Genomic DNA, 47,023 nt, shown 5'->3' on the forward strand with positions numbered 1-47,023 from the left:
TCCGCTTGGGCCCGGCCGACGACGCGACGACCGTCACGGCCGTCCAACTCCACGATGTCGTCGGGCGGTTGACGAGTGCAGGCCACTGGAGACCGCGCGATCCGGACATCCTGATTGTGATGGACTCCGGCTACGACGTCGCCTACCTGACCCACGCTCTCGCCGACCTGCCCGTCGTACTGGTCGGGCGCCTGCGCTCGGACCGGGTCATGCTCCGCGACCCCGGCCCCGCCCGGTCGGGTCCCCGGGGCGGGCGTCCCCGCCGGCATGGCGGCGTCCTCACGTTCAAGAAACCCGACAGCTGGCACGAGCCCGACGTTACGACCGCCACGGACACCGCCCGCTACGGCACAGCCACCGCGACGGCCTGGGACCGGATGCATCCCCGGCTCACTCACCGCGGCCCCTGGCTGGAGCACGCCAAGGAAGAACTCCCTGTCCTGCACGGCACATTGATCCGCCTGAAGGTCGAGCGCCTGCCCGGTGACCGTGACCCGAAACCGGTCTGGCTGTGGTGCTCAGCCACCGCCGCCGCACCGGCGGAGGTGGACCGCTGGTGGCAGTCCTTCCTCCGCCGCTTCGACCTGGAGCACACCTTCCGGCTGATGAAACAGACCCTGGGCTGGACCGCCCCGAGGGTCAGGAATCCCGACACGGCCGACCTGTGGACCTGGCTGATCATCGCCGCTCACACCCAGCTCCGTCTCGCCCGGCCCCTCGCCGAGGACCTCCGTCGCCCATGGGAACGGCCCGCAGAACCCCGCCGCCTCACCCCCGCCCGAGTCCGCCGGGGGTTTCGCAACGTCCGCGCAGCAGCAGCCCGCCCGGCAAGCGCGCCAAAACCGTCCCGCCCAGGCCCCGGACGGCCTCCCGGCTCGAAAAACAAGCAACGGGCCAGACGCCACGACGTTGGCAAGACCGTCAAACGCGCCGAATCGATCAAGGAGCACCAAGCCCAGCGAGGTTAAACGCCAAGCTTAGTGAGCCCAGCAAATGGGAGGAGCCCCCGGACGAGTCCAAGGGGCCGAAGCCTGGTGCCGCGCGCGATCACTCGTACTCACGCAACAGCTCAACGGTTCGCTCCAGCCTCGGACAGCCTGGTCGGCGCGCCTAGGGATCGCCCCTGTCAGCACGACGACGCAACGGCGGCGTCGGAAACCCTGCGTGCCTCGGCCGCCAAATCCTTCCCGGTCTTCACGTAGCCGTCCCCCTCGGACTTGACAGCGGTGACCGCGTCTTCCGCATCCGACCGCAGCTTCGTGACCCCACCGGCCAATGTCGTCAGCACCGGCCGGTACTCCGGCATCAGCTTCTGCCTCTCGGTGTAGCTGTTCCACGCCTCCTTGAGCGCCGTCGACTGGCTCTCGATGTCGGAGATCGTGAAGTCCAGCGTCCCTCGGTCCATCTCCAGCGTCCCCGCGTCCATCTCGACGGTGCCTGCATCCGACTCCACGGAGCCCGCGTCAATGCATGCGTCCTCGCCGGACAGGCTCGCCGCGTTGTCCTTCACCGTCTTCAGGTCACGCCGAGCCGTCGCGAGGTCGGTTACGAAGGTGCTGTAGTCGACCGGCACACCCAGCGTGCGCTTCAGCTCGGTGTACGCGGAGTTCGCCTTCGTTGCCGCAGCGTCGATCTGCCCCCTGGTCTCCGCGTCGGCAGCGGCCTGGTTCGCCTGGTCCTGTGCATCCTGAAGGTCAGTGAGCGCCTTACGCGCTTGGATCTGGAGATCGCCGACCTTGTTGTTGTAGTCGTCGACCGTGCCCGGCCGCAGCGCGAGGGCGTACATGGTCCCGGTCTCGCTGTTCGGCACGTGCAGATTCAGCTCCGTGCTCGTCAGCGTTCCCGACAGCGAGCCGACCGACCCGAAGGCATTGTCGATCCGCAACGTCACCGCAGTCCCGTCGACCGTCCCCGTGAAGGCCGCGTGCTGTGACTTCGTCGTCGTCGGGTTGCTGGACGGGATTCCCGTGATGTCCAGCGACCCCGACAGGCTCGGCCCCGTCCTCGTCAGCTCGACCATCGCCACGCCGTCGTTCTCAGTCCCCACCCACACGTTCGGAGTCGAGATGCCATCGGCGAACGGAGTCGCCAAGGACGAGTGCCCCTTGTCCGACCGGTCAACGTAGACGGCCGCCCCCACAGCCGTCGCCATCACGACGGACACAGACACGATCAGCAGCCACGCCTTCCGTCTGCTCGGTGGCCGTGGTGGCGGCGGTGGCGGGTACATCTGAACCACGCTGAATCCCTCCCCATTTTGGTGCAGATATTGAAACTCAGACGACCCGTTGGTGTCTCACCATCTCGATGTCCTCGGGGCCTGGGGCGTGACGATCCGCATGCGGCAACGGATGGCCAGGGGCGCACCAGTTACCGCTCGGCGTCCCGCTTGGGCGCGCATCCTGGAGGTGCGGTCTCGCACGACGCCCCTCCACACACCCGCGGGACTGCCCGGGAAATGAGGGAGGTCCGTCGTGGCCGCTGTCACCGCTGCATGCCACGATGACCTGTCACGCAAGGAGGGGGCGTTCTCATGAGGTTCGACCAGAGCCTGGCGGACAAGCTCGATGCGACGATACTTGAACGGGCGCTGCCGGAAGACGCAGCTCAGACACTGGGCCTGTGGCTGGCCGACCCGAAGGGGACGGCGGTTCGCGATGTGCGGGGAACTACGGGGAAACTCCGGGCAATTGAGCCGACGGTCGACCAGCCCAGGCCGTTCAGCCCCAGGTGAGTACGCCAACAACTCATAGATCACCCAAGCTTCCGAAACCGAGAGCACGAGCTCGATTCTCGCCGCTCGCCCCCGTGTCAACCCTCAGGTCGACAGGCTGGGAGTGTTCATTGCCGAGTCCAATTCGAGGGTGGTGGTGACACTGTCGCCCGCTTATGCGCTGTAGGCCAGGGCACCGATGACGAAGCCGATCACCATGCCTGCAACCGAAAGGCCCAGGGCCACGGAGGCGTGCGGCTCCTTCCGCTTCATTGCGATAGCCGACAGAACGATCGCGAGGGGCCCCAGAACGATGGGAAAGAAGAGCAGGGATACTGCCGCACAAGCAAAAGCGCCCCAGACAAAGCTGGCCGACCTACCGCCGCCCGGCTCGCCATAGGTGGTGCCGCACTCCGGACAGAAGGTCTTGACCGTCTGCGTGAGAGTTCCGCAAGCGGAGCAGAGCTTGGTTGGGGACTGTTCAAACCCAGACGTGCTCATCCCAGGCCGGCCTTCGCAGTCGCGAGGATCTTCTTGTTCGGACTGGAGAACAGGGCGTAGACGTTGTCAACTGCCGCGGTTGAGCGGAGCGTCAGCTGGGTGTGCCCTGATTGGGCGCTCGGCACTACGGTGATCGCCAGCTCACCATTGGTCGGGAACTTCTTGTATGTGCCGGTCACCTGCCCGAGTACCGTGCTCGTCTGTACGTCCTTGAATCCTGCGGTTATGAGGCCTTTTGCGCAGCGGGTGAGCCACTCGTCGCGCTCGCCCGCGACGACCAGCGTCTCCTCCACGCTCTTTCGGATCGCCACTTGACTCCTCTGCAACCAGAAACCCTCGGACACTACATAGAGTGTGACGATTGTGAAGGTTCCGCGGAAGTGGCGTTGCTGGATCGTGATCTTGTAGGCGCGTCGTGAGATCCAAGTCGGCACACCACTGGTCAGGCCCCAAGTCGCCCCGCCTCACTCACAGGCGGTGACCGTCCACCACGCACGCCGTCGGCACTGACAGCAATGCTGACGGCAACGCGCACCGAGCACGACGGCCCCCGACACCTTGCTGCGGAGCTGACACTCGGACTGCCGGCCCAGGCCGCTGGGGTGTGCACGCATCTTCCAAGCGCTTGGCGCAGTTTCGAGTCCCGCCGGGAGGCCACTGAGCGCTTCGGGCGGCCCGTTGAGTGTGGACCGCAGGGCACTTGTAGCTTCCGGTTTGGCCGCTGAGCGTAGGGGGCGCTACGGACCGCTCTAGCCGCCGGCGTTCTTGACAATCACCGTGTCGCCGACCCGGCTGAAATCGTAGAAGCGGTGAGCGTCCGCCGTGCTCAGGTGGATGCAGCCGTGGGAGATGTCCGCCTGACCGATGGCGTGGTCCCAGGGCGCCGCGTGGACGAACACACCAGCGCTGGTCAAGCGCACCGCCCAATGGACCGTGAGGGCGTAGTAGTTGGGGCTACGCGGATTGCACGTGATGTTCGCGCTGCACGAGGTCATTCTGATGACCTCGTTCTTGCCCAGCACATGGAAGGTTCCGGACGGCGTGCGGAATCCGGACTTTCCGAAGCCCACAGTGAAGGTCATCACCGTCCGACCGTGATCCGTGACGGTCATCCGGTGAGTCGCCGCGTCGATCGTCGAAACGTGGCCCGCGGAGGAGGCCCCGGCGGGACTGGCGCCCAGCGTCAGGGCGGCTGCCAGGGCACCGCCCAGTGCGAGCCGGGTGGCCTTACGGAGGCGCGAGCTTGAGGCTTGGCGTCGGAGTGTCATATCTGATCACCATCACTTTCGTGCACAAACCAGCATATTCTGCCCCGCCCGTCTCATCGAGGTGATCTCAGGATGCCCACGGAAAAATCACACACCTGATCGAATCCGAGGTATGGCGCACAGGCCGTTCCCGCCAGATCCTTGCCGTGGAGCACAGGCGGACCGTCCGGCCGGGACGGGTCCTGGGCCGACCGAGTGGACCAGTCAAACGGCACCCGTTCCATCCTTATCTGCCCGCATAAGATCCCTTATCAGCCGCATGGCCACCGGAGGGAACCACTGGATCGTGACCACGTCGATCATCATCGGAGGGAGCGACGGCCTGGGACGCGTTCTGGCGCAGCGATTCGCCGGGCGTGGGGACATCGTCATCATCACCAGCCGCACCCCGGAGCGCGCCGAGTCCGTGGCCGCCGAAGTCGCCGGGACAGTGCGGGGCCTGGCCGTTGACCTGTCGCGGCCGGAGAGCATCGAGGAAGCGCTCGTCGACGTTCGGGAAGTCGACAACCTGGTGATCACCGCCGTCACAGAGGATTTCACCACTGTCGCGGACTTCGACATCGCCAAGGCCGTCCACGCCGTGACCACCAAACTGGTGGGGTACACGGAGACCGTGCGAGTCCTGAGTGACCGATTCGCCCCCGGCGCGTCGGTCGTACTCTTCGGCGGCCTGGCCAAAGAACGCCCCTACCCCGGCTCCACCATGGTGACCGCCATGAATGCAGGTATCACCGGACAGGTGAAGACCCTCGCAGTGCAGATTGCGCCCCACCGCGTCAACGCCATCCACCCGGGCATGGTGGGCGACCACCCGAGGTGGCGCGACGTACCCGAGAACCCCCAGGTCTCACGTACCCCCATCGGGCGCCTCGTGACGATGGCGGAGGTAGCCGACGCCACCGACTTCCTCCTGCGCAACACCGGCGTCAACGCCCAGGACCTGTTCGTCGACGGCGGAGTACGCGTCACCTGACACGAGTGGAGTACGTGGTCCCGCCCTCCAAGTCACAGCAGGCGTCCACTGGTCGACGGACGTGGACTGTCCGACAGCGAGGGACCGGGAAGGCCCCGCCGGCTCTTCGGCCTGCACGGGTTGCACGGGATCAGCTCGTCATCGGCGGCCGCTTTCATGACGGCCTTGAGGAGGCGGTATGCCTCGGCGCTGATCGACTGGCCTCGGTCGTCCGGCCCGCGATTCGCGCGCGGTGCGGTGATCTCGTCCAAGTCCGCGTCGGCAAAGGCGGCCGGGTGCTTGCCGGGGAGCGGGCGGTAGAGATCCCTGGTGACCGGCGCCAGTTCGCGTTGCTCTGCCCACTTGTCGGCGTAGGCGCGGAAGCTCACAGCACCGGCTTCGGGTCCCGCCGGTCTCCCGCGGGCAACGTCCCGGCAGCCCTCAACCTGCACGCTCTTGCGCCGGTCGAGCCCATAGCGGCACGACCGCACATTGCGACGAGTAGGCGACTTCCGGTCAATTTATGGCGGAGAATGTGCACTCTCGGCACGCCTTCTTTACATGTCTCACATAGGTAACTCCCGGTATGTGCACGACTTTCGCGCAGGACGTGCCATGAACGGCCGTGCAAGTGATTTACCGCTCCGCAGCCGGGACACCGGGTTCGGCCCTTGCCACAGCCGGTTGACCTGTGGGTAACTGAACGCCGCGCGCCCACCGTTGAGGGACCTTGACCCATCCCTCGTGACGCGCACACGTCATTCGGCGGCCGGGGGAACAGTGCCGTCACGGGGGAGGGACGGTTCGTCATGCCGCGACACCGGCTGGTTGTGAACGCCTACTTGGTCGCTGCTGTCTGCTGCCCTTGTTCCCGCACCGGGACGACGGGCTGACCCGCGCGTATCCCCACGCCTCTTCGGGCGGTCACCCCTGCCTGCCTTCGCTCGCTATGAAGGATGCCCCTTTGCGATTCAGACCGAGGTTGTTCAATCCCAGATCACGAACATCCGCAGCGTTCAGCTCTGCCGTCACGTCCGTCGCCGCCCTGGCCGTCCTCGGTGGCCTGGCCGTCCAGCCCGGCCAGCTCGGCAGGGACGCCGAACAGCCCGTGGCCGCGACGAGCGACTCGTACGACGGCTTCGACAGCAAAGCGGCTGAGCAGCTGCGCGAGGACCAGTGTGTGGCCGCCGATGCCCTGCGCAAGGGCGGACCCAACCTGTTCGCCCTCGCACAAAACGCCGTCGGGCTGCCGCCCGACCAGCTCCACCAAAAGCTCAACCGGGACCTCGCCGACGACAGCACCCCCCTGCACCAGGCCTTCTACGCGGACAGCGCCAGCAGCGACCAGTGGGTCAAGAAGGCCAATGACCAGGAGCATGCGTTTTCCACCGCCGTCAGCGGCCTGAGCTCCTACCCCGGCGAACCGCGCGGAGCGAACGAGATCTACGACAAGACCGGCCTGCTTCCGTGGCTGTATCAGTCGTACTTCAAGTCGGTCGACCTGTTCTCCCCGTTCTACGATCCGTCGCCCACCGCCGACGACAGCACGAAGGCCGCCGCGCTCGCGATCGGCGATCAGCTGTACACCACGGGGGGCACACCGCAGGAGCAGCAGGCGTGGGCGCTGTGGAAGAAGAACTCCGGGAAGATCGAACCCAACCAGTTGTTCGTTCCCAGGGTGTTCGCCGATGACGCCCGTGTCTTCCTGTCCTCGGGCGGCTTCCCTCACACCGCCCCGGCGCCGGACACCCCGGAGTTCCGTATCGCGGTCGAGGACTTGAAGGCCCGCTTCGCCTCGTGTGCGTGGCACGCCCCGATCGACCCGAACCGGGTGCTCGGCAAGGAGGTGGCGCAGGCGTCCGCCGAGTGGCAGCAGGAGATCGCCTCCCAGGCCACGCAGCGGCAGCAGATCCTCGCCGGCAACGTCACCGCGACGACGGCGTTGCAGGACGGCACGTTCACCCTGGGGCAGATCCTGGGCCAGTCGTGGCTCGCCGACTACTCCACCCGCTGGCAGGACTACTGGTCCGCGGGCGGGCTGGGCTGGATCGGCGACAGTTATGTGACGATCGAGGTTCCGGGCGCGGCGGGCAACTGCCTGGACGTTGCGGGCGGTGCCAAGACCAACGGCACTCCCGTCCAGATCTACACCTGCAACGGCGGTGCGGCCCAGCAGTGGACGCTCGAGGGCAGCGAGGACGACCTGCACCTGCGCAACGTCGGCTCGCAGAGGTGCCTGGACGTGGCCGGGAACGGGTCGGCGAACGGCACGAAGATCCAGATCTCGGACTGCTACAAGTCCGCGGGGCAGACATGGAAGGGCGACGTCCGTGCCACCGCGCCCCTGAAGAGCGTGAGCACGGGCAAGTGCCTCGACCTGAGCGCGTTCACCAAGAGCACGGACGCGCGGTTGTGGGACTGCAAGAACGCCGGTTCGCAGAAGTTTTTGATCAAGCCGTCCGGTCACAAGGGCACGGACAGCGCCTTGTACCCGGACAAGGCCGAGTTCGACAAGGCCAAGAAGGTCGTCACCGACGCCCAGGCGGCGGCGAAGAAGCAGCTTGCCGCGCTGAAGGCCCAGATGGAGAACGCCACGAAGGCGGCCACCGCGTCCGATGCGGCCGAGCAGGCGGCGTACGGTGTCGCGGATGCCGCTGGTGCGCCGCGGGGTCGTGGGCTTCTCGTCGGTCAGCAGAAGGCGCAGGTCACCAAGGGGTCCGTGGCCGCGCTGACGGCGATGGTGAAGGCCGGTGAGACGGCCGAGGCCGCAACCAGGGCTGCCGCGGGTGACAGCGAGACGATCACGCAGCGGGCCCTGGCCCAGGCCGCGCAGGTCAACGCGGAGTTCCGCAAGGAGGCCGCGCACGCGGCCGAGTTGCAGGCGAAGGCCGCGGCGGACGCGGCCAGGCTGCACCGCGACAACGCGAAGAAGGACAAGGCGACGGCGGAGGCGAACCTCGCCGTCGCGCTGAAGGCCGAGGGCGACGCGAAGGCCGCTGCCGCCGACGCGCACGCCAAGCGGCTCGCGGCCGAGGCCGAGGAGAAGACGGCCAAGGCGGAGAAGGAGATGGCCGCCGCCAAGCAGGCCGCGGCCGCACAACACAAGCAGAACGCGCAGGCCGAGGCGACGAAGGCCAAGGACGCCAAGGACAAGGCCGAAGCCGCCGAGAAGACCGCCGAGGGCAAGCGCGACGACGCGGTGAAGGCCCGCGACAACGCCAAGGCCAAACGCGACGACGCCTGGGACGCCGCACAGAAGGCCGACGCCGCGCGCGCCAAGGCGGACGCGAAGGAGGCGTACGCCGAGGCCCACGAGTCGGACGGCAACGCCCAGGAGGCCAGGGCGGCGGCGGACGCGGCAGACGGGCACGCCGACGACGCTGAGGCAGCCGCCGCGAAGGCCCGTTCGGAAGCCGATGCCGCCACCGAGGCAGCGGCCGAAGCGGACGCCGCGGCCACACGCGCCGAGGCTGCCGCCAAGCGGGCCCGCGCTGACGCGGACGCCGCGCAGGCGGCGAAACTGAAGGCCGACGCCGCGGTGAAGACCGCGACCAGTGCCGTGGCCGACGCGATCGCCGCTTCGCAGCATGCCGCCTCGGAGGCGAAGACGGCGGTCAAGCTGGCCGATGAGGCCGAAGCCCACGCCAAGGACGCCAAGTCCCAGGCGGACGAGGCGAACAAGGAGGCCGCGAAGGCTCTGGCCGCCTCGGCGAAGGCGGCAGGCTTCGCCCACGTCACCGCCCAGGCAGCGGTCGACGCGGGCAACGCAGCCGCGCAGGTCGCCAAGCCGGCCAACGACGCAATCGAGCTCGGCTCGCCGTACGTCGACACCGACTCGGCCGCCGGTCTGGTCGTGCTGACCGGGCAGGCGTCGAAGTCGATCGCCGACCAGCAGCAGGCCGTCGCGGACGCCCACGCCAAGAACGCGCAGGCCGAGGCCGACGCCGCGAAGAACCTCGCCGACCAGGCGAAGGGCGACGCGAAGATCGCCTACCAGTACGCGGCCGACGCCGCGGCACACGCGGCCGACGCACGCGGCTATGCCAAGGAGGCGCTCGGCTACGCGGCCGACGCCGCCAAGGCCGCCTCACAGGCGTCGGCGTCCCTGGCCCGCACCGTTGAGTACGACCGCCAGGCCACCGAGGACGCTGCAGCCGCCGACAAGGCCGCAGGCCGCGCCGAGGGCTACGCCAAGGAGGCCCGCGAGTCCGCCGACCAGGCAGCCCTCGACGCCGAAGCCGCCCGCGCGGCCGCCTCGCAGGCCGAGCAGGCCGCCAGGGACGCCCGCGCCGCAGCCGACCGCGCCGACGCCGCCGCCACCGAAGCCGAGGAAGCGGCCAAGGACGCGCTGAAGTACGCCAAGGAGGCAGAGAAGGCAGCCGAGGAAGCGGCACGCAACGCGGCGAACAAGCAGGTCTCGACCGGCGCGGGTACCGGAGTCGGCGGCACGTGGTACGTCGTCGACGAGGACAGCATCGAGATCACCGACGCCAAGCAGCACGACCCCTGTGTGATCACGGTCGGTTTCGAAGGCTGCACCACCACGTTCACGGTCACCTTCACCGCGACGGTCGACTTCTTCCTCTGCACCAACCCCGACACCACGGCCGGCGCCGGCGGCTGCCCGTCTCAGGACACGCTGCTCATCGAGAGCAAGCGCATCCCAGGGCTGAAGCAGGACGTCACCCGGTACTTCTCCAAGCTGGAGCTCATCCAGCAGACCGTCACCTACCAGCTCATCAAGGCGGTTCTGGTCCAGGACTTCGTCGACTGCTGGCACGGCAGCGCCAGCGGCTGCGCCTGGGCACTGAGCAACTTCATCCCGGGCAAGGCGTTCAGCAAGGTCTTCGAAGGGATCCGGGCTCTCGACGCCGCGATGAAGACCGGCGTCGGGGTCCGTGACGCGTTCAATGCCCTCAAGGCCCTGGACCTGGACCCCGGGACCCTCGCCAAGCTCAACAACACCGTCAAGGCCTACGAAGACCTGTACACCGCCTGCCGGGCGAACAGCTTCCCCGGCACCACCGAGGTGCTGATGGCGGACGGCTCACACCGGCCCATCAGCCAGGTGGGTGTGGGGGACCTCGTCAAGGCCACGGATCCGGCCACCGGCCAGTTGAGGACCCGACAGGTCACCGACACCTTCAAGCACGACACCCAGCGGCTGGTGGACATCACCGTTTCCGGCGGGGGGAGGCTGGCCAGCACCGCCGGCCACAAGTTCTACGTGGTCGACCGCGGGTGGACGCTGGTTTCCGACCTGCACGTCGGCGAGCGCCTGCGCACCCCGGACGGCTCCGTCCACGCGGTGACCGCCCTCCTCGACCGCTCGGGCCTGACTCCGCGCACGGTCTACGACCTCACGGTCGACGACCTGCACACGTTCTTCGTGCTGGCGGGCCCCACCCCGATCCTTGTTCACAACTGCAAGGTCGCCTTGGGGTGGCAGAATAAGGGCAAGCTCGACGAGTGGGCCGGGCTTCCCGAGAACAAGTTCACCACCTTCTCCAACGCGTCTCCGAAGGACTTCGCCCGGATCGCGGAAATGGCCATCGCCGACCCGAACGTGACGCTGCACGTCAACATGACGGGACTGAACGAACTCGGAGGCTTCATGGCGGCTGCCAAGCGCGGCCTCAGGGCTGGTGAGGCCGGACCTGCCACGGACTACGAGATGTCCATGATCGCCAGAGCTGTCGCCAATGGTCAACGTCCGTGGAGTTCGGTGAAGTTCTACTCCCCGTCGGGTCCCGATGGCGCCATGCGGCTGGACCCCCCGACGGATATGCCGGACCTTTCGGTTCTGGGGAAACTCGACCCTGTGAAAGGTTCGGTCATCGGGTACTGCCACTGCCAAGGAATACAATGAGTATGGACGCCCATCGGAAAGACCCGTACCCGGACGTGACCGCTTCGGGTGGCCTCGCACCGGCCATGCGAGAGGAAGCGAAGCTGCGCGGGTGCGACATCGGGCTGGCACCCTGGGCCACCGACGTCATCAGTATCGAGACAGCGCGGGGTTTCCTGTCGGTCGATCCTGCGGCCGAGGAACGTCTGTTCCGGCTGGGTGTCCACATTCCCGGGTTCACCTGGGAGATCGGCTCGACGGGGGATCTCGGATTGCTCGTGGAGGCGGTCGCTGCATGGCGGGAAGGCATCCCGCTCGACGAGTTGCAGGAGAGATTCGAGTTCATCGAGCTCGATGAATTCACCAGGGCGCTCGAAAGGGGAGAGCCTACCTCTTCGCAGTGGTCCGACCTCCAGTCGTCCGACTTCCACCGGCGGCAATGGAACCTTCTGCGCCGCCTCCATGCGGATGAGGTACTGCGGAACATGTTCCCGACGATCACGCACGGTGCCGTGCGCCTGCGTGTGGATCCGTTGGACGCGACGAGCCGTCAGGTTCTCGTGCGTGAGCTGGACGGGGAACGTCATGAGGTCATGCGCCTCGGGGTGCCCGGGGCCACCTGGGTCGAGGTGCCGACCGGAGATGTCATCGCCTACCTCCGAGCTGCCTTGAACGAAGAGTGATCTCGACAGATCGATGAAACAGATCGATGACGTCGAAACCCCGCCAGGTAATCCCTGGCGGGGTTTCTTCGTGCTACTCACGCGTTCGCCGCGCACGAAGGCGCCGAGGGTCACCTGGATCGGCCGATGGCCGTCCAGGACGCCAGGTCAGCCCCAGCGAATGGGAAAGGCCCTGGACGAGTCCAGGGGCCCGCGCTTCTGCATGACCGTAGCCCTTCCGCTGACAGGAGCCTGTGACTGCCGCGGAAGCCGCGCCCTGCCCGTCGGCAGAGGTGATCGCTGCGGGTCGCGTCGCCACCCCCGCCGTGGACGGTCACGCGTTGCGGCGGCGCAGGGTGAGCCATGTGCGCCTTGCCGCCTTGCCGGGCTCCTCCGTCGCCCGCAGCTCGACCAGACCGGGGAACCGGGCACGCAGTTCCGACTCGAGGCGGGAGTGGAGGGTGAACCCGGCAGCCGGGCAGTGCGTGCACGTGCCCGCCATCCGCACCTCCGCGTGCCGGTCCTGGGCGGACACGATCGTCACTTCGCCGCCGTGGGAACGGATGTAGTCACCAACGGATCCGTCCAGGACGTCTTGCAGCGCGGCACGCAGCATGTCGTCCTCGGTGACCTCGGCGGCCGGACGCCACCGCTGAGGGTGCTGCAGTGCGGCGCTGAGCGCGTCGCGCACCCGCGCTCCCGTGCCGGACCAGCTCCGGCCATCGGCGAGCCGGATCACCACGGCTTGTGTCTCCACCTCGATGGAGGCGACGTCTTCGGAGTGGAGCATCTTCCCGAGGTCGTCCGGTGCATCGGCGATCTCTCCGACGACCGGCAGCGTGCCGGCAGGGATCACCCAACGGACGGCCTGCGGGTCGGCCGTGGCCTCGGGGTGCATGGGGACGACGCTCACGCCAGCAGTCCTACGAGGGTGTGCGTCAGGAAGGCCATGGTCCAGGCCAGCACGAACATGTAGCTGAAGGCGACCGCGGGCCATCTCCACGAGCCGGTCTCACGGCGCATGACCCCGATGGTCGACATGCATTGCAGCGCGTAGAGGAAGAAGACCAGCAAGGCGGCCGTCGTGGCCGGAGTGAAGAGCTTCTGTCCCCGATGGGGCCCGTCGGTGTAAGTCATGTGTGCCAGGGTTTCGGCCGGCTGGTCGGGGTTCTGGGCGGCAGCGACCTGGCCGAGGGTGGCGACGAACACCTCGCGGGCGGACAGCGATCCCAGCACGCCGACGTTGATCCGCCAGTCGAAGCCGAGGGGTTCGAAGACGGGTTCGATGGCGTGACCGATGTCGGCGGCGTAGCTGTGGTCGACCTCATAGGCCGAAACCGCGGTCCGGTCGGCCGGGTTGACCCCGGCGGAGCGCAGTTGCGCATCGCTGTGCATGGGCAGGCTGAGCAGCAGCCACAGCCCGATGGTGACGAGCAGGATGATCCGGCCGACCTTGTGCAGGAAGCCCTTGCAGGAACTCCAGATGGCGTCGGCCACCGACCGCAGCCGCGGCAGCCGGTAGGACGGCATCTCCATGTAGAACGGCAGCACCGGACCTCCCCGGCTGCTGAACCGTTTGAAGACCCAGGCCGTCGCCATGGCCGAGAGCGCACCGACGAGGTACAGGGCGAACATGACGACGCCCTGGGCACCGAAGGGCCCGACCCTGGTATCGGGACTCACCAGCAGGCCGGTCAGCAGTACATAGACCGTCAAGCGCGCCGAACAGGTCATCAGCGGCGCGCCCATCATGGTCGCGAAGCGGTCTTTGGCCGACGGGAGGGAGCGGGTGGCCATGATGCCGGGGATGGCGCAGGCAAGGGAGGAGAGCAGGGCGACGAATGCCCGGCCCTCCAGCCCGGCCTTGGCCATGAGCCGGTCCATCAGGAACGCCGCGCGGGAGAGGTAGCCGCTGCCCTCCAGCAGCGAGATCATGAGGAACAGCAGGGCGATCTGTGGCAGGAAGACCAGTACGCCGCCCACGCCGCCGATCAGGGCGTTGCCCAGGAAGCCGGAGAGCAACGGGTTCGAGACGTACTCGGTGACCAGCGTGCCGAGCCAGTCGAAGAGGCTCTGCACCGCATCCTGCAGCGGTGTCGCGACGGTGAAGATGATCTGGAAGAACGCGAACATGGTCGCGAAGAAGATGAGCGTGCCCCACAGCGGGTGCAACAGCACGGAATCGATACGCCGCGTGCGGCGATCGACCTCGGGTACCTCGTAGCCCGCGCTCTGCAGCAGCGACTCCACCCAGGCCCGCCTCTGTGAGGGGGCGGTGGGCGGCGGGACGACCGGCCGCTCCCATGCGGCCCAGTCGAGCAGCACGGACTGCAACTCCGCCAGGTCGTTGCGTGATCCGCTCGTCACCCCGACGACCGGCACACCCAGAGCACGACGGAGGGCCAAGGCATCAAGGGTGCCGCCGCGACGGGCCAACTCGTCACGGAAGGTGAGCACCACGCAAATCGGCAAGCCTGTCTGCATGACTTGGGCGAGGAGCCCGAGGGAACGACGCAGTGTCGTCGCGTCAATCGTGACGAGAATCCCGTCGGGTGTGCCGATGCCCGCGTTGTCCGGGTCGAGCGCATCGGCGACGACCTGCTCGTCCGGGCTGATGGGGTCGAGACTGTAGGTGCCCGGCAGATCCTCGATGACCACCTCGTGCTCGCCGACACGCGCCATGCCCTCATAGCGCGCGACGGTCACTCCGGGGTAGTTACCGGTCTTGGTCCGCAGGCCGGTCAGGGCATTGAAAAGCGTGCTCTTGCCCGAGTTCGGGCTGCCGACCAGGGCCAGACGAGTCCTGCCGGTGACCGTCTGGGCCACCGGACCGCAGTGTGCGCTCATGCAGTGCGCCGTACGTGGATGCCGGCGGCCTGCGCTTTGCGCAGTGCCACCTCGTACTCCACGACCTGGAAGACAACGGGGTCGCCAAGCGGCGCCTTCCGCAGCACGGTGACCTCCGCGCCGGGGGCGAACCCCAAGTCGACCAGTCGTCGCATGGTGCTCGGCTCGACCGACTCGTCGATGTCGATCACCAGGCCACTCATCCCGGGTCGCAGGTCGGCAAGTCGCGCGTCCCCCGCTGAATCCGCCGGCACGGACGGACCGCTCTTCTGGCGCGCACCCAACTGCAATGAGACCATCGACATCCTCAACCCCGAGATCAACCGAGTAGCTTAGGGCAGGCTAACCTCTTCTCCGGGTAGCGGCAATATGGCCCCTCCCGGACGCTGGACCCCCCTGTGGCCGCCGTTGTCAGCGGTGCCGCCATGGCCGGTGTACCGATATCCGAAGCCGCGACCGCCTGGACAGCCGCACTGCCCCAGGGGGCGCTCGGCGGACTCGCGGCGGGGGTTGTCCCGGCCGTCGTGATCGCCGCGTCGCACACGTCGAATGCCGCACGTACGGCCTCGCCCCGGCGCCCCGTCGGCGCCTCGACTTTCGGGACGGGCACCGGGTTGCGGCTTCACAGTGCGTGAAATAGCGTTACAGCCAGTCACTTGATGGCGGCCGGTCATTTGCCTCGGGCTCGGATCCGGGTGGGGCTTCCTGGCCGCAGGGATTCCGCGAGAGCTCTTCTCGAAAAAGCGCAAGCTCATCTACTTCAACGAGGTTCACAACGGCGGTCACTTCGCGGCGTGGGAAGTCCCGGAGATCTTCACCAACGAACTCCGGGCCGCCTTCAGGTCGCTACGCTGACTGCCGCCCACTGACCGGCCCCCGGCTGCCTGGACGCCGGCAGGTCCGGCACGGTGGCAGGACGCCGCGCGCCTCACCCCGCCCGCTTCCGGCCCGCCGTCTTCTCCGCGGTCGTCTTCTTTGCGGCCGCCTTCGTCGCGGTCGTCTTTTTCGCCGCAGTCTTCTTCGCCGCAGTCTTCTTCGCGGTCGACTTCTGCCCGGTCGTCTTCGGCGCAGTCGCCTTCTGCCCGGCCGTCTTCTTCCCGTCCCCCGCCCCGCTCCCCGCCGACCTCCCCGCACTCGAATTGGCCGCCGGCGACGTCCCCGCCGCCGCCTTCTTCGCCGGTGACGTCTTCGTCGCGGACGCCGTCTTCTTCGCGGACGTCTCCTCCCCCGCGCCCGTCGTCTTCTTGGGCGCCGCCTTCTTCGCCGTCGTCTTCTTCGCCGTCGACGTCGACTTCTTGCCACCGACCTCCTTCGGTGCCGCACGCGTCTGCTTGCGGGACGGCAGGTGTCTCACCTCCGCCGCCCGGCCCGGCTCCCCACCACGGGACTCGCGCGCGGCCCGCACGCTCTTCTCCAGGGCCGCCATCAGGTCCAGGACCTTGCCGCCCTCGGGCTCGGGAGCCGGCGGAAGCTCCCTGCCCTCCGCCTTCGCCGCGATCAGCTGCTCCACCGCCTCGCGGTACTCGTCGTGCAGCTCGTCCAGGTCCACCTCCCCCAGCGTGTCCATCAGCGTGTCGGCCAGGTCCAGCTCCTGCTCACGGATGGGGACGTCGGCGTCCGGCGCCACCTCTTCCGGCGACCGGATCTCGTCCGGCCACAGCAGTGCGTGCATGGCGAGCACATCGTCGAACACACGGAGCATGCCGAGCCTCTCCCGGCCCCGCAGCGCGTACTTCGCGATCGCCACCTTCCCGCTGCGTTTGAGCGCCTCCCGCAGCAGCGCGTAGGGCTTGGTGGCCGGGACGCCGTTCGCCGACAGGTAGTACGGCGTGTCCATCTGGAGCGGGTCGATCCGGTCGGCCGGTACGAAGGCCACGATCTCGATCGTCTTGGCGGTCGGGAGCGGCAGCTTCGCCAGGTCCTCGTCCGCGATCGGGACGACCGTGCCGTCCGCGTCCTGGTATCCCTTGCAGATCTCCGACGGCGGGACCTCACGGTCCTCCAGCTCGCAGAACTTCCGGTAGCGGACGCGGCCGCCGTCCGCCAGGTGGATCTGGCGGAAGGAGATCGAGTGGTTCTCGGTGGCGTTCATCAGCTTGACGGGGATGCTCACCAGACCGAACGAGATGGTGCCGTTCCAGATGGATCGCACGTGCCGCACCTTTTCCGTCGATAACGGGCGATTTCATGGGATTCTCATCGTATGACGCCGATCACAGAGGTGGAGGGGCGCCGACTCGCGCTCAGCAATCTGGAGAAGGTCATCCATCCCGAGACCGGCTTCACCAAGGGTGAGCTGCTGCACTACTACGCGATCACCGCGGACGCGCTGCTGCCCCATCTGCGTGACCGCCCGCTGTCCTTCCTGCGCTACCCGGACGGACCGGACGGCCAGCTCTTCTTCGCCAAGAACGTCCCGCCGGGTACGCCCGACTGGGTCACCACGGCCGAGGTGCCGCGCGCGGAGGGCCCCGCCCGCATGGTTCTGGTCCAGGACCTGCCGACCTTGATGTGGGCGGCCAACCTCGTCACCGAGTTCCACACCCCGCAGTGGCGTATCGACACGCCCGACGTGGCGGACCGGCTGGTGTTCGACCTGGACCCGGGCGCACCCGCCACGGTCGTCGAGTGCTGCCGGGTCGCCCTGTGGCTGCGGGAGCGGCTCGCGGCGGACGGGATCGAGGCGTACGCGAAGACGTCCGGCTCGAAGGGGCTGCACCTGCTGGCCTCGGTCGAGCCGGCACCCTCGCAGCGGACGACCGAGTACGCCAAGCGGCTCGCCGTGGAGGCGGAGAAGGCGATGCCCCGCCTGGTCCTGCACCGTATGACGCGCAGCCTGCGGCCCGGGAAGGTCTTCGTGGACTGGAGCCAGAACGCGGCCCGTAAGACGACGGCGGCGCCCTACACCCTGCGCGCCCGGCCCGAGCCGACCGTGTCCGCGCCGGTGACCTGGGAGGAGGTGGTCGCCTGCGCGTCCCCCGGCGCCCTCGTCTTCCGCGCCCCGGACATCGCCCCCCGCCTCCAGGCGTACGGCGACCTGCTGGCCCCGCTGTTCGATCCCGCGCACGCCACGGCCCTGCCCCCGTAGTGATATCGGTCCGGGCGGGTCACACCCTGGCCCAGGTGTGCCGGTCCCTGGCCATCGCGTGCAGGGCCTCGACGTCGGCCGGCTTGAGTACGCCGCCCAGGCGGGCGAGGCCGGGCAGGTCGGCGTCCGTCAGCACGCGGACCTCCCGCGGCGGGGCCATGACCTCCAGGCGCGCGGGTTCGGTCACCGCCAGGACGGGACGCACCTCGGCGGTCAGGGCGTACGACGCCCGGTCCGCGTCGGCGCGCACCCGGCGCAGCAGCGGGTACGGCTCCCCGCGGCCCACCGTCACCACCGGGTCGGCCACGAGGACCCGCTGTCTGCGGGCGTGGAGCGAGTACACGGTGAAGAGGCCGCCGGGGCCGATCACCAGATGGTGGACGCGGTCCCCGCCGGGCAGCGGCACCGAGTGCAGGGTGCGCCAGCCCGCGCCCTCCAGCCGGTCCAGCGCGTCCCCCACCGCCTGTTCCGCGGCGAGCGCCCGCCGCCGCGGGTCGGGGCGCAGCCGGTGCCCGGACCCCGGATCGCGGTCCAGGGCGATCAGCAGTGCCTCGCCGGGCCGGTTCGGCGCCAGGTCGTCGTCCGGGTGGAGGGTGAGCCGTGCCAGCTCGGCGGGGGTGGGGACAGGCGGCGGTCCCACGGTGACCGGGCCGGTCAGGAACGGGCCGAGCGCCTCCAGCACGTCCTGTCGCCGGTCCTCGACGAGCAGGTGGACGCGGCCCGTCTCGCGGTCGTACCAGGCCACGTTCCTGCCGTCGGCGCCGCATACGTAAAGGCGTTCCTGGCCGTGTCGCCAGTTCGGTATGACGCGCAGTCCGCTCATGCACCATCACCCCATGACCATGGGAACAGGCGGGGTGCTCCACGGGCAAGAAGCCGGTTACCTTTGTGAGCAGTTGGGGACTCGGTGGGAGGCGCCGTTGCGGACCCGCAGAATGCAACCCGATGTTCCCGCTCCGGACGTCCCGTGGAGCGAGGTCGTGCCCGGCCTGTGGATGGGCGGGCACGAGTTCAAGGGGCGTTCCGGGGACCGGGAATTCGTCGTCGTACGTGATGAGTTCGACCTGGTGCTGACCCTGCTGCGGCTGCCGGGATACGGGCCGGACGACGGAGTCGAACACCATGTGTGGCCGATTCCGGACGGCCCGCTGGACGGGACGCAGCTCGCGGGCGTGATACGGCTCGCGCAGGCGGCCGACGACGCCCTGGAGGACGGCCGCAGGGTCCTCGTCCGCTGTTACCACGGGTACAACCGCTCGGGTCTGGTCGTCGCCCAGGCGCTGGTGCGGGCCGGGCACACCGCCGACGAGGCGATCCGGATGATCCGCGCCCGTCGTGGCCCCTGGGCGCTGCACAACGAGCTGTTCGTGGAGTACCTGCGGGCCGGTCTGGACACGGCCCGTCTGCTGGAGGAACTCGCGGAGTGACCCGGTCGGCGGCCCGCCCTCCACGAGTCCCTACATGTACCGGAACGGCCCGATTGAGTGCACATAACGGGACACACCCCTGACCTGCTTGCTACGTTCCGCACATGATCGAGCCCGGAACGCGAGGAACGGAGCGCACGGAGACGGCGGCGGAGACGGCCGTGGACGCCCTCGCCCCCACCGCCCCGCGCCCGCCCCGGCGCCGTGGCATCGAGTGCGCCCTGATCGTCCTCGCCGTCCTGCTCTCCGTGTACGGGTACTGCGCCGTCGGCCTCGCCCACGACGGCACCGTGCCGCCCGGCACCATGCGCTACGGCGCCGGGCTCGGGCTGCTGGCGCTGCTCGCGCACGGCGCGGTGCGCCTGCGGGCCCCGTACGCCGACCCGCTGCTGCTGCCCATCGCCGTCCTGCTCAACGGCATGGGCCTGGTGCTGATCTACCGTCTCGACCTGGACACGCCCGGCGACCGGGCGGCCCCCGCCCAGCTGTACTGGTCGACGGTCGGCGTGGCGCTCTTCATCGCGGTGGTGGTGCTGCTGCCCCACCACCGGGTGCTCCAGCGCTACACATATGTCTGCGTGGTCGCCGCGCTGCTGCTGCTCACTCTGCCGATCTTCTTCCCGGCGGTGAACGGCGCCCGGATCTGGCTCAGGGTCGCCGGGTTCTCCATCCAGCCCGGGGAGTTCGCGAAGGTACTGCTGGCGGTGTTCTTCGCGGGGTATCTGGCCGCCAACCGCCATGCGCTGGCGTTGACGGGCCGCCGTGCGGGGCGGCTCCAGCTGCCCGCCGGGCGGGTCCTCGGCCCTGTCGTGGCGGTCTGGCTGCTGAGCGTGGGCGTGCTGGTCCTGGAGCGTGACCTCGGCACCTCGCTGCTGTTCTTCGGCTTGTTCGTGGTGCTGCTCTACGTCGCCACGGGCCGTACCGGCTGGATCGCCGTCGGCCTGGTGCTCGCGGTCCTCGGCGCGCTGGCCGTCGGCCGGCTCGAGCCGCATGTGCACGGCAGGGTCGCCGACTGGCTGCACCCCTTCGCGTCGATCGAGGCGGGGCAGGGCGCGGGCCAGCTCGCGCAGTCCCTGTTCGCCTTCGCCGCCGGCGGTGCGCTGGGCACCGGGCTGGGGCTCGGCCACTCGGTCCTCATCGGTTTCGCCGTGAAGTCGGACTTCATCCTGGCCACGGCGGGCGAGGAACTGGGGCTCGCGGGGCTGTCGGCGCTGTTCCTGGTGTACGCCCTGCTGGTCGAGCGCGGCTACCGGGTGGGCCTCGCGCTGCGCGACCCCTTCGGGCGCCTGCTCGCCATCGGGCTCGCGTCGATCGTCGCGCTCCAGGTGTTCGTGATCGCGGGCGGGGTGACGGGGCTGATCCCGCTCACCGGTATGGCGATGCCCTTCCTGGCGCAGGGCGGCTCCTCGGTCGTCACCAACTGGATCATCGTGGCGCTGCTGATCCGGATCAGCGACTCGGCCCGCGGCCAGCACCCCGGGGCGGCGGTGCCGTGAGCCTCCCTCACGATCTGGACTTCGCCCGGCCCGGGGGCACCGCCACCATCCGCCGGGCGGCGGCGCTGTGTGCGGTGCTCCTGGTCGCGCTGCTGGTGAACGCGACCCGGGTGCAGATCTTCGAGTCCGACCGGTACGGCGGCAATCCCGCCAACCACCGGGGGCTGATCGAACGCTTCGGCCGGCCGCGCGGCGACATCGTGGTCGACGGCCGGCCGGTGACCGGCTCCCGGGACACGGGAGGGACGTTCCGCTACGAGCGCACCTACACGGACGGCCCGCTGTACGCGCCGGTCACCGGCTTCGCCTCGCAGCGGTACGGGACGACGCTGCTGGAGCACGCGCAGGACCCGCTGCTGTCGGGCACCGATCCGGCGCTGTCGCTGTTCCCGCTGTGGAACGGCCTCGTGCGCAAGCGCCCGCCGGGCGGGGACGTCGTCACCACCCTCAACGGGGCGGCGCAGCGGGCGGCCTTCCGGTATCTGGGCGGGCGGACGGGCGCGGTGGCCGCGCTGGAGCCGTCGACCGGGCGGATCCTGGCGCTGGTCTCGACGCCGTCGTACGACCCCGCGGAGCTGTCGGGGGCTTCGGCGTCCGTCGCGCGGACCTGGGCCCGGCTGAACGGGGACGCGGCGCAGCCCATGCTCAACCGGGCGATCCGGCAGACGTATCCGCCCGGCTCCACCTTCAAGGTGGTGACGGCCGCGGCGGCGCTGGACTCGGGGGTCGGGTGGGATCCCGACGACCCGACGACGTCCCCCGACCCCTACCACCTGCCGGGCTCGACGACGCGGCTGGGCAACGAGACGGACGGCTGCGCGAACGCGTCCCTGCGGTACGCCTTCGTATGGTCGTGCAACACGGTGTTCGCGAAGCTGGGCGTGGAGGTGGGGCCCCGGACGATGGCGGCCACCGCGGAGGGCTTCGGATTCAACGATCCCGGGCTGCAAATCCCGTTCGCGGTGGCGCCGAGTACGTTCGGCCGGAAGCTGGACCCGGCGCAGCTGGCGCTGTCCTCGATCGGGCAGTTCGACACGAGGGCGACGCCGTTGCAGATGGCGATGATCGCGGCGGCGGTGGCGGGCGGGGGGTCGGTGCAGGCGCCGTACCTCGTGGAGAAGGCGACCACGAGCGCCGGCGAGACGGTCAGGGCGGCCGAGCCGCGCACCCGGTACCGGGCGATGAGCCCGGCGACCGCGGCGCTGCTGCGGGGGATGATGACGGACGTGGTGGAGGAGGGGACGGGCCGGAACGCGGCGATCCCCGGGGCGGTGGTGGGCGGCAAGACGGGCACGGCCCAGCACGGTGTCGGCAACTCAGGCAGGCCCTACGCCTGGTTCATCTCCTGGGCGCAGGCCTCCGACGCGGCGGAGCCGGCGGTGGCGGTCGCGGTGGTGGTGGAGGACGCGGCGGGCGAGCGCGGGGAGATCAGCGGCGGCGGGGACGCGGCGCCGGTCGCGAGGGCCGTGATGGAGGCGGTGCTGGACTCGCGGCAGGAGTACGGGCCGAACTCCCGCCCGGGCTTCGGGCCGAAGTCCCGGCCCAAGCCCGGGCCGAAGTCCGGGCCGAAGTCCGGGCCGAAGTCCGGGCCGAACCATTGGCCGCTTCCGCGCTGAACTCGCCGCCCTCGCCCCGGCGTTGCCCCACTGCGTACTCAGACGCCGCCCCGCGCGTGGACCGGTCCACGTGGCGAGACGGGGGCTGCCGCGGGCCGGGTGCGGCGACCTACCGTTCGGTCCATGACGACGACCGGTTCCGATCGCCCCGCAGCCGCCTACGAACTCGCCCAGGTCAACATCGCCCGCCTCCTGGCCCCGCTGGACTCACCGCAGCTGAAGGACTTCGTGGACGCCCTGGACCCCGTGAACGCGGTGGCCGACGCCTCGGACGGGTTCGTCTGGCGCCTCCAGGGCGACTCGGGCAACGCCACGGACGTCCCGGTCCTCGGCGACGAGTGGCTGATCATCAACATGTCGACATGGCGGGACATGAACGCGCTGACGGCGTTCATGTACCAGGGTCGGCATCGGGAGATGCTCGCGAGGCGCCGCGATTGGTTCGAGCGGCTGCGGGAGGCGGTCACGGCGCTGTGGTGGGTCCCGGCCGGGCACCGTCCGACGGTGGCGGAGGCCGAGGAGCGTCTGCTGCATCTGCGCGCCCACGGGCCGACGCCGTACGCCTTCACGCTGCGTACGTCGTTCCCGGCCGGGGAGGCGGAACCGGTGACCGGCGGAGCGCGCGTGGTCGCCGAGGAGGGCCTGGGCTGCCCGGTGCAAGGGGTTCCGTCCGGGTGAGCCCGGGGCCGGCCGTCACCGGGGGCCTTCGCCGGGCAGCGGCTCCCTGCGCCGCAGCCACTCCCGCGGCACGCCGTCGAGGCCCGTGGCGGCGGCCACGATGCCGCCGGTGATGGCGCAGGTGGTGTCGACGTCGCCGAAGCCCTCGGCCGTGGTCCACAGGGCGGCCGTGAGGTCGTCCGGGTGCCGGGCCGCTGACCACACGGCGAACGGGACGGTGTCGTCGGCCCTGATCCGCTGCCCGTTGCCGAGGAAGCCGGAGGCCTTCCACGGCTCGGTGCCGAAGGGGAGGCCCGCCGCGCGGACGAGGCCGTCCCGCACCGCGCTCGGTGGGGTCAGGGAGACCACCGCGTCGATGCTCAGCCGGCCCTGCGCGCAGAGCGCGGCCGCCACGGCCACGGCGACCGCGCCGGCGACGCCCTCGGGGTGGGCGTGGGTGACCTCGGCGGACAGCGCCGCCTGTTCGACCACCCGCGGCAGGCTGTCGCGGAACCACGCGCCCAGGGGCGCCACGCGCATCGCGGCCCCGTTGCCGAGGCTGCCCTGGCCGTCGAACAGCTGCCGCGACAACTCGCGCCAGCGCTCCGGCCCGTCGAGCAGCCGGGGCAGCAACTCGTGCATCCCGTGGCCGTACCCGCGGGCCGGGTCGGTGTCGTACCCCAGGGCGAAGGCGTGGGCGAGGGCCTCCTGACGGATCTCCCCGTACTCGTCCAGCACCCGCAGGACGGCGAGGGCCATCGCCGTGTCATCGGTCCAGCGCCACTCCGGCTCCTCGGGCGTGCGCCGCGCGCGTATCTCCGCCAGCGCCTGCGCGGGCTCGCGGAAGAGCGGGAACCAGCGCTCGCCGAAGGCGTCGCCGAGGGCGAGGCCCGCCAGGCTGCGGCGGGCCGCGACGCTGTTCGCCGTAGGGACCCGGTCTTGAACCGCCATCGCCCAAGCCTCCGTTCACCGGTCGGGATGCCGCCGCGCCGGCCGCGGTCCGCACCGTGGCCACCAGCCGATCCTCCTCCTTCGTACACCCGTTGCGCACCCGGCTTTCCGGCCGCGCGCCGACGGGCCCGGCAAGCCCCGCGACCCGCGCGGCGGACGCGGCGTCAACAAGTGCGGCTCAAGGGATTGACGTCCTTGCTGACACGCAGTCTCATAAGACGTGACCGCCGGTAACAGCGGCCCGTACGACGACGTGGTGGGGAACAGCGATGACGACCGTGACCGAAGCCGACGTGCTGCGCGACGCGCTCGGCCTGCTCAAGGACCGGGAACAGGTGGCCGAGCGGCTGCTCGCCTCCTCCGCCAGGCACTCCTTCGACCCGGACAGCGAACTGGACTGGGACGCGCCCTTCGAGGACGGCAAGTGGTTCTGGCCCCCGGAGCTGGTGTCGCTGTACGACACGCCGCTGTGGAAGCGCATGGGCGAGGAGCAGCGGATCCTGCTCTCCCAGCACGAGGCCGCGGCGCTCGCCTCGCTGGGCATCTGGTTCGAGATCATCCTGATGCAGCTGCTGGTGCGGCACATCTACGACAAGGCGGCGACGAGCGCCCACGTGCGCTACGCGCTGACCGAGATCGAGGACGAGTGCCGGCACTCCAAGATGTTCGCCCGGCTGATCACGCACGGCGGCACGCCCTGGTACCCGGTCAGCCGGGTCCACCAGACCCTGGGCCGCGTCTTCAAGACGATCTCGACCACACCCGGGTCCTTCACGGCCACGCTCCTCGGCGAGGAGGTCCTGGACTGGATGCAGCGGCTGACCTTCCCCGACGACCGGGTGCAGCCGCTGATCCGCGGAGTGACACGCATCCACGTCGTGGAGGAGGCCCGGCACGTCCGTTACGCGCGTGAGGAGCTGCGCCGTCAGATGCTGACCGCTCCGCGGTGGTCGCAGGAGTTCACCCGCATCACCTCCGGCGAGTTCGCCCGCGTGTTCTCGGTCGCCTTCGTGAACCCCGAGGTGTACACGAACGTGGGTCTCGACAAGCGGGAGGCCGTGGCCCAGGTGAGGGCCAGCGGCCACCGCCGCGAGGTCATGCAGTCGGGCGCCAAGCGCCTGACCGGCTTCCTGGACGACATCGGGGTGCTGCGGGGAGTCGGCCGGCGGCTGTGGAAGGCCTCGGGGCTGCTGGCTTGAGCACGGCGCGCGGGCGGCCGGCAACCGGACGGCTCCCCCGCCGGGTGCCCCTCGCCCCGGTGTCGCGATTACGCTGCGGACATGACCTCCGAGGCCCCGACCCGCGCCTACCGCAGGCTCAGCGTCGAAGAGCGCCGGTCCCAGCTCCTCGACGCCGCGCTGTCCCTGTTCGCGCACCGCGCGCCCGAGGAGGTCTCGCTGGACGACGTGGCGGAGGCGGCCGGGGTCTCGCGCCCGCTCGTGTACCGCTACTTCCCCGGCGGCAAGCAGCAGCTGTACGAGGCTGCCCTGCGCTCCGCCGCGGAGGAGCTCCAGCAGTGCTTCGCCGAACCCCAGCAGGGGCCGCTCACCCGCCGCCTGGGCCGGGCCCTGGACCGCTACCTCGCCTTCGTCGGCCGGCACGACGCCGGTTTCAGCGCCCTGCTCCAGGGCGGCAGCGTGGTCGAGACATCCCGCACCACCGCCATCGTGGACGGCGTGCGGCGGGCCGCCGCCGAGCACATCGTCAGTCACCTCGGCACCGAGGAGCCGGGTCCGCGCCTGCGGATGACCGTGCGGATGTGGATCACCACCGTCGAGGCCGCCTCCCTCATCTGGCTCGACGAGGACAAGCAGCCGCCTGCCGACGAGCTGAGGGACTGGCTCGTGGAGCAGTTCGTGGCATGCCTCGTGGCCGCCGCGGGACGGGACACGCAGACCACCTCCGTGGTACGGGCCGCGCTGGCCCTCGAGAGCGCCGAGGGGCCGGTCGGCGCGCTGGCCCGGCGCGTCCTTCCGCTGGTGGGCGACGCCGGTCACCTGCTGTGACCCGGTGCCCGTGCGGCCCGGTCCGCCGGCGCGCGGAGGACACTGGTGCCGTGAAGAGCCAAGACACCCCGTTCGTGGGCGGCCCCCTGGACGGGCGCGTCCTTCCGGTCCTGCTCGGCCCGACCGGCCACCCGCCGAAGACGTACCGCGTCCCGGTCCCGGACGCGGCCGGCGGTCCGCCCACCGTCCTCGTCTACCGTCGCGTCCCGGCCGGCCCCGCCGGCAGGCTCGGCCTCCACCCCGGCTGGAAGTACGCGTACGACCCCGAGGGCGACACGGGCGGCCGGCTGCGGTGGCCGTGGTCCGCACGGCGCCGGAAGCCAGGCGACACGCCGCCCGGCGGACCGGACGCCACCGCCGGGTGACCTCCCTGGGCCGGTCCGACCACTGGACGGGCGCCCGGGTGGCGCACGTCCCATGCTGCCGATAGGCGGTGGAAGGACCACCGCATCGGAGGTGACGCCATGCCAGGAAGGCTGCCGCGTCTGCTGCTCACGGCCGCGGTGACCGCCTCGGGCCTGCTCGCCCCCGCGCCCGCGGTGGCCGCCCCGTACCCGGCCGCAGGCTCACTGGAGCAGCTGGACGACCGCCCGCTCTCCGAGCTGCTGACGGAGCTTCAGCAGAGGTACCGGCAGGCCGAGCAGGCGACCGAGACCTACAACGCCACCGCCGAGCAGCTGAAGAAGCGGCAGGCCGAGGCCGCACGGCTGGACGGACAGCTCACCCGGGCCCGGCTCGCCCTGCGGCACAGCCGTGGCGCGGCCGGTCTGCTGGCCCGGCAGCAGTACCGGAGCAGCATGGAGGTCTCCTCGTACCTGCGCCTTCTGATGGCCCGGGATCCACAGCACGCCTTCGACGAGGGCCATGTGATCACGCAGTTGGCCCGGGAACGGGCCCAGAAGGTGCGCGAACTGACCGCCGCGGAGAAGCGCGCCGACGAACTGGCCCGCGCCGCGCGCAAGGCCCTCGACGACCAGCTCGCCCTGACCGAGCGGCAGCGGAAGGAGCACGACGACGTCGAGCGGCGGCTGAAGGACGTCGAGGAGCTGCTCGTCTCACTGAGCCCCGAACAGCTGGCCGCCCTCACCGAGTACGAACGCGCCCGGACCGGGACCGGAGGGCAGGGGTTCCTGTCGTCCGACGCGCTGTTCGCATCGAGGGGCTGAGCCCCGGTGAGACGCCGACGGCCCCGGCAGCAAGACCGGGGCCGTCTCCGGGCCGTCCGAGGGCGACCAGCAACGACCAACGACGACAGGTGACGAGGGCCGAATTGCTGGTCAGAGGCCGGTCAGGCGCCCGCGACCGAGGCGAGGTAGGCCTCCGTCTTCTCCGGCTCGTAGAAGAAGTTCTCGAAGTCGGCCGGGTCGTTGAAGCCGTTGACGAACCGGTCGGCCACCGGCTGGAGGGCGCCCGCCGCGCCGATCAGGTTCAGAACGTGCTCCGGCGGCACGCCCAGCATGGCGTTCGTCCACTTGGTGACGTGCTGGGCAACGTCCCAGTAGCGGTCGAAGGTCCCCTGCATCCAGGCCTCGTCGAACTCCTTCTCGCCGTGTTCGAGGATCGAGGCGAGGTAGATCGCGGCGCACTTGGCCGCCGAGTTGGAGCCCTGGCCGGTGATCGGGTCGTTCGCCACGACCACGTCCCCCACGCCCAGGACCAGCCCGCCGCCGGGGAGACGGCCGATCGGGTTGCGGACGGTGGGCGCGTAGCGGCCCGACAGGGTGCCGTTGGCGTCGGTCAGCTCGACCTTGGTGGCCCGCGCGTACTCCCAGGGCGTGAACCGCTCCATCAGCTCCAGGGTCAGGCTGAGGTGCTCCGAGGGGTCCTTGACCCCGTTGAAGACATCGAGCGGGCCGCCGGGGATGCCCTCCCAGAACAGGATGTCGGCACGGCCGGAGGTGGTCAGCGTCGGCATGACGAAGAGTTCACCGACGCCCGGCACCAGGTTGCAGCGCACCGCGTCGTAGTCCGGGTGCTCCGGGCGGGGGCCCATGCCGTGGACGTAGGCGACCGCGAGGGCCCGCTGCGGCTCGCTGTACGGGGAACGCGAGGCGTCGCGGCCGAACATGGACACCAGTTCGCCCTTGCCCGCCGACACCAGCACCAGGTCGTAGGTGCGGGAGAAGTAGTCGAGGTCGGAGACCGCCGCGCCGTGGATGACCAGCTGGCCGCCGCGCTGCGCGAACGTCTCCATCCAGCCGGCCATCTTCACCCGCTGGTCGACGGACTGCGCGTACCCGTCGAGCTTGCCCACCCAGTCGATCACGCGCTGGGACTCCGGCCCGGCGACGGAGACGCCGAGCCCCTCGATCTTAGGAGCCTGGGACTCCCAGAAGTTCAGCTTCAGATCGCGCTCGTGCCCGAGCGCCGTGTCGAACATGCACTGTGTCGACATGACCCGTCCGGTGCGGATCTCGTCCGCGGTCCGGTTGGACATCAGGGTGACCTCGTACCCGTGCGACTGGAGGCCGAGGGCGAGCTGGAGTCCGGACTGGCCGGCTCCGACGACGAGTATCTTCCGCATGCGGGTGGTGCTCCTTCGGAACGAGGGGGTGTCTCATGGATCAGCGCGGCGGAGGGCGCGGTGTCTGGTGCGTGCGATCACAAGGGGCCGGAAGGTCCACGATGGAACCTCCCCCCGGCTCGAGCGCGGTCGGGGGTGGGAGGAGGAGTCACCAGGGCCTTCCGGCGACGCGGTGAGCGAGCGTGCCGGACGCCGCGTCGCCGCGAGGATCGTTGAGGCACCCCCTCACTCGGGGGTGACGTCCAGCGCGTGGCCCACGAGGGCCAGGAGGGTCTCGATCGCCGAGATCCGGCGCCGCGCATCCATGATCATGACAGGTACATGAGCGGGAATGGTGAGGGCCTCGCGCACGTCCTCGGGCTCGAAACGCTCGCTGCCGTCGAAGTGGTTGACCGCCACGATGTACGGCAGTCCGCTGCTCTCGAAATAGTCGAGCGCCGGGAAACAGTCCGCGAGCCGCCGCGTGTCGGCCAGGACGACCGCCCCGATCGCACCGCGCACCAGGTCGTCCCACATGAACCAGAACCGCTGCTGGCCCGGCGTGCCGAAGAGGTAGAGCACCAGGTCGTCGTCGAGCGTGATGCGGCCGAAGTCCATCGCCACCGTGGTGGTGAGCTTGTCCGGCGTCTCGGTGAGGTCGTCGGTGTCCTCACTGGCCTGTGTCATCAGCGCCTCCGTCTGGAGAGGCGTGATCTCCGAGACGGCGGTCACCAGGGTGGTCTTGCCGACGCCGAAGCCGCCCGCCACCACGATCTTCGTGGCGACCGGGGCGCGCGTGCGGTCCGTCTGCCAGGCCTTCAGATCCTCGTCGGGCTCGACGATTCGGTCGACGCCCGGGGAGGCGTCAGAGACGACGGAGTCCACTCAGCACCCTTTCCAGCAGAGCGCGGTCCGGCTGTCCGGGGCCGTGACCGGTTCCGTATACACGGATCTTTCCCTGGTCCGCGAGGTCGCTGAGGAGCACGCGGACCACCCCGAGCGGCATCTTCAGCAGTGCCGCGATCTCCGCCACCGTGCGCATGCGGCGGCAGAGCTCGACGATGGCCCGCATCTCGGGCATCACTCGGGTGGCCAGTGAACCATTCGTCAGTTCACGCCGTTCCTCGGGGGCCTCCAGGGCCGCCACGAAGGTCTCGACGAGCAGCACATGCCCGAAGCGGGTACGGCCGCCGGTGAGCGAATAGGGGCGTACGCGGGCGGGTTTGCGGTCACCGCCGCGCACGGGAAGCTTCTTGGGTGTGCTGCTCATCGGGCGCTCCCGGCCGACTCGGTCTCCAGGGACTTGCGCAGTTCGCTGCGGAGTTCGGGCGTCAGGACGTGTCCGGCGCGGCCGACGAAGAGCGCCATGTGGTACGCCACCACGCTCATGTCGCATTCCGCGGAGCCGTGCACGCCGAGCAGCGAGCCGTCGCTGATGGACATGATGAAGAGGCTGCCCTCGTCCATCGCGACCATGGTGTGCTTGACCCCTCCGACGTCCATCAGCTTCGCGGCGCCGATGGTGAGGCTGCCGATGCCGGAGACGATGGTGGCGAGGTCGGCGGACGACCCCCTGGGGCCGCTGGGGCCGTCCCCGCGGCCCCCACGGGCCTGGGCGTTCCTGCCGGGGTCGGACGAGAGCAGCAGCAGGCCGTCGGAGGAGACCACCGCGACCGACAGCAGTCCCGGCACCTCCTCGACGAGGTTCGTCAGCAGCCAGTGCAGATTGCGGGCCTCACTGCTCAGTCCAAAGGTACTGGGCGCGGTCAACTGCTTGCCTCCTCGACTGTGCCCCCCGATGGTTCAACGTCCTGTGTGGTACCGGGTGTTGCGTTCTGAGGTGGTGTTGCCGGGCGGTGCGCGGGCGCCCTGTGCTCCCCGGTCTGCTCGGCGATCTCGGCCTCGGCGTGGCGGTAGCCCTCCGCGGCGCCCCGGTGGAATCCGCCGAGCCTGCGGCGCAGCGCCTCGGCGTCCACACCGCCGGCGCGCTGCCGGGGGGCCGGTGCGGGCGCGGAGATCTTCGGTGTGCGCTTGGGCAGGCCCTTGGCGGTGAGCCGGGGGGCCTCGGACTCCTCGAGTGCCTGGGCCGCCGCGGGCTCGCCCTGGTCGACGGTGCGTTCGTGGGTGTCGGGGCCGATGGTGTACGGGCCCCCGGCGGGCCGGGGGCCGGCGTCGGGCGCGGACGGGGGCTGCTCCGCCCTGGGCGACGGAAGCAGCAGCTCCATCGTGGTCTCGGGGCCGGACGGATCGGCGGGGGGCTCCGGTGCCGGGGCCGGGCCCGAGGACTTGCCGGCCGTGTCGGCGGACTCCCGCGCGGGCTCGTCCCCGTGCGCGGCGAAACCGTCGGACGGGCCGAAGCCGTCAGGCGCATCGAACCCCGCATACGCGGCGAAACCGTCAGGCGCGGCGAACCCGCCGCGTGCGGGCGCGTCTTCGCGTACGGCACCTGCGTCCCGTACGACCTCTTCGTCCCGTGCGGTGCCTTCGCCCCACGCGGTGGCCTGCGGGGTGTCCGCGTCCCGGGCGTTGCGTGCGTCCAGGGCGTTCCGGTCGTGCACGGCCTGTTCCGCCGCCGCGATCAGCGGGTCCTCGTCGCCCTGCGGCTCCCGGACGGTGATCCGGGTACGGCCGCTGAGAACGTTCGAGTTGGCCTCCGCGTCGGCGCCGGGCAGGGACACCGGGGCCGTGCCACCCGCCACCGTACCCGCGGCGGCCGGGGGAACGGCGGCGGCCGGGGCCGCGGCGAACAGGGTCTTCGGCAGCACGACGACGGCCGCGATGCCGCCCTGCTTCTGTTCGCGCAGCTGGACCCGGACGCCGTGCCGGTGGGCGAGGCGGGCCACCACGTACAAGCCGAGGCCCAGGCCTTCGCCGCCCTCCTGGTCGTAGGGTTCGGCCGGGTCGAATTCGGCGAGGCGCGCGTTGAGCCGGCTCATCCGCTCACCGGTCATGCCGATGCCCTCGTCCTGGATGGAGAGCATCACCTCGCCGCTCTCCAGGAGCCAGCCGGAGATCTCCACGGCGACGTCGGGCGGTGAGAACGAGGTGGCGTTCTCCAGCAGTTCGGCCACCAGGTGCGAGAGGTCGTCGGCGACGAAGCCCGCGATGTGCGCGTGCGGTGGCAGCGCGGCGATGCGGACCCGCTCGTAGCGCTCGATCTCGCTGACCGCGGCCCGCACCACGTCCACGAGCGGCACCGGCCCCGCGTGCTGCTGGACATGCTCGGCACCGGCGAGGACCAGGAGGTTCTCGCTGTGGCGGCGCATCACCGTGGCGAAGTGGTCGAGCCGGAACAGCGTGGAGAGCCGCTCGGGGTCCTGCTCGCGCTCCTCCAGGCCCTCGATGACGGTCAGCTGGCGCTCGACCAGGCCGAGGGTGCGCAACGCGAGGTTGACGAAGGTGGAGTGGATGCTGTGCCGGACCTGCTCCAGGTGGGCGGCGGCCTCGTCGAGTTCGGCACGCAGCCTGGCCCGCTCGTCGGCCATGGCCTGACGCTGGCCGACCAGGTGCTTGCGGTCGGCCTCCAGGGTGCCAAGGCGCTCCTGGAGGCCGACGGCGTGCGCGTGCAGGGTGTTGACGGAACGGACGACCTGGGCGAACTCGTCGTTGCGCCCCGTGAACTTCACGGGTTCCTCGCCGGCCGGGTCGGCGGCCACCCGGGCCGAGCCGAGGCGCAGGACGGCGAGCGGGCGGGTGAGGCTGCGGGCCATGCCCATGGCGGTGCCCACGGCGACGAGCATCAGCGCGCCGAGGACGGCGATACGGATCTCCAGCGCGGTGACATCGCTGTCGCGCAGCTGCGCCAGGTCCTTGCTGCGGCTCTCGTAGAGCGAGGACTCGACGCCGCGCATCTGGTCGACGCGGGCGGAGAGGGCCGCGTCGACCTTCTTGGTGCTGAGGCCGAGGTCGCTGTCGGAGAGGGTGGGCTGGTCGGTGAGGGCGGCCAGGTACTTCTCGGCGGAGGTGACCTCGGGGCCGGTGACCGTGGAGTCGTAGGAGGCCCTGGCCGTCTTCGTCGCGGTGTCGTGGAAGTCGGCGACGGCCGCGTCGGAGCGTACGGCGGCCTGCTGGGCGGCGGCGGTGAGCGCGTCGCGCTGTTCGGTGTCGGCCGACGAGGAACCGGTGGTGGTGGTCGGCAGGCCGGTGACCGGGTTGATGACGGTCTGGGTGGTGTGCGGGACGCTCAGGGCCGCGAGGAGCAGCCCCCGGGCGGCGGCGGCCTGCTGCACGGCGCTGTCCAGCTGGGCGAGCGCATAGGCGCCGGAGCCCGCGCGGGGCGGGATCTTCTCGGCCAGTTGGTCGGCGAGGGCGTGCAGCTCGGTGATGGCGGCGGAGTACGCCCGGTGCACTTCGAGAGCGCTGGTCTTCCCGACGAGGGCCGCCCTGCGGACGGAGCCCACGTCGTCGAGGTCCTTGCGCAGCGCGGCGGGGACGTCAGGGTCCGCGCGCAGATCCTCGATCTCCCGGTCGACGCGGGCGCTCTGCTGCTCTTCCGGCGCCTGCGACTTGGGGCGCCCCGCGGCCACGTACGAGGTGACCGCGTCACGCTCGTCGGCCAGCGAGTGGGCGAGGGTGAGGGCGTCCTGGGTCTGCTCGGCGAGCGTGACGAGGCTCTGGGAGTCGTTCAGCTGCCCGGAGGCGGCGACGACGCTCGGCGCCCCGGCGCCCGCGATCGCGGCGGCGACCACGGCCACCGCGACGATCAGTCGGTTGCGCACATGGGCGGAACGGCCGCTGCCCGGGGACTCGGACGAGGCACCCCGTTCGGGGGCCGTCTGCTTGCCTGTGCGCCGAGGCCTCGTCTTCTGCACCGGTGCTCGCATTCCTGACTCGTGTACCCATGACCCGAGTGACGGCCCGTCAACTGGGACGTCGACCCGGTACGACGGCTTCCGACCCTCCCAGTGCCGGTGGGCAGAGGTCTCACTTCGCCTGACCCGCCACCCGAAGGAGTGAACATCGGTGGGGAGTTGGCGGGCAAGTTCCTGTGGCCCGTGCGGGCGTCTTGCACGGCGGGCCGGTTGGACGTCGGCGGCGCGCTTTGGCAGTATTCGCCACCACGCTTCACCAGAGTCGATCATTTTATGCCAAATCAGGCGCCTGACCTGGTGGACCGCACCGATCCCGCGACCGTTGCCAGCCTTTCGTGGACCTTGTGAAGGGCTCGTGCAGACTGGCTGGATGCGTATGGAACTGATTTCCGAGCCCGGCGACGCGGCCCGCCCCAACGAGGACTTCGCCGCGCTCGCCCTTCCGGCCTCAGGACAGGGCGGAGCGCTGGTCGTACTGGACGGCGTGACTCCGCCTGAAGGTGATGACGGATGTCTCCATTCCGTCCACTGGTTCTGCGCACGGCTCGGCGGAGCGCTGACCGAACTGTCCGTTTCCCACCGGGATCTGACGCTGCCGGAGGTCCTCGCACAGGCTGTAGGCCGTACCGCCGGGACCCATGCGGCCACCTGTGACCTTTCTCACCCGCGCACCCCGCAGGCGACCGTGGTCCTCGCCCGCTGGTCCGAGGCCACGGTGGAGTACCTGGTCCTCTCGGACTCGGCGCTGCTGGTCGAGGCCCCCGACGGTGCGGTCACCGCCCTGCTGGACGACCGCCTCGCCCGCCTTCCGCGCGCCTCGCTGAGCTCGGACGCGATCGCGGACGCCACGGTCCGCAACAAGGAGGGCGGCTTCTTCACGGCGGCCGCCGACCCCACGGTCGCGGCCCGCGCGGTGACGGGCGAACTCCCGCGCGCGGCGGTCCGCACCCTGGTGGCCCTGACGGACGGCGCGACCCGCTGGACCGAGAAGTTCCACCAAGGCGACTGGACCGACCTGTTCACGCTCGTGCGCAAGGAGGGGGCGGCGGCGCTCGTGGAGCGCGTACGGGCCCTGGAGAGCGACGACCGGGAGCGGCGGGCCCACCTGGGCCGCAGCAAGACGCACGACGACGCGACGGTGGTGTACGTGAACCTGTGAGGCGCGCCCGTGGGGGCGGCCTACTTCTCCATGCCGCGGTTCAACTGGTTCAGCAGCCGGGCCAGCTCGGCGACCTCGCGGGGGTCCCAGTGGGCGAGCTGGCGCACATAACGGGCACGGCGGGCCTCACGGACACGGCCGACACGGCCGCGGCCCTCCTCGGTGAGATGGACCAGCCAAGCGCGGCCGTCGGCCGGGTCGGGCTCCCGGGCGACAAGGCCGAGATCCTCCAGGGCGCGCAACTGGCGGGACATCGTGGCCTTGCCGACACCGATGTAGGCGGCGAGTTCCGTGGCGCGCTGGCGGCCGCACTCGTCGAGCCGTACGAGGAGCCCGTAGGCGGCGGACTCCAGGTCCGGGTGGACCTCGCGGGCCATCTCCCCCTGGCTGGCGCGGGCACGCCGCAGGAACACGGTCAGTTCACGCTCCAGCGACAGGAACTCCTGGTCCGCGCCACCGCCCGACACGCCGGGTTCGACCGGACGCCCCTCGTCGTTTGAGTCCTCGTGCACGTCAGCACCCCTGCCCCGGTCACCCGGTCCTGAAAGTTTGCGCCAAAGTTCGCCATTGCCGCAGCTCCGCCAGTATTTCGCAGGCGTAGACCAACGGCAGCCTCCGGCCCCCCTTCCCAGCCCGCGGTCTACGTGCGTAGCTTCCTTACCAGGCAATGACTGGCATGCCCACGCCATCCACGGGGCGACCGTGCCCCGCCCTCCCCGCGCGTCCCGGCACGGGCCTGCCCGAGAGCGATCCCCCACCGAGCTCCACCGAGCCCTTCGGAGGCACGTCATGCCCGCGCTCAGACCCTCACCTGCCCGGCCCCCGCGACGGCTGCTCGCCGCCGGGATCCTGCTCGCCGCGTTCTCCCTCCTGTTCACCCTCCCGGCCACCCAGCCCGCCCGCGCCGCCGCCGCCCCCGCCCGCGGCACCGCGTACATGGGAATGGGCGTCCTCGCGCACGACGGCCGGGGAACAGCCCCGCTCGGCGCCGCCGCCACCCAGACCGAGGGCGTCGACGTCTCCGGCCACCAGGGCAACGTCGACTGGTCGACCCTGTGGAGCAGCGGGGTCAGGTGGGCCTACACCAAGGCCACCGAAGGGACGTACTACACGAACCCGTACTTCGCCCAGCAGTACAACGGCTCGTACAACGTGGGCATGATCCGCGGCGCGTACCACTTCGCGACCCCGGACACCACGAGCGGCGCCACCCAGGCCAACTACTTCGTCGACCACGGCGGCGGCTGGTCGAGGGACGGCAGGACGCTGCCGGGCGTGCTCGACATCGAGTGGAACCCGTACGGCGACGCCTGCTACGGCAAGTCGGCGAGCGCGATGACCTCCTGGATCGCCGACTTCCTGAACACCTACCGGGCGCGCACCGGCCGGGACGCCGTGATCTACACGGCCACCAACTGGTGGACACAGTGCACCGGCAACTACGCCGGCTTCGCCTCCGCCAACCCGCTGTGGATCGCCCGCTACGCCGCCGACCCAGGCCCGCTGCCGGCCGGCTGGGGCTACTACACCATGTGGCAGTACACGTCGTCGGGCCCGACGGTCGGTGATCACGACAAGTTCAACGGGGCGCTGGACCGGGTGCAGGCCCTGGCCAACGGCTGACACCCCGTACCGCAGGACGAAGGCCCGGGTCTCCCTCACGAAACCCGGGCCCTCTGTCATCCGATGACGTCCGTCACGCCGCCACCGGAACCTCCGGCGTCGCGCCGCTGGTGGCCGGCGCAAGCGCCAGCTCCAGGACCTGGCGGACGTCCGTGACGGCGTGGACGTCCAGCTTGTCCAGCACCTCGGCCGGGACGTCGTCCAGGTCGGGCTCGTTGCGCTTCGGGATGATGACGGTCGTCACGCCCGCCCGGTGAGCGGCGAGCAGCTTCTGCTTCACCCCGCCGATGGGCAGCACGCGGCCGGTCAGCGAGACCTCGCCCGTCATCGCCACGTCCGTACGGACCAGACGGCCCGACAGGAGCGAGGCCAGCGCGGTCGTCATCGTGATGCCCGCGCTCGGTCCGTCCTTCGGGACCGCGCCCGCCGGGAAGTGGATGTGCACGCCCCGGTCCTTCAGGTCGCCTACCGGCAGCTCCAGTTCGGCACCGTGGGAGCGCAGGAAGCTCAGCGCGATCTGCGCGGACTCCTTCATCACGTCGCCGAGCTGACCGGTGAGGGTCAGGCCCGCGGCGCCCGTCTCCGGGTCGGCCAGCGACGCCTCCACGTAGAGGACGTCGCCACCCGCGCCGGTGACCGCGAGACCGGTCGCCACGCCGGGGACCGCCGTACGCCGCTCGGCCGGGTCCTGGGCGGACTCGGGCACGTGGTGCGGACGCCCGATGAGGTCGCGCAGGTCCTCGTCCCGGACGGTGAGGGGCAGTTCCCTCTCGCCCAGTTCGTGCTGCGCCGCGACCTTGCGGAGCAGACGGGCGATGGACCGCTCCAGGGTGCGTACACCCGCCTCACGGGTGTACTCGCCGGCCAGCTTGCGCAGCGCGCCCTCGTCGATCGTGATCTCGTCCTTGTCCAGGCCCGCCCGCTCCAGCTGACGCGGGAGCAGGTGGTCACGGGCGATGACGACCTTCTCGTCCTCGGTGTAGCCGTCCAGGCGGACGATGTCCATGCGGTCGGCCAGCGCCTCGGGGATGGCCTCCAGGACGTTCGCCGTCGCGAGGAACACGACGTCGGACAGATCGAGTTCGACCTCCAGGTAGTGGTCCCGGAAGGTGTGGTTCTGCGCCGGGTCCAGTACCTCGAGCAGGGCGGCGGCCGGGTCGCCCCGGAAGTCCGAGCCCACCTTGTCGATCTCGTCGAGCAGGACGACCGGGTTCATCGAACCGGCCTCCTTGATGGCGCGCACGATCCGGCCGGGCAGGGCACCGACGTACGTACGCCGGTGGCCGCGGATCTCGGCCTCGTCGCGTACACCGCCGAGCGCGACCCGGACGAACTTGCGTCCCATGGCGTGCGCGACCGATTCGCCGAGGCTGGTCTTGCCCACGCCGGGCGGACCGACGAGCGCGAGCACGGCTCCGCCGCGCCGCCCGCCGACGACGCCGAGGCCCCGGTCGGCGCGGCGCTTGCGCACCGCCAGGTACTCGGTGATCCGCTCCTTCACGTCCTCCAGGCCCGCGTGCTCGGCGTCCAGGACGGCCTTGGCGCCGCGGATGTCGTACGCGTCCTCGGTACGCTCGTTCCACGGCAGTTCGAGCACGGTGTCGAGCCAGGTGCGGATCCAGGAGCCCTCGGGCGACTGGTCGCTCGCCCGCTCCAGCTTCTCGACCTCCTTCAGGGCGGCCTCCCGGACCTTCTCCGGCAGGTCGGCGGCCTCCACACGGGCCCGGTAGTCGTCGGACTCCTCGCCCTCCTTGCCGTCGCCGTTCAGCTCGCGCAGCTCCTTGCGGACCGCTTCCAGCTGACGGCGGAGCAGGAACTCGCGCTGCTGCTTCTCCACGCCCTCCTGGACGTCCTTGGCGATGGACTCGGCGACGTCCTGCTCGGCGAGGTGGTCGCGCAGCTGCTGGGTGGCGAGCTTCAGCCGGGCGACCGGGTCGGCGGTCTCCAGCAGCTCCACCTTCTGTTCGGTGGTCAGGAACGGCGAGTAGCCGGAGTTGTCGGCGAGCACGGAGACGTCGTCGATGGCCTCGACACGGTCGACGACCTGCCAGGCGCCGCGCTTCTTCAGCCAGCTGGTGGCGAGCGCCTTGTACTCCCTGACGAGTTCGGTGATGTGCCCGGGCAGCGGGTCCGGGACGCTCTCTTCGATCCGGGTGCCCTCGACCCACAGGGCCGCGCCCGGACCGGTGGTGCCGGCGCCGATCCGCACGCGGCTGCGACCGCGGATCAGGGCGCCCGGGTCACCGTCGGCGAGCCGGCCGACCTGCTCGACCGTGCCGAGCACACCGGTGCTCGCGTACGTGCCGTCGATGCGGGGCACGAGCAGGACCCTGGGCTTTCCGGGCTCCGACCTGGCGGCTGCCTGCGCGGCCTCCACCGCCGCGCGCACGTCGGAGTCGCTCAGGTCCAGTGGAACCACCATGCCGGGCAGCACAACCTCGCCATCGAGCGGCAGTACAGGCAGGGTGAGCGATGTGGGCGTCGAAGCCATGATCTCCCCTTCGGCAGTCAACTTGAGCTATGCGGACTCAATGCACCGCACGATCCGATTGTTCCCCAAGGGTTGTTCGCTCTGAGCGATCATGCATGGACCTGCTGATTCCGAGGCGGGAGCGACCCGAGCGGGCGGGGCCTGGCCCGGGAGGGGCGGCCTGGTCCGGGAGGGGCGGCCTGGTCCGAGCGGGGCGGCCCGCCCTGGCCCGCGCGGGACGGGACGGCCTCGTCCGGTCCGGACGGACGGTCCGGGCCGGGCGGACGGTCCGGGCGGGGCGGACGGTCCGGGCGGGGCGGACGGTCCGGGCGGGGCGGACGGTCCGGGCGGGGCGGACGGTCCGGGCGGGGCGGCCCCGCGGTGCGACGGAGGACACCGGCGCACCGGAAACGGCTGGGCACGCGGGATTGCGTTCCCGCATGGGCCTACTGTTCAAGGGCCGGAGTGGCCCGAACGGGCGGGCGGCCGGGTCTGGGCGGGGCGGCCTGGTCCGGGCGCGAGGTGCGAGGTTGCGAGGTGCGAGGTTGCGAGGTGCGAGGTTGCGAGGTGCGAGGCGCGAGGCGCGAGGCGCGAGGCGCGAGAGAGGCTGCCGGGGACGGCCGCCGGCGCGGAGGTCTCAGCCGTGGGCGCGGCTGCCCCGGGGGTCCGTCCGTTGCCACCGCCGTACGAGCGGCCACGTCCCGACGCCGATCGCCAGGGACAGCAGGTGACCCCAGTCGCTCAGGGGGTCCGTGAACTGGATCAGGTCGGCGAGCAGTATCCCGCCGAACACGGTGAGCACCGTCCGGCGCGGCCATGGCGGCAGCAGGCCCGCCAGCGCACCGAGGCTCGCCGCGACCCCGAAGCTGATGCCGTAGTCGAGGCGGTGCAGGGAACTGTCGGGCAGGTGGCCCGCCAGCACCGCGAGGCCGACGGGGACCTCGGTGGCCAGGGTGGCGAGGACATGCCCGAGCAGAAAGACGACGGCGGTGCGCCGGCCGCCGATCCGCCGCTCCAGCGCGGTCAGCACGACCAGGAAGAGGAGCGCGTACGTCGAGGTGAGACCGCCCGCGATCCACAGCGCGCTGGCGACCAGCACCGGTACCGGGCTGAGCACCAGATGGGCGACGTCGGTGCTGGACTCCTGGTACAGGGTGTGCACCAGCGAGGGGTCGGCGTACTCGGCGAACAGGGAGGTCACGACGAGGACGGCGGCGTATCCGAAGGTGAACGGCGTGGCCGTGGGGGTCGGCAGGAACCACCGGGCGCGCGGGCCGGGGCGTGGTGCGGGCGCGGCGGCCGGGACCCGGGGCGCGGTCGGGGCGGCGGGAAAGGTGGCCGTGCGCTGGCGCGGCATGCCTTCGAGCAGGGGCGTCCCGGGGGCCGTGATCATGGCGTCAGCCGCCGAGACCGTGCGTTCCAAGGCGGAGGGCTCCTTCCGTCAGGCCCCACCCTTGGTGCCGCCCGGGCCGCTGTCTATGACCGACGCCACCCTGGAGCCCGATTCAAAGCAACTTCTCAGGTGGTTTCTGCGTCCGGGGTGCATACCGGAACAGATATACGCATTCGTGGACGCGGCGCCGTGCCGGAAAATCCCTCGCCCACGGTGTCCCGCGTCGCCACAATGTGGCCTATGCCTCATCCGTACGACATCTGCGAGACGCCCGAGGTCCTGGACCGGCGTGAGGGCCCGCACGGGGAGGTCGTGCTCCGCCGTCACGGCGAGCTGCTCCAGATCATCGCCAACGGCTGTTTCCTGATGGACACCTCGGACGGGCGCTCGGAGCGGCTGCTCGTGGACGCCGCGTACGAGGCCCTGGACGGACGTCCGGAACCGAGCGTGCTGATCGGCGGGCTCGGCGTCGGCTTCTCGCTCGCGCACGCGGCCGCGGACGCCCGCTGGGGAGGCATCACCGTCGTCGAACGCGAGCGTGCCGTCATCGACTGGCACCTCGACGGCCCCCTGGCCTCGCTGTCCGCCCACGCGCTCGCCGACCCGCGCACCCGCGTCGTGGAGGCCGATCTCGTCGCCTACGTACGTGAGACATCCGACACGTACGACGCGCTGTGCCTCGACATCGACAACGGCCCCGGCTGGACGGTCACGGACGACAACGACAGCCTCTACTCGACGGCCGGACTGGCAGGCTGCGCACGGGTGTTGCGGCCCGGCGGGGTGCTCGCGGTGTGGTCGGCCCAGCCCTCTCCGGATTTTGAAGGAACCCTCTGGAATGCCGGGTTCCAGCAGGTGCATACCGAAGAGGTCCCCGTTGCCCGGGGCGTTCCCGACGTCGTGCACCTGGCTGTCAGACCTGGATAGCCGACCGGCGGTAACTCCCCGTACCCTGCTTCCCTGACGCGGATCATTCAAGCGTCAATCGCAGACATGGGATCACCCCACGGATTCCGGAAAGCAACTCAGGGGCGGGCGATGGAGCAGACACAAACCTCGCACAACGGCACGGCGGCGACCCCGGGCGCTCAGCGGCGGGTTCTGGTGGTCGAGGACGACCCGACGATCGTCGACGCCATCGCCGCCCGGCTGCGCGCGGAAGGATTCCTCGTGCAAACGGCCGGTGACGGTCCGGCGGCGGTCGACACGGCCGAGGCATGGCAGCCGGACCTGCTGATTCTCGACATCATGCTGCCGGGCTTCGACGGCCTGGAAGTCTGCCGCCGTGTGCAGGCGCAGCGCCCGGTGCCGGTGCTGATGCTCACCGCGCGCGACGACGAGACGGACATGCTGGTCGGGCTCGGCGTGGGCGCCGACGACTACATGACCAAGCCGTTCTCGATGCGTGAGCTGGCGGCGCGGGTGCACGTGCTGCTGCGCCGGGTGGAGCGGGCCGCGCTGGCCGCCACCACACCCCGCAGCGGCATCCTGCGCCTCGGCGAACTGGAGATCGACCACGCCCAGCGGCGGGTCCGGGTGCAGAGTGAGGACGTCCACCTCACGCCCACCGAGTTCGATCTGCTCGTATGCCTGGCCAACACACCGCGTGCGGTGCTCTCCCGGGAGCAGCTGCTCGCGGAGGTGTGGGACTGGGCGGACGCCTCCGGCACCCGCACCGTGGACAGCCACATCAAGGCCCTGCGGCGCAAGATCGGCGCGGAGCGCATCCGTACCGTGCACGGTGTCGGCTACGCCCTGGAGACCCCCACGCCATGAGCGACGGGCCGGCCGCACGGAGGAGCCCCGGGGAGCCCCGGGGCGGCGTACGCCCCTTCTCGATCAAAACCAAGCTGGGTGCGCTGGTCGTCATCTCGGTGCTGATCACCACGGGTCTGCTGCTGATCGCGGTGCGCACCGAGACCGAGCTGCGCTTCATCACGGTCTTCTCGATGATCGCCACACTGCTGATCACGCAGTTCGTGGCGCACTCGCTCACCGCGCCGCTGGACGAGATGAACGCGGTGGCCCGGTCGATATCGAACGGTGACTACACCCGCCGGGTCCGTGACAACCGCCGGGACGAGATGGGTGACCTGGCCCACACGATCAACCTGATGGCCGACGAGCTGGAGGCGCAGGACCGCCAGCGCAAGGAGCTCGTGGCGAACGTCTCGCACGAGCTGCGCACCCCCATCGCCGGTCTGCGCGCGGTGCTGGAGAACATCGTGGACGGCGTCACGGAGGCCGACCCCGAGACCATGCGCACCGCGCTGAAGCAGACCGAACGGCTCGGGCGCCTGGTGGAGACGCTGCTGGACCTCTCCCGCCTGGACAACGGCGTCGTCCCGCTGAAGAAGCGCCGCTTCGAGGTGTGGCCGTACCTCTCGGGTGTCCTCAAGGAGGCGCAGATGGTGGCCTCCGCCCGCGCGGGCATCGCCTCGGGCTCCGGCAGCCACACCCGCACGGACGTCCATCTGCACCTCGACGTCTCCCCGCCGGAGCTGACCGCGCACGCGGACCCCGAGCGCATCCACCAGGTCGTCGCCAACCTGATCGACAACGCGGTCAAGCACAGCCCCCCGCACGGCCGCGTGACGGTGAGGGCCCGGCGCGGGCCCGCCCCCGACTCCCTGGAGCTCGAGGTGCTGGACGAGGGGCCCGGCATCCCGCAGTCCGAGTGGCACCGGGTCTTCGAGCGCTTCAACCGTGGCTCCGTGAGCCGGCCGCACGGTCCGGGCAGCGACGGCGGCACGGGCCTGGGCCTGGCGATCGCGCGCTGGGCGGTGGACCTGCACGGTGGCCGGATCGGAGTGGCCGAATCCCCAAGGGGCTGCCGGATCCAGGTCACCCTTCCAGGGGAGCAGTTTCCCTCAAGTTGACGTAAAGTTCGAAGCCGAACAACAAGATCCACGCATGGACCGGCTGACGGACACGTGTGATCAGGCACAGGCCCGCGCAGCCTCCGCGCCGGGCCCGGGTCGCGGTACCCCTGTCACTGCGGAACCACGCTTGTTTCCCGCCATTTCCAGCCCCGAAACACGCTCTCCGATGTGACTTACGCGACGATGAACCGGCCCGACCTGACCTTCACCCCCGGGGAGGCGTAGCCTTTATTTCCGCTGTCCATAACCTTGTGAAGCGGAAGAGGGCGGTTGCCGCCGTGTCGCCACAGTCCCCCAGTAACTCGAGTGTCTCCACCGACGACCAAGCCGGGAAGAACCCCGCGGCCGCGTTCGGTGCGAACGAGTGGCTCGTCGACGAGATCTATCAGCAGTACCTCCAGGACCCGAATTCGGTAGACCGCGCCTGGTGGGACTTCTTCGCCGACTACAAGCCGGGAGCCCCTGCCTCCCCGGCCGCGGCGGGTACTGCGGCCGCGGGGGCCGCAGAGACCACCCGGTCGGCCCAGGCAGCTCCGGCACCCGCCGCGCCCGCCGCCGCTCCCGCGGCACCGCAGGCACCGCAGGCACCGGCCGCCGCGCGGCCCGCCGCCGCCCCGGCCAAGCCCGCCGCGGCACCCGCACAGCCGAAGAAGGACGAGCCCGTGGCCCAGGCGCCCGTGGGTCCCGAGCTGGTGACCCTGCGCGGCCCCTCCGCCGCCGTCGCGAAGAACATGAACGCCTCGCTGGAGCTGCCCACGGCCACGTCCGTGCGCGCGGTTCCGGTGAAGCTGCTCTTCGACAACCGCATCGTCATCAACAACCACCTCAAGCGCGCCCGGGGCGGGAAGATCTCCTTCACGCACCTGATCGGCTACGCGATGGTCCAGGCCATCAAGGCCATGCCGTCGATGAACTGGTCGTTCGCCGAGAAGGACGGCAAGCCCACCCTGGTCAAGCCGGAGCACGTCAACCTCGGCCTCGCCATCGACCTGGTCAAGCCGAACGGCGACCGCCAGCTCGTCGTCGCGGCGATCAAGAAGGCCGAGACGCTGAACTTCTTCGAGTTCTGGCAGGCCTACGAGGACATCGTCCGCCGCGCCCGCGACGGCAAGCTGACGATGGACGACTTCACCGGCGTGACGGTCTCCCTGACCAACCCGGGCGGCCTCGGCACCGTGCACTCCGTGCCCCGCCTGATGCCCGGCCAGTCGGTGATCATGGGCGTCGGCTCGATGGACTACCCGGCGGAGTTCCAGGGCACCTCCCAGGACACCCTGAACAAGCTCGGCATCTCCAAGGTCATGACGCTCACGTCGACCTACGACCACCGGGTGATCCAGGGCGCCGCCTCCGGCGAGTTCCTGCGCGTCGTCGCGGGCCTCCTCCTCGGCGAGAACGGCTTCTACGACGAGATCTTCGAGGCCCTGCGCATCCCCTACGAGCCGGTCCGCTGGCTCAAGGACATCGACGCCTCGCACGACGACGACGTCACCAAGGCCGCCCGCGTCTTCGAGCTGATCCACTCCTACCGGGTCCGCGGCCACGTCATGGCCGACACCGACCCGCTGGAGTACCGCCAGCGCAAGCACCCCGACCTGGACATCGTCGAGCACGGCCTCACCTTGTGGGACCTGGAGCGAGAGTTCGCCGTCGGCGGCTTCGCCGGCAAGTCGATGATGAAGCTGCGCGACATCCTCGGCGTGCTGCGCGACTCGTACTGCCGCACCACCGGCATCGAGTACATGCACATCCAGGACCCCAAGCAGCGCAAGTGGATCCAGGACCGCGTGGAGCGCCCGCACTCCAAGCCGGAGCGCGAGGAGCAGCTGCGCATCCTGCGCCGCCTGAACGCGGCGGAGGCCTTCGAGACCTTCCTCCAGACCAAGTACGTCGGCCAGAAGCGCTTCTCCCTGGAGGGCGGCGAGTCGGTCATCCCGCTGCTCGACGCGGTGATCGACTCGGCGGCCGAGTCCCGCCTGGACGAGGTCGTCATCGGCATGGCCCACCGCGGCCGTCTGAACGTCCTCGCCAACATCGTCGGCAAGTCCTACGCGCAGATCTTCCGCGAGTTCGAGGGCAACCTCGACCCGAAGTCGATGCACGGCTCCGGCGACGTGAAGTACCACCTCGGCGCCGAGGGCACCTTCACCGGCCTGGACGGGGAGCAGATCAAGGTCAGCCTGGTCGCGAACCCGTCCCACCTGGAAGCCGTGGACCCGGTCCTGGAGGGCGTCTCCCGCGCCAAGCAGGACATCATCAACAAGGGCGGCACGGACTTCACCGTCCTGCCGGTGGCGATCCACGGCGACGCGGCCTTCGCGGGCCAGGGCGTGGTGGCCGAGACCCTGAACATGTCGCAGCTGCGCGGCTACCGCACGGGCGGCACGGTCCACATCGTCATCAACAACCAGGTCGGCTTCACCGCGGCCCCCGAGTCCTCGCGTTCCTCGATGTACGCGACGGACGTGGCCCGCATGATCGAGGCCCCGATCTTCCACGTGAACGGCGACGACCCCGAGGCGGTCGTGCGCGTGGCACGCCTGGCCTTCGAGTTCCGCCAGGCGTTCAACAAGGACGTGGTGATCGACCTCATCTGCTACCGCCGCCGCGGCCACAACGAGTCGGACAACCCGGCCTTCACCCAGCCGCTGATGTACGACCTGATCGACAAGAAGCGCTCGGTGCGCAAGCTGTACACCGAGTCGCTGATCGGCCGGGGCGACATCACCCTGGAGGAGGCCGAGCACGCCCTTCAGGACTACCAGGGTCAGCTGGAGAAGGTCTTCACTGAGGTCCGCGAGGCCACGTCGCAGTCGGTCTCGGCCTCCTCGCAGGAGCCGCAGGACGGCTTCCCGGTGGCGGTCGACACCGCCGTGTCCGCCGAGGTCGTCAAGCGGATCGCCGAGTCCCAGGTCAACATCCCCGACCACATCACCGTCCACCCGCGCCTGCTGCCGCAGTTGCAGCGCCGGGCGGCGATGGTCGAGGACGGCACGATCGACTGGGGCATGGGCGAGACCCTCGCGATCGGCTCGCTGCTGCTCGACGGCGTCCCGGTCCGGCTGTCCGGCCAGGACTCCCGCCGTGGCACCTTCGGCCAGCGCCACGCGGTCATCATCGACCGCCAGACGGGCGAGGACTACACCCCGCTCCAGTACCTCTCCGAGGACCAGGCGCGCTACAACGTCTACGACTCCCTGCTGTCCGAGTACGCGGCGATGGGCTTCGAGTACGGCTACTCGCTGGCCCGACCGAACGCGCTCGTGATGTGGGAGGCCCAGTTCGGCGACTTCGTCAACGGCGCGCAGACGGTCGTGGACGAGTTCATCTCGTCGGCCGAGCAGAAGTGGGGCCAGACGTCCGGCGTCACCCTGCTGCTCCCGCACGGCTACGAGGGCCAGGGCCCGGACCACTCCTCGGCCCGCCCGGAGCGGTTCCTTCAGCTCTGCGCCCAGAACAACATGACGGTCGCGATGCCGACCCTGCCGTCGAACTACTTCCACCTCCTGCGGTGGCAGGTGCACAACCCGCACCACAAGCCGCTGGTGGTCTTCACGCCCAAGTCGATGCTGCGCCTCAAGGCCGCCGCGTCCAAGGCGGAGGAGTTCACGACGGGCCGGTTCCGTCCGGTCATCGGCGACGCGTCGGTGGACCCGGCCGCGGTCCGCAAGGTCGTCTTCACCGCGGGCAAGGTCTACTACGACCTCGACGCCGAGCGGCAGAAGCGCGGCGCGACGGACACGGCGATCATCCGCCTCGAGCGCCTGTACCCGCTGGCGGGCGCCGAGCTCCAGGCGGAGATCAAGAAGTACCCGAACGCCGAGAAGTACCTGTGGGCCCAGGAGGAGCCGGCGAACCAGGGCGCATGGCCGTTCATCGCCCTGAACCTCATCGACCACCTGGACCTGGCGGTCGGCGCGGACGTCCCGCCGGGCGAGCGCCTGCGCCGCATCTCCCGCCCGCACAGCTCGTCCCCGGCCGTCGGTTCCGCGAAGCGGCACCAGGCGGAGCAGGAGCAGCTCGTGCGCGAGGTGTTCGAGGCGTAAGGCCCACGGCCCAGCGACCAGGCGCCCTCGGAGACCCACCCGCCGAGCACCCGGGAGAGTGCCTCGCGGAACAGGCGGGCGCCGATCAGATGCAGCTCGGGCAG

Annotated in this window: 38 protein-coding genes; 20 read left to right on the forward strand and 18 right to left on the reverse strand. The window is 70.4% G+C overall.

Translation table 11 applies throughout. The features are described from left to right. On the forward strand, positions 1–968 hold a 968-nt coding region (locus ABZ823_RS27635), incomplete at its 5' end, for a transposase (protein ID WP_361665567.1). 158 nt (positions 969–1,126) lie between these two features. Here ABZ823_RS27635 and ABZ823_RS27640 read toward each other — a convergent pair. Beyond that, complete coding sequence (locus tag ABZ823_RS27640) at positions 1,127–2,026, reverse strand: hypothetical protein (RefSeq protein ID WP_361665568.1); 900 nt, start codon at positions 2,024–2,026, stop codon at positions 1,127–1,129. A 507-nt stretch (positions 2,027–2,533) separates the two neighbouring features. On the opposite strand from ABZ823_RS27640, the gene ABZ823_RS27645 reads away from it, so the two are divergent. Continuing rightward, the gene (locus ABZ823_RS27645; protein ID WP_361665569.1) at positions 2,534–2,734 is read left to right on the forward strand and encodes a hypothetical protein; all 201 of its coding nucleotides are present in this window, start codon (positions 2,534–2,536) and stop codon (positions 2,732–2,734) included. 476 nt (positions 2,735–3,210) lie between these two features. Here ABZ823_RS27645 and ABZ823_RS27650 read toward each other — a convergent pair whose 3' ends face one another. Then, positions 3,211–3,525 (reverse strand): hypothetical protein, encoded by a 315-nt coding sequence (locus tag ABZ823_RS27650; protein WP_361665570.1) that lies wholly within the window; start codon positions 3,523–3,525, stop codon positions 3,211–3,213. Positions 3,526–3,963: 438 nt separating this feature from the next. After that, the gene (locus ABZ823_RS27655) at positions 3,964–4,482 is read right to left on the reverse strand and encodes a L,D-transpeptidase (protein WP_361665571.1); all 519 of its coding nucleotides are present in this window, start codon (positions 4,480–4,482) and stop codon (positions 3,964–3,966) included. 286 nt (positions 4,483–4,768) lie between these two features. Between ABZ823_RS27655 and ABZ823_RS27660 the strand changes: the two genes are divergently transcribed. Further along, entirely contained in the window at positions 4,769–5,455 is a 687-nt protein-coding gene (locus ABZ823_RS27660) for an SDR family oxidoreductase (RefSeq protein WP_361665572.1), read from the forward strand. Positions 5,456–5,487: 32 nt separating this feature from the next. Here ABZ823_RS27660 and ABZ823_RS27665 read toward each other — a convergent pair whose 3' ends face one another. Next, positions 5,488–5,823, reverse strand: coding sequence for a hypothetical protein (locus ABZ823_RS27665; protein ID WP_361665573.1), 336 nt, complete (start codon positions 5,821–5,823; stop codon positions 5,488–5,490). Between the two features lie 560 nt (positions 5,824–6,383). Between ABZ823_RS27665 and ABZ823_RS27670 the strand changes: the two genes are divergently transcribed. Together ABZ823_RS27670 and ABZ823_RS27675 are read left to right on the forward strand one after the other, a co-directional pair. Then, positions 6,384–11,303 (forward strand): RICIN domain-containing protein, encoded by a 4,920-nt coding sequence (locus ABZ823_RS27670; RefSeq protein WP_361665574.1) that lies wholly within the window; start codon positions 6,384–6,386, stop codon positions 11,301–11,303. Further along, positions 11,300–11,965 (forward strand): hypothetical protein, encoded by a 666-nt coding sequence (locus ABZ823_RS27675; protein WP_361665575.1) that lies wholly within the window; start codon positions 11,300–11,302, stop codon positions 11,963–11,965. Before ABZ823_RS27670 ends, ABZ823_RS27675 begins: the two co-directional genes overlap by 4 nt. Before the next feature lie 313 nt (positions 11,966–12,278). Here ABZ823_RS27675 and ABZ823_RS27680 read toward each other — a convergent pair whose 3' ends face one another. The 4 genes from ABZ823_RS27680 to ABZ823_RS27695 form a co-directional block, all read right to left on the reverse strand. Continuing rightward, on the reverse strand, positions 12,279–12,857 hold the full coding sequence (locus tag ABZ823_RS27680; RefSeq protein ID WP_361665576.1) for a NifU family protein: 579 nt from the start codon (positions 12,855–12,857) through the stop codon (positions 12,279–12,281). After that, positions 12,854–14,791, reverse strand: coding sequence for a ferrous iron transporter B (locus ABZ823_RS27685; protein WP_361665577.1), 1,938 nt, complete (start codon positions 14,789–14,791; stop codon positions 12,854–12,856). Before ABZ823_RS27685 ends, ABZ823_RS27680 begins: the two co-directional genes overlap by 4 nt. Continuing rightward, complete coding sequence (locus tag ABZ823_RS27690) at positions 14,788–15,096, reverse strand: FeoA family protein (protein ID WP_361665578.1); 309 nt, start codon at positions 15,094–15,096, stop codon at positions 14,788–14,790. Before ABZ823_RS27690 ends, ABZ823_RS27685 begins: the two co-directional genes overlap by 4 nt. Before the next feature lie 623 nt (positions 15,097–15,719). Beyond that, positions 15,720–16,943 carry a Ku protein gene (locus ABZ823_RS27695; protein ID WP_361665579.1) on the reverse strand — a complete coding sequence of 408 codons (1,224 nt, stop codon included), beginning with the start codon at positions 16,941–16,943 and terminating at the stop codon, positions 15,720–15,722. 51 nt (positions 16,944–16,994) lie between these two features. Between ABZ823_RS27695 and ligD the strand changes: the two genes are divergently transcribed. After that, on the forward strand, positions 16,995–17,879 hold the full coding sequence (gene ligD / locus ABZ823_RS27700; RefSeq protein WP_361665580.1) for a non-homologous end-joining DNA ligase: 885 nt from the start codon (positions 16,995–16,997) through the stop codon (positions 17,877–17,879). A gap of 19 nt (positions 17,880–17,898) precedes the next feature. Here the strand turns inward: ligD and ABZ823_RS27705 are convergent, their stop codons facing one another. Further along, on the reverse strand, positions 17,899–18,702 hold the full coding sequence (locus ABZ823_RS27705) for a nuclease-related domain-containing protein (RefSeq protein ID WP_361665581.1): 804 nt from the start codon (positions 18,700–18,702) through the stop codon (positions 17,899–17,901). 97 nt (positions 18,703–18,799) lie between these two features. On the opposite strand from ABZ823_RS27705, the gene ABZ823_RS27710 reads away from it, so the two are divergent. The 4 genes from ABZ823_RS27710 to ABZ823_RS27725 all read left to right on the forward strand — a co-directional run bounded on the left by ABZ823_RS27710 (position 18,800) and on the right by ABZ823_RS27725 (position 23,096). Then, positions 18,800–19,306 carry a dual specificity protein phosphatase family protein gene (locus ABZ823_RS27710; RefSeq protein ID WP_361665582.1) on the forward strand — a complete coding sequence of 169 codons (507 nt, stop codon included), beginning with the start codon at positions 18,800–18,802 and terminating at the stop codon, positions 19,304–19,306. 104 nt (positions 19,307–19,410) lie between these two features. Next, positions 19,411–20,802 (forward strand): FtsW/RodA/SpoVE family cell cycle protein, encoded by a 1,392-nt coding sequence (locus ABZ823_RS27715; protein WP_361665583.1) that lies wholly within the window; start codon positions 19,411–19,413, stop codon positions 20,800–20,802. Then, positions 20,799–22,418 (forward strand): penicillin-binding transpeptidase domain-containing protein, encoded by a 1,620-nt coding sequence (locus tag ABZ823_RS27720; RefSeq protein ID WP_361665584.1) that lies wholly within the window; start codon positions 20,799–20,801, stop codon positions 22,416–22,418. Before ABZ823_RS27715 ends, ABZ823_RS27720 begins: the two co-directional genes overlap by 4 nt. Before the next feature lie 123 nt (positions 22,419–22,541). Beyond that, the gene (locus ABZ823_RS27725; RefSeq protein ID WP_361665585.1) at positions 22,542–23,096 is read left to right on the forward strand and encodes a DUF3291 domain-containing protein; all 555 of its coding nucleotides are present in this window, start codon (positions 22,542–22,544) and stop codon (positions 23,094–23,096) included. 15 nt (positions 23,097–23,111) lie between these two features. Here the strand turns inward: ABZ823_RS27725 and ABZ823_RS27730 are convergent, their stop codons facing one another. Next, complete coding sequence (locus ABZ823_RS27730) at positions 23,112–24,026, reverse strand: ADP-ribosylglycohydrolase family protein (RefSeq protein WP_361665586.1); 915 nt, start codon at positions 24,024–24,026, stop codon at positions 23,112–23,114. Positions 24,027–24,295: 269 nt separating this feature from the next. Here ABZ823_RS27730 and ABZ823_RS27735 point away from each other — a divergent pair, with 269 nt between their 5' ends. The 4 genes from ABZ823_RS27735 (at position 24,296) to ABZ823_RS27750 (ending at position 27,198) form a co-directional block, all read left to right on the forward strand. After that, positions 24,296–25,225 carry a diiron oxygenase gene (locus ABZ823_RS27735; RefSeq protein ID WP_361665587.1) on the forward strand — a complete coding sequence of 310 codons (930 nt, stop codon included), beginning with the start codon at positions 24,296–24,298 and terminating at the stop codon, positions 25,223–25,225. An 81-nt stretch (positions 25,226–25,306) separates the two neighbouring features. Further along, positions 25,307–26,032 carry a helix-turn-helix domain-containing protein gene (locus tag ABZ823_RS27740; protein WP_361665588.1) on the forward strand — a complete coding sequence of 242 codons (726 nt, stop codon included), beginning with the start codon at positions 25,307–25,309 and terminating at the stop codon, positions 26,030–26,032. A 50-nt stretch (positions 26,033–26,082) separates the two neighbouring features. After that, positions 26,083–26,397, forward strand: coding sequence for a hypothetical protein (locus tag ABZ823_RS27745; protein WP_361665589.1), 315 nt, complete (start codon positions 26,083–26,085; stop codon positions 26,395–26,397). Positions 26,398–26,496: 99 nt separating this feature from the next. Continuing rightward, entirely contained in the window at positions 26,497–27,198 is a 702-nt protein-coding gene (locus ABZ823_RS27750) for a hypothetical protein (protein ID WP_361665590.1), read from the forward strand. Positions 27,199–27,320: 122 nt separating this feature from the next. On the opposite strand, the gene ABZ823_RS27755 is transcribed toward ABZ823_RS27750, so the two are convergent. From ABZ823_RS27755 to ABZ823_RS27775, 5 genes are all read right to left on the reverse strand, one after another. After that, positions 27,321–28,556 (reverse strand): styrene monooxygenase/indole monooxygenase family protein, encoded by a 1,236-nt coding sequence (locus tag ABZ823_RS27755; RefSeq protein WP_361665591.1) that lies wholly within the window; start codon positions 28,554–28,556, stop codon positions 27,321–27,323. Between the two features lie 225 nt (positions 28,557–28,781). Beyond that, on the reverse strand, positions 28,782–29,420 hold the full coding sequence (locus tag ABZ823_RS27760) for an ATP/GTP-binding protein (protein WP_361665592.1): 639 nt from the start codon (positions 29,418–29,420) through the stop codon (positions 28,782–28,784). Beyond that, positions 29,401–29,805 carry a DUF742 domain-containing protein gene (locus ABZ823_RS27765; RefSeq protein ID WP_361665593.1) on the reverse strand — a complete coding sequence of 135 codons (405 nt, stop codon included), beginning with the start codon at positions 29,803–29,805 and terminating at the stop codon, positions 29,401–29,403. The genes ABZ823_RS27760 and ABZ823_RS27765 overlap by 20 nt, the downstream gene beginning before the upstream one ends. Next, positions 29,802–30,305 (reverse strand): roadblock/LC7 domain-containing protein, encoded by a 504-nt coding sequence (locus tag ABZ823_RS27770; protein ID WP_361665594.1) that lies wholly within the window; start codon positions 30,303–30,305, stop codon positions 29,802–29,804. Before ABZ823_RS27770 ends, ABZ823_RS27765 begins: the two co-directional genes overlap by 4 nt. Continuing rightward, positions 30,302–33,346 (reverse strand): nitrate- and nitrite sensing domain-containing protein, encoded by a 3,045-nt coding sequence (locus ABZ823_RS27775; RefSeq protein ID WP_361665595.1) that lies wholly within the window; start codon positions 33,344–33,346, stop codon positions 30,302–30,304. Before ABZ823_RS27775 ends, ABZ823_RS27770 begins: the two co-directional genes overlap by 4 nt. Before the next feature lie 370 nt (positions 33,347–33,716). On the opposite strand from ABZ823_RS27775, the gene ABZ823_RS27780 reads away from it, so the two are divergent. Next, the gene (locus tag ABZ823_RS27780; protein ID WP_361665596.1) at positions 33,717–34,505 is read left to right on the forward strand and encodes a protein phosphatase 2C domain-containing protein; all 789 of its coding nucleotides are present in this window, start codon (positions 33,717–33,719) and stop codon (positions 34,503–34,505) included. A gap of 20 nt (positions 34,506–34,525) precedes the next feature. On the opposite strand, the gene ABZ823_RS27785 is transcribed toward ABZ823_RS27780, so the two are convergent. Further along, complete coding sequence (locus tag ABZ823_RS27785) at positions 34,526–35,017, reverse strand: MarR family transcriptional regulator (RefSeq protein WP_361665597.1); 492 nt, start codon at positions 35,015–35,017, stop codon at positions 34,526–34,528. 277 nt (positions 35,018–35,294) lie between these two features. Between ABZ823_RS27785 and ABZ823_RS27790 the strand changes: the two genes are divergently transcribed. Next, complete coding sequence (locus ABZ823_RS27790; protein WP_361665598.1) at positions 35,295–36,128, forward strand: lysozyme; 834 nt, start codon at positions 35,295–35,297, stop codon at positions 36,126–36,128. A gap of 73 nt (positions 36,129–36,201) precedes the next feature. Here the strand turns inward: ABZ823_RS27790 and lon are convergent, their stop codons facing one another. Then, positions 36,202–38,619 (reverse strand): endopeptidase La, encoded by a 2,418-nt coding sequence (gene lon, locus ABZ823_RS27795; RefSeq protein ID WP_361665599.1) that lies wholly within the window; start codon positions 38,617–38,619, stop codon positions 36,202–36,204. A 616-nt stretch (positions 38,620–39,235) separates the two neighbouring features. Further along, on the reverse strand, positions 39,236–40,021 hold the full coding sequence (locus ABZ823_RS27800) for a rhomboid-like protein (RefSeq protein WP_361665600.1): 786 nt from the start codon (positions 40,019–40,021) through the stop codon (positions 39,236–39,238). Positions 40,022–40,231: 210 nt separating this feature from the next. Here ABZ823_RS27800 and ABZ823_RS27805 point away from each other — a divergent pair, with 210 nt between their 5' ends. From ABZ823_RS27805 to ABZ823_RS27820, 4 genes are all read left to right on the forward strand, one after another. Continuing rightward, entirely contained in the window at positions 40,232–40,918 is a 687-nt protein-coding gene (locus ABZ823_RS27805; protein ID WP_361665601.1) for a spermidine synthase, read from the forward strand. 111 nt (positions 40,919–41,029) lie between these two features. Beyond that, positions 41,030–41,767, forward strand: a complete 738-nt coding sequence (locus tag ABZ823_RS27810; RefSeq protein WP_361665602.1) for a response regulator transcription factor — start codon at positions 41,030–41,032, stop codon at positions 41,765–41,767. Next, on the forward strand, positions 41,764–42,870 hold the full coding sequence (locus ABZ823_RS27815; protein WP_361665603.1) for an ATP-binding protein: 1,107 nt from the start codon (positions 41,764–41,766) through the stop codon (positions 42,868–42,870). Before ABZ823_RS27810 ends, ABZ823_RS27815 begins: the two co-directional genes overlap by 4 nt. A gap of 281 nt (positions 42,871–43,151) precedes the next feature. Next, positions 43,152–46,919 (forward strand): multifunctional oxoglutarate decarboxylase/oxoglutarate dehydrogenase thiamine pyrophosphate-binding subunit/dihydrolipoyllysine-residue succinyltransferase subunit, encoded by a 3,768-nt coding sequence (locus tag ABZ823_RS27820; RefSeq protein WP_361665604.1) that lies wholly within the window; start codon positions 43,152–43,154, stop codon positions 46,917–46,919. Positions 46,920–47,023: the final 104 nt, after the last annotated feature.

The sequence above is a fragment of the Streptomyces sp. NPDC047079 genome (assembly GCF_040643755.1).
GTDB lineage: Bacteria > Actinomycetota > Actinomycetes > Streptomycetales > Streptomycetaceae > Streptomyces.

Excerpts from the sequence above, each read along its gene's own strand:
- ABZ823_RS27735 (WP_361665587.1), top strand. The coding sequence starts at position 24,296 with ATGACGACCGTGACCGAAGCCGACGTGCTGCGCGACGCGCTCGGCCTG.
- lon (WP_361665599.1), bottom strand. The coding sequence starts at position 38,619 with ATGGCTTCGACGCCCACATCGCTCACCCTGCCTGTACTGCCGCTCGAT.
- ABZ823_RS27790 (WP_361665598.1), top strand. The coding sequence starts at position 35,295 with ATGCCCGCGCTCAGACCCTCACCTGCCCGGCCCCCGCGACGGCTGCTC.
- ABZ823_RS27815 (WP_361665603.1), top strand. The coding sequence starts at position 41,764 with ATGAGCGACGGGCCGGCCGCACGGAGGAGCCCCGGGGAGCCCCGGGGC.
- ABZ823_RS27675 (WP_361665575.1), top strand. The coding sequence starts at position 11,300 with ATGAGTATGGACGCCCATCGGAAAGACCCGTACCCGGACGTGACCGCT.
- ABZ823_RS27810 (WP_361665602.1), top strand. The coding sequence starts at position 41,030 with ATGGAGCAGACACAAACCTCGCACAACGGCACGGCGGCGACCCCGGGC.
- ABZ823_RS27730 (WP_361665586.1), bottom strand. The coding sequence starts at position 24,026 with ATGGCGGTTCAAGACCGGGTCCCTACGGCGAACAGCGTCGCGGCCCGC.
- ABZ823_RS27690 (WP_361665578.1), bottom strand. The coding sequence starts at position 15,096 with ATGTCGATGGTCTCATTGCAGTTGGGTGCGCGCCAGAAGAGCGGTCCG.
- ABZ823_RS27685 (WP_361665577.1), bottom strand. The coding sequence starts at position 14,791 with ATGAGCGCACACTGCGGTCCGGTGGCCCAGACGGTCACCGGCAGGACT.
- ABZ823_RS27750 (WP_361665590.1), top strand. The coding sequence starts at position 26,497 with ATGCCAGGAAGGCTGCCGCGTCTGCTGCTCACGGCCGCGGTGACCGCC.
- ABZ823_RS27645 (WP_361665569.1), top strand. The coding sequence starts at position 2,534 with ATGAGGTTCGACCAGAGCCTGGCGGACAAGCTCGATGCGACGATACTT.
- ABZ823_RS27765 (WP_361665593.1), bottom strand. The coding sequence starts at position 29,805 with ATGAGCAGCACACCCAAGAAGCTTCCCGTGCGCGGCGGTGACCGCAAA.
- ABZ823_RS27755 (WP_361665591.1), bottom strand. The coding sequence starts at position 28,556 with ATGCGGAAGATACTCGTCGTCGGAGCCGGCCAGTCCGGACTCCAGCTC.
- ABZ823_RS27715 (WP_361665583.1), top strand. The coding sequence starts at position 19,411 with ATGATCGAGCCCGGAACGCGAGGAACGGAGCGCACGGAGACGGCGGCG.
- ABZ823_RS27670 (WP_361665574.1), top strand. The coding sequence starts at position 6,384 with ATGAAGGATGCCCCTTTGCGATTCAGACCGAGGTTGTTCAATCCCAGA.
- ABZ823_RS27740 (WP_361665588.1), top strand. The coding sequence starts at position 25,307 with ATGACCTCCGAGGCCCCGACCCGCGCCTACCGCAGGCTCAGCGTCGAA.
- ABZ823_RS27780 (WP_361665596.1), top strand. The coding sequence starts at position 33,717 with ATGCGTATGGAACTGATTTCCGAGCCCGGCGACGCGGCCCGCCCCAAC.
- ABZ823_RS27725 (WP_361665585.1), top strand. The coding sequence starts at position 22,542 with ATGACGACGACCGGTTCCGATCGCCCCGCAGCCGCCTACGAACTCGCC.
- ligD (WP_361665580.1), top strand. The coding sequence starts at position 16,995 with ATGACGCCGATCACAGAGGTGGAGGGGCGCCGACTCGCGCTCAGCAAT.
- ABZ823_RS27705 (WP_361665581.1), bottom strand. The coding sequence starts at position 18,702 with ATGAGCGGACTGCGCGTCATACCGAACTGGCGACACGGCCAGGAACGC.
- ABZ823_RS27655 (WP_361665571.1), bottom strand. The coding sequence starts at position 4,482 with ATGACACTCCGACGCCAAGCCTCAAGCTCGCGCCTCCGTAAGGCCACC.
- ABZ823_RS27805 (WP_361665601.1), top strand. The coding sequence starts at position 40,232 with ATGCCTCATCCGTACGACATCTGCGAGACGCCCGAGGTCCTGGACCGG.